The sequence below is a fragment of the Gordonia hydrophobica NBRC 16057 genome, from assembly GCF_001592365.1.
Classification (GTDB): domain Bacteria; phylum Actinomycetota; class Actinomycetes; order Mycobacteriales; family Mycobacteriaceae; genus Gordonia; species Gordonia hydrophobica.
This window is the reverse complement of the sequence record NZ_BCWU01000006.1, coordinates 228,379-283,973: the sequence shown is the minus strand read 5'-3', so window position 1 is coordinate 283,973 and position 55,595 is coordinate 228,379. Positions and strand designations below refer to the sequence as shown.

The following is a 55,595-nucleotide window of genomic DNA, read 5'->3' as shown; positions in this document are numbered from 1 at the left end:
TGGAACTCGACGATCCCGACCAGTTGGCCGCTGAGGTCGCGACGCAGGCCCGAGCCGGCGACGGCTGGGTGAAGCTCGTCGGCGACTGGATCGACCGCGAGGTCGGCGACCTCGCCCCGCTGTGGACTCGTGAGCAACTCGAGGCTGCCGCCGCAGCGGCTCACGAGAACGGCGCGCGGATCACCGCGCACGTGTTCGGCGCCGACGCCCTACCGGACATCATCGGTGCGGGCTTCGACTCCATCGAGCACGGCACCGGCCTCGACGAGGACCTCATCGACGAGATGGTGCGACGCGACATCGCGCTGGTGCCGACGCTCATCCAGCTGGAGACGTTCCCGGACATCGCCGCGGGCGCCGACCGCTTCCCGAAGTACAAGCAGAACATGCTCGCGTTGCACGCCGGACGCAGCGACGTCTTCGCGCAGGCCCGGGAGGCCGGGGTGCGCATCTACGCGGGCACCGACGCGGGCGGCACCATCGAACACGGTCGGATCGTCGACGAGATCGATGCATTGGCCGGGATCGGGCTGTCACCGCTGGAGGCGTTGGCTGCGGCGTCGACCGCACCGCGCGCGTGGCTCGGCGTCCCCGGTATCGAACACGGCGCCCGCGCCGACTTCTTGGTGCTGGACTCCGATCCGGCGGAAGACCTGTCGACCCTGCGCCGTCCGCTGCACGTGGTGTGCGGCGGCGAGCGGATCTGATTCTGCGAGACTCGCGCGCCGGGTGACCGGCCGCGTCGCCCTACCGCAGGATCTGCAGGACGCCGATCACGATCAGCAGCGCGGTCACGAGCCAGCCCGCTCCACGGGTGACCTGCGCCCGGTTCTGGCGCGCCTGACCGAACAGCCGACTGATCCAGGAATGTGGGCGAGCGCGCACGCCTGCGAGGACGAGTCCGGCGAGCAGCGGAAGGCTGAGTGCGACGGTCGCGTAGAGCAGCAGCCCCAGATAGCGTTCGGCGGCGGGGATCTCGCTGGCCGAGAGAACAGCGAGTCCGGCATAGAACGGCACGGACGTCGCCGACTGCACCAGCCCGAGTGCGAAGCCGACCCCTGCGGTGAGGGCGGACGGGGTGCGCAGGGGAGCGAGGACCCTGTCGATCAACTCCGTCGAATCGCCGCCGCGCCATGTCATGACGGCGGTGAACAGACCGGTCAGAATCAGCAGGATGCCGAACAACGGCGACGTGATCACCGTGTCGACCAGCGACTTCAGACCGTCGAAGACGAGCATCACCAGGACGGCGAGAACCAGAACGCCCAGCCAGTCGCCGATCAGCAGCAGCGGGGTGATGCGGCGGTACTGACCGGGCGGCAGCATGATCGCGAGAGCGACCAGAACGCCGATCAAGAGGACGTTGACCGAGTCCACGAATGCGAGCGACAGGGCGTGCAGCATGGGCTCCGGGGTCTCCGCTCGTCGGGCGGCGTCCTCCGCTGCGACGCCGACATCCTTCGACACGGTACCGTCTGTGCGACGATCGGCTGGAATCGTCCGCGTCGCGTGCGGTGGACTGAGTGCCGGCCGCTTTGGTGGACGGGCGTCCGCTCTGGCAGAATGAAACGCTGGTTCGCCGGAGCCGGCCAAGGCCGACCGGCGGTCACCCCGAAAGAGATCGCAAAACCGGGCTCGTCGCCTATCGACGGGTCGCTGAATTGCGCAGTGACACAAGGAGACGCCACATGGCTGTCAAGATCAAGCTCACCCGCCTGGGCAAGATTCGCAACCCGCAGTACCGCATCATCGTCGCGGACGCCCGCACCCGTCGCAACGGTCGCGCCATCGAGACCATCGGCAAGTACCACCCGAAGGAAGAACCGTCGCTGATCGAGATCGACTCGGAGCGCGCGCAGTACTGGCTGAGCGTCGGCGCGCAGCCGACCGAGCCGGTCGCCGCTCTGCTGAAGATCACCGGTGACTGGCAGAAGGCCAAGGGCCTGCCGGGCGCCGAGGGCACCCTGAAGGTCGCCGAGCCCAAGACCTCCAAGCAGGACCTGTTCAACGCTGCGCTCGCCGCCGCTGAGAACGAGCCGTCGGTCGCCGCGACCACCGCGAAGAAGAAGGCCAAGAAGGCTGAAGAGAAGACCGAAGAGAAGGCCGACGACGCCGCTGCTGAGGCTCCGGCTGAGGATGCTGGCGAGGCCAAGGCGGACGCGTGAGCGCGATCGTCGCTGACGCCGTCGAACACCTCGTTCGCGGCATCGTCGCCAATCCGGACGACGTCCGGGTCGACCTGATCACCGGCCGTCGCGGCCGGATGGTCGAGGTCCACGTGAACCCGGAGGATCTCGGCAAGGTGATCGGTCGCAACGGTCGCACCGCCACCGCGCTGCGCACCCTGGTCACCGGCATCGGTGGCCGTGGGATGCGCGTCGACATCGTCGATACCGATCGCTGATCGAGTCGGGTTTCACATCTGATGGATCTGGTGATCGGACGTGTGGTGAAGACGCACGGCATCCGTGGTGAAGTCGTCGTCGACATCCGCACTGACGACCCCGCCGATCGTTTCGCCGTGGGCACGGTCCTCCGGGGCCGTGCCCCGCGAAACGCAGGCGGCGGGGAAACTGAATACCGAGTAGCAGCCGCCCGCATGCATGCCGGGCGGCTGTTGCTGTCCCTCGACGACGTCCGTGGGCGCGATCAGGCCGACGCCCTGCGCGGCACGCTGTTCGTGATCGACGCCGCCGACGTCGACTCGGGTGACGACCCCGACGAGTTCTACGACCACGAGTTGGAAGGACTGCCGGTCACGACGGTCGACGGCGACGCCGTCGGCGCCGTGAAGGAAGTTCTGCACCTGCCCGGCGGCGAGCTCCTGTCGGTCGTGACCGGCGACGGCCGCGAGGTGTTGATTCCGTTCGTCCGCGAGATCGTCCCCGTGGTGACGCTCGACGGCATCGAGATCGACCCGCCGGACGGACTGATCGATCCGATCGAGGATGACGCACCGACGCCATGAGAATCGATGTCGTCACGATCTTTCCCGAGTATCTCGAGCCCCTGCGGGCCGCACTGCTCGGTAAGGCCATCGATGCCGGCCTGGTCGAGGTCGGCGTCCACGACCTGCGGCACTGGACCTATGACGTCCACCACAGCGTGGACGACGCGCCGTACGGCGGCGGACCCGGCATGGTCATGAAGCCGCAGGTGTGGGGGGAGGCGCTCGACGCCGTCTGCCCGGACGACGCGCTGCTCGTGGTGCCCACGCCCGCCGGCATTCCGTTCACCCAGTCCACCGCGCACCGGTGGAGCACCGAGGAGCACCTGGTCTTCGCCTGCGGTCGATACGAGGGCATCGATCAGCGCGTGTTCGACGACGCCGCCCGCCGCGTCCGGGTGGAGGAGGTCTCGCTCGGGGACTTCGTTCTCATCGGCGGTGAGGTCGCCGTCCTGGCGATGGTCGAGGCCACCACCCGACTGATGCCGGGCGTCCTCGGGAATCCGCAGTCGCACCAAGAGGATTCCTTCTCCGACGGACTGCTCGAAGGTCCCAGCTATACCCGTCCGAAGGTGTGGCGTGACCTCGAAGTGCCCCCTGTCCTGCTGTCCGGCGATCACGCCAAGGTCGACGCGTGGCGTCACGAGCAGTCGCTCGAACGCACGCGGGAGCGTCGTCCCGACCTGCTCGCCGACTGAATTCGTCGCCTCCTCGGCGTGTCGTGGAACCGATCGGACGCGTGGTGCGTCCAATCGGTATGGGAACGTCGTGGATGGTCGAGACCGCCGAGATGCTCAGCCGACTCGACTCGATGGAGCCCGCGGCCGCTGCCGCCGACGCCGCGGAGATCCGCCGGATCGCGCTGGCCGCCCAGCGGGTCGCTGAGCGACTCGCTTCGGCGTTCGGCCCCAGCGTGCTGACCGGTGTCTCCGCGTCTGCGGCCAACGCGTCGGGAGCCGACATCGCGCGCCAGGTGGAATCGGTCGCCGGCGGACTGGAACAGGGACACCTCTCACTCTCCGATGCGGCGGCCACGTTGGGGGCCACGGTCGCGTTTCGCCCGCAGATCGCCGCGCTGGACGCGCTCACGACAGCGCCGCCGGCGGTCCTGACGGCCGTGCGCACCGCCCTCGGCGGCGAACTCACCGGCACCTACAACGCACCGATGGCGGCAACGGCCGTCGCCGCGACCCCGGTCTCCGCCGACTACACCGACCGCGGCGCCACGACGGCGACCACCGCGGCGACTCCGCCGCCCGCAACTCAGAACGCCGCAGGCGTAACCGACGCCGCCACCGGGCAGCCCGGTTCCATCACCGCCGACGGTCCGTTGCCGGTGGACTCGGGGGCGCCGACCGCGGGGGAGCAGCCGGCGGCACCCACCGGTCCCACCGGTACGGCCCCGACGTCGGCCGTCGGACCGGATGCCGCGGGACCCGCTGCGGCGACCGGCCCCCGGGCGCCCCTCTCCGCACCGTCGCCCAGCGGTCCCGGTTCGTCGCCGAGCGGTCCGCCGGGACCGGCCGCGACGACTGTTCCCGCAGGCGTGCCGTTGGCCGTGACGCCGGGCATGCGCATGGTCGGCACCGCGATTCCGGAGGCTCTCCGACCAGGTGCAGCGCGTTCCGGAGCAGCGAACCTCGGCCGACCGACGGGACTGCGGCCATCGATGCCGACCGGAGGTCTGGCGGGGTCGAGTACGGCGTCGAATGCCACGTCGGGGGCAGCGGCGAACAGCCCGACGACCACGGCTGGGACGCAGCAGGGGCCCGGTGCACGCACCGGTCAGGCGCCGTACGGGGCGGCACCGACCGCTCGGCGCAGCAGTGATGAGCCCGGTCACCGACCTGCGGACTACCTGCGGTCCACCAGCGAGGGACAGCTGGTCCTCGGTCCTGCGCCTATCGTCGGCCCGCCCGTGATCGGAGTGCTGGCGACCGCGGAACCGACGGCCGACGCGACGGACGCCGACGTCGTGGAGAACAATGAGGACGACGATGACCAGATCCTGGATCTGACGCTTTGAGCGGCCGCGGCTGAGTTCGCTCGGCACAGTTCGGGAGTGGATTTCCTTCCGGGCGAGTCACGTGGCAGAATGTTTTAGGTTGCCTGCCGGAGACTTCTCGTCGCCGTAGCAGCGCACAGAACTTTGCATCGGACACGAACCGGTCGAACTCCGCGTGACAACGTCGGCGCCGCCAGGTTCCTCTGCCCAGCCCTAGATTGGACGAAGAATATGAACACCCTGGACTTCCTCGACAAGCAGTCCCTGCGCGACGACATCCCCGAGTTCGGCCCCGGCGACACCCTTGACGTTCACGTCAAGGTCATCGAGGGCAGCAAGGAGCGCGTGCAGGTCTTCAAGGGCGTCGTGATCCGTCGTCAGGGCGGTGGCATCGGCGAGACCTTCACCGTGCGCAAGGTCTCGTTCGGCGTCGGCGTGGAGCGTACCTTCCCGGTCCACAGCCCCAACCTCGCCAAGATCGACGTCCTCACCCGCGGTGACGTCCGTCGAGCCAAGCTGTACTACCTGCGTGATCTGCGTGGCAAGGCTGCCAAGATCAAGGAGAAGCGCTGAGCTATCGGGCTCACGCCCGCATCGCACTCACATCCCGGCCGCGCTCCGAACTTTCGGAGCGCGGCCGGGATGTTCTGTGCACGCGCCACACGCCTGACCGTCCCGGAATCGGTCCGTGAACCCGTGGCTCGCTACGCTGTCAGACGTGGCAGACAACAACGACGGCGATCTGGGCCGCACACCTGAGGGAGATCCGCTCGGCAGCGGCGATGATCGCGGCCGGGACGAGGAGCGCGCCGAACCGTCGTTCACCTTCAAGAACCGCGACGCGGACGATGAGGGTGAAGAGAAGGACGGCAAGAGCCATTGGATCCGGGAGACCGCGATCATCGTCGCCATCGTGCTGGTGCTGATGTTCGTCTTCACCCAGTTCTTCTTCCGCCAGTACGTGGTGCCGTCGGAGTCGATGGAACCGACGCTGATCGGATGCGCAGGCTGCAGCAACGATCGCATCGTGATCGACAAGATGGTGTACCGATTCGGCGACCCGGAACCCGGCGACGTCGTGGTGTTCAAGGCGCCGACGTCGTCGTGGGACGAGGGATGGTCGTCGCCCCGCTCGTCGAATGCGGTGATGCACACACTGCAGGACGTGCTGTCGTGGTTCGCGCTGGCACCGCCCGACGAGAACAATCTCGTCAAGCGGGTGATCGCCGTCGGCGGTCAGACCGTCGAGTGCCGCGAGGCCAGCGGCAAGGGCGTCACGGTCAATGGCAAGGCCCTGAACGAGCCGTACATCAACAAGGATCTGCAGGCACAGAACTTCCAGGTCTCCGACGGAACACTGGGCGCGGGCAGTTGCTACGGCTCCGACTTCGGGCCCATCACGGTCCCCGAGGGCAACGTGTGGGTGATGGGCGACAACCGGAGCAATTCGGCGGACTCACGGGCTCACATCGACGATGAGTTGCACGGCACCGTGCCCGTCTCCGACATCCGCGGCAAGGTCCGGACCGTCATCTACCCGTTCTCGCGGATCGGTGGCGTCGGCGCGGTGAACCCGCAGGGCTGATCGCGATGACCGGATCGACCCGGTGGCCGCCACGGTCGCCGGTCCGCAAGGCCGCAGCGCTGCGCACCCTGGAGTTCACCCTGTCCCGGCAGGGACTCGGGCCCGTCGCCGGCGTCGATGAGGCCGGCCGCGGTGCTTGCGCCGGGCCGCTGGTCGTCGCGTCGTGTGTCCTCGGCACCACACAGCTCAAGTCGCTCGCGACGCTGGACGACTCGAAGAAGCTCACCGAAGCCGCGCGCGAGAAGCTCTACACCGCGGTCGTGAAACACGCCGTGAGCTACTGCGTCGTGGCGATACCGGCCGCCGAGGTGGACCGTCTCGGCGTGCATGTGGCCAACATCGAGGGCATGCGCCGCGCCGTCGCCGGCCTGTCGGTGCGGCCCGGCTACGTGCTGTCCGACGGGTTCGCCGTGCCCGGTCTGGCGGCTCCGTCGCTGCCGGTCATCGGAGGCGACGCCAACGCCGCGTGCATCGCCGCCGCGTCGATCCTCGCGAAGGTGACCCGGGATCGGATGATGGTCGCGATGGACCAGACGCTTCCCGGGTATCAATTCGCAGTTCACAAGGGGTACAGCACGGCGTTGCACATGTCGTGCCTCGACGCGATCGGCCCGTCGCCGGAGCACCGTCGCTCGTACCGCAACGTCCGCGATAGGCTGACGTAATGAGCGCTGAAGATCTCGAGAAGTACGAAGCCGAGATGGAGTTGTCTCTGTACAAGGAGTACAAGGACATCGTCGGTCAGTTCACCTACGTGGTGGAGACCGAGCGCCGGTTCTACCTCGCCAACGGAGTGAACCTGGTTCCGCGGAACGCCGACGGCGAGGTCTACTTCGAAATTCATATGACCGACGCGTGGGTGTGGGACATGTACCGGCCTGCTCGGTTCGTCAAACAGGTTCGCGTGGTGACGTTCAAGGACGTCAACATCGAGGAATTGGAGAAGTCGGAGCTGCGGCTCCCCGACGAGCCGTGATCACCGGCCGGTGGGCGACCGCGTCCGAACGCGACTGCCTGACCGTCATGGACGTGGCACCTCATCCAAGAATCTGAGCAACCGACGGCAGATCACGGAAGGTCCGATGTAATCGCTGGTCAAATGCCTTTCTGCGTAAGATCGCGAGAGCAGAAAGCGAGTTGCCGACGGCACGCGGCGTCATCACGCTGAATGCATGGACATAGAGAGATATGAGAGTCGGATGCCGCTGGAACTGCGCGGGCACGAGATGTTGCCGCCCAGCTCGGAGTGGTACCCGTGGCGCGGCCACAGCGTGCACGTCGCTCGAGCACGGAACTCCAGGTCCGCCGCGCGCTTGCTCGCATTTCACGGTGCCGGAGGCAACGTGGGCATGCTCTGGCCGATGCTCGGGCGGCTGGCAGCGCGGGGAGTAGATGTGACCGCGCTCGATCTTCCGCTGTACGGGGATACCGTGAGCCCACGCCCGAATGCGGTTCGGTATGGCGACTGGGTGTCGTTGGCCACGGATTTCGTGGCCGACGAGCGATTCGGAGACGGTCGGCCGATTGTCATCATCGGTGCGAGCATGGGCGGGATGCTCGCCTACGAGACCGCACAACGAACCGGCGAGGTCGCGCACGTCGTGGCAACGTGCCTGCTCGACCCGAGCGATCCTGAGGCCATCGCGGCGGCCTCGCGCCTTCCGTGGGTAGAACACCTGCCTGCCCGTGTTCTCAGTGCGGCCGGACGAGCTCTCGGCGGCGTCCGCATTCCTGTTCGGTGGTTCGCCGAGGCACGCCGGATGAGTCGGGACCCGGAGCTGACACGGGCATGCCTGGGAGATCCGCGCGGAGCCGGCGCAGCCCTTCCACTCGGCTATTTGACGGACTTCATGACCTTTGACCACTGGCGTCCTGAATCAGCGACAGGCACGCCGGTCACTCTCGCTCACCCGGCCGCAGATGAATGGACACCCGCCCGGCTGAGTGTTCGTTTTCTCCAGCGCATCGCCGCCGAGACCCACTACGTGTCGCTCGAGAAGTGCGGCCACTTTCCTGTCGAGCAACCAGGTCTGGCTCAGCTGCTTTCGGTGGTCTCGGATGTCCTCGAAGACGCCGGAGCGTGAAGATCGACCAACCCGCCGACGACGCGGTGGAACTCGGCTCGGTCGCCGGTCACGAGAAATACCCGATGCAGGTACCCGTCGATCCCGGTCACTATCGCCGACGCTGCCAACGCGGGGTCGGGCGCTCCCCGGCCCGCTCTGACGAGATGGAACGCGATCTCGGGCACGGTCTCTGCTTCGAAACGCTCGACCCGCCGTGCTGCGGCACCGGTTCGGGACGCCGTGCGGTGCATGATCGCATGGAGCCCACGGCGATCATCGTGCGACGCGATGATCGCGTCCACGAGCGATGCCATCAATTGGTCCAGGGACGGCGGATCCGTCCGAGCTTCGACGAGAATCGCCCGGACGGCACCTGCTGCTTCATCGACGTGTCGGGTGGCGAGGGCTTCGAGGAGCGCTGTCTTGTCGGCGAAGTACTGGTAGAGGCTGCCGACCGAATACCCGGCGCGCGCTGCGATCCGATTCGTCGTTGCGGACAGACCCTCGCGATCGAACATCTGCGCAGCTGCTTCGAGAAGCACATCCACGGTCTCCCACGCCCGCTGCTGTCTCGGTGAACGCCGCATACGTGGAGCCTACTGGCGGGAAGCGCGCGTCGGCGACGTCGATGCCTCATCGACGAGCAGGCATTTGAAATCGATGAAGAGTGCATCCACCTAGGTGAATCTGTGGATGGATCGGCAGTTGTGCACACTCGCCGGGTGACGCGGCCTTTGCGCTGGAGGTCTGTCGCTGGTGACGTCCATGCTGTGGCTCATGGGGGAACAGATTGCACGACCTGAGCCAGTACAGCACGAGCCGGCATGGCCGACCGGCGGACGGCCCAAGCCGGACCGTCGACGGCTCGTCGGCCAGATCGGTGAGGATCTCGCGGCGCAGTACGTGGAGAAGCTGGGGTGGCAGATCCTGGCACGGAACTGGCGGACCCGTAACGGCGAGCTCGATCTGATCGGTGCCGACGGCAGCACGTTGGTGATCGTTGAGGTGAAGACGCGGGCGAGTCGGACGTATTCGGATCCGTTGGCGGCGGTGACGCCGGAGAAGCTGCGGCGGATGCGGCTGCTGGCGCGGCAGTGGTTGGCGCAGCAGGAGCGGTTCTGGGAGGTCATTCGGTTCGACGTCGTCTCGATCCAGCTCGACGTCTCCGATCCGGAGGATCTGGCGCGGGCGACGTGGTGGCATCACGTCGGCGTCGAGGAGTGAGTGCATCGTGTCCGGTTTGGGGCGGGTGCATTCGGTGGGGCTGAACGCCTTCTCCGCCGACATGATCGAGATTCAAGCGAACATCTCGTCGGGGCTGCCCGGGGTGACGATCAGCGGGAACGTCGATGCGTCGTTGCGGGAGGCCAAAGAACGCGTGCGGGCCGCGGTCGCCAACAGCGAGCTCAAGTTTCCGGGGACCAAGGTGACGATCGCGCTGGCTCCCGCGGTGTTGCCGAAGGTCGGCCCGGGATTCGATCTCGCCATGGCGATCGCCGTGTTGTTGGCGGCCAAACAGGTGTCGCCGACGAAGCTCGAGGGGACGGTGATGCTGGGGGAGTTGGCACTCGACGGGCGACTTCGTTCGGTACGTGGCGTGCTGCCGCTGCTGCTGGCCGCGCGGGACGCGGGGTTTGCGCGTGCGGTGGTGCCGATCGCGAATGTGGCTGAGGCGACGTTGGTGACCGGGCTCGAGGTGGGTGGGGCGCAGTCGCTCTCGGATGTGGTCCGGTGGCTGGCGGGCGACGTGGTGCTCGACACCGTGGACGGGCAACCGGTCGAGACGGCCCCGGCGGCGGTCCCGGACATGGCCGACGTCTCCGGGCAGGCGGCGGCACGGCGGGCGCTGGAGGTCGCCGCCGCCGGGGCGCACCACCTGTTGATGACCGGGCCTCCGGGGATCGGGAAGACGATGCTGGCCAGCCGGTTGCCCGGCATCCTTCCGCGGCTCGGTGAGGACGAGGCGTTGCAGGTCACCGCCATTCACTCGATTGCAGGCACCCTGCCTGCGCACAGTCCGCTGATCACGTCGGCCCCATTCGTCGCGCCGCACCACAGCGCGGGAATGACGGCGCTCCTCGGCGGAGGAACGGGGATGGCCAAGCCGGGAGCGGTGTCGCGCGCCCATCGCGGCGTGCTGTTTCTCGACGAGTGTGCAGAGATGGGTCCGAAGGTGCTCGACTCCCTGCGCCAGCCACTGGAGGAGGGGGAGGTGCGGATCTCCCGGCGAGACGGCACCGCCGTCTACCCGGCACGATTTCAGCTCATCCTCGCCGCGAATCCGTGCCCCTGCGCCCCCGCGCACGACGTCGACTGCATCTGCACGTCCATTCAACGACGCCGCTACCTCGGCAGGCTGTCGGGCCCGCTGATGGACCGCATCGATCTGCGAGTCCAGATGGAGCCGCCCGCGAACAGCGCGCTGATGACGGAAGCCGGAGAGTCGAGCGCCGTCGTCGCCGCCCGCGTCGCCGAGGCACGTGAGGCAGCGCGGACGCGGTGGGCGGACGACGGTTGGCTGACCAACTCGGAGGTGCCGGGGAGCGCGCTCCGGCGGCGCTATCGCCCGGCCGGCGCGGCGCTGAAACCACTGGAACAGGCGCTGCGACAGGGGCGGGTCACCGCGCGCGGAGCCGACCGTGCGTTGCGCCTGGCGTGGACGCTGTGCGATCTGCGTGGCGGGACCACGCCGGAGGAGGACGACATCGTGTCGGCATTGATGTACCGAGACCGAGGAGGTCGGGCATGACAGCACCACGCCGCGACGAGCAGGAACTCCGTGCGTGGGCCTACCTCGCCGCCGTTGCGGAGCCGCCCTGCGCGCCGCTGATCGAACTCGTCGAGGTCCTCGGCGCGATCGATGCGGCAGCCGCGATCAAGAAGCGGTCGGTGCCGCGGGCCCATCGCAAGGCTCTGGTCCCCACTGAGGCGCGCTTCGCCCATGACACGTCGGCGGCCGACGTGGAGACCTGCGCGCGGATCGGAGCGCGCTTGATCACCCGGGAGGATCCGGACTGGCCGGGATGGCAGTTGTTCGCACTCGATGCAGCGGACACCGCCCTCCGCGGCGGCGCTCCGCTCGCGCTGTGGGCCCGCGGCCCCGTGACCTGTGCGGAAGCGACCGAGCCCGCCCTCGCGCTGGTGGGGTCGCGCGCGGCGTCGTCGTACGGCGACTACGTGGCCGGTCAGATGGCGGGTGGACTCGCGGACAACGGGTGGACGGTGATCTCCGGTGGCGCGTACGGGATCGACGGCGCCGCGCACCGCGGGGCACTCGCCGCGGGCGGGACGACGGTGGCGGTTCTCGCGTGTGGAATCGACCGGGACTACCCGACCGGACACGCGCAGTTGTTGGGCGAGATCGGGCGACGCGGGTTGATCCTGACCGAGTACCCGCCCGGTACGACGGCGGCCAAGCATCGATTCCTCACGCGGAACCGCCTGGTGTCTGCGCTGGCGTCCGGCGTGATCGTGGTCGAGGCCGGGCGTCGATCCGGCGCGGCGAACACGGCGGCGTGGGCCACCCGGATCGGCCGTCCGCTCGGCGCAGTTCCCGGGGCGGTGACGAGTGCGACGTCGGTCGGGACCAACTCGATGATCGCCGACGGCGCCGCGACGCTCGTCGCCGATGCCGAATCGGCGATGGCGCTCGTCGCGCCCGACGGGCACGACACGAAGCCTGCGGCTCGGCGTCGTCGCACCGACGACCTGTCCGACGAGCAACGGCGGGTGATGGAGGCCCTGCCTGCCCGCGGGGGCTTGACCGTCGACGAGATCGCGTTCGTGTCGGGCATCCGCGTCGACGGGGTGCTGACGGCACTGGGTTCGTTGGAACTGGCGGGTCTGGTCGACGGGTCTGCCGGTACGTGGCACCTGGTGAAGGAGTAGGAATAGGCAGCGTCACTGACCGGTGACGATCAACTCCGGCACGTCGCGAGCAGCATGGAGATCCCAGTAGAGGTTGGCGATCTGCGCCGGCGTCTTGAACGGGTAGCCCGGCGCGGGAGCGGAGTCGCCGATGCCGACGCCGATCGCGATGTGTGCGACGTAGACGTCGGTGTCGGCGAGCCGGTGGTGGAGGTTCAAGGCCAGGTTGCGGGTCGCTGCTTGAGCCGTGTTGAGAGTCCCGAAGTACGGGACCGGGTCGATGGAGCCGGTTCCCGCGGTCAGCAGCACGGTGCCGACACCCTTGTGTCGCATGGCGGGCAGCACCGCCTGCACGGCGGCCACCGCCCCGAAGAGCAGGGTGTCGATGGCGGGCCGCAGGGTCTCCACAGTCACGTCGAGCGGGTCGACCATGGACTCCGCGTTACCCGCGTGCGGCGAGAACTCGAGGACGTCGATGAAGCCGAAGCGTTCCCGGGCACTCTCGAGCGCGGAGGCGACGGCGTCCGGATCCCCGGCATCGGCGACGAAACCCGCAGCTTCGATCCCCGCGTCGGCGAGTTCCGCGACCAGGGCGTCGAGCTTCTCGCGATTGCGTGCGATGAGCGCGGCCCGGTATCCGTTCTGACCGAACTTACGCGCGAGGGCGAGGCCGAGGCCCCGGCCTGCTCCGACGATGGCGATGGTGGGCATGGGTGATTCTCCTTAGGACTGGCGTGGGGGTTCAGTGATTCAAGAGACCGGACGGTCAGAGGGTCGCGAAGCCGAGGACGGCTGACGCCACGGTGACGACGAGCAGCCCGGCAGGTGCCAGGAAGCTCTCGTTGCGCCGAACATGCAGGGCGATCGCGCCGACCATGGTCAGGCTCAGACCGACCGCGGCCAGCGGTGACAGCACCGGCGCGATGTCGGTCGCCCGGGGCAGGATCAGGCCGAGAGCGCCGACGACCTCGAGCGCGCCGATGGTCTTGACCTGTCCGACGGAGGCGTCCGTCGTCCAGGCCATCCCGGAGTCCGCGAGAGCGCTCTTCGTGCGGACGACCTTCATGGCGCCGGCAGTCAGGAAGAGGACGGCGAGGATCGCGTTGACGATCCAGAGGGCGATGATCATGCTGTTTCCTTCGTACGGACCGTGTGCTCAGTGACGGCTATCCATGAGTTACTGTTTGTAACAAGCATCATCATGAGTCACTTTCTCGAGGCTTACAAAAGGCACATCGATGTGCCTGCGGCACAGTGGAGGAACGATGATCGAGTCGAGTGAGTTGAGCGCCGCCGTATTCGAGCCGCTCGAGGGCAATGAGGCCGCCTGCCTGGAGACCGGCGTCGGCCGGGCCGTCCGCGAACTCCTGGATCGGGTGGGCGACAAGTGGTCACTGCTCATCATCGGCATGCTCCGCACCGGGGAGTTGCGGTTCAGTGAGTTGCAGCGACGCATTCCCGGGATCTCCCAACGGATGCTCACCCTCAAGCTGCGGAGTCTGGAGCGCGACGGTCTGGTCAGTAGGACGGTCTACGCCGAGGTGCCCCCGCGGGTCGAATACGAGCTCACCGAGATGGGGCAGACACTGATCGAGCCGGCTCTGGGGCTGGCGCTCTGGGCCGTGAAACACCAGCCCGCGATCACTGCGGCGCGCGAGGTCTTCGACCAGAAATGTTAGGCTGACCTAAGACAATCATGTCACCAGTGGCAACAAGGAGATCGCGTGGCGAAGCGGCTGAACACGATGACGGTACTGCGGACCGAGGCGCTGACGCCTCACATGGTGCGCGTCTGGCTGGGTGGAGACGGCTTCGACGACTTCGCGCCCGTCGGCGGTGACGGGACCCCGGAGGGCTCGGACACCGACATGTACGTGAAGTTCGTCTTCACGTCCGACGGCACGGCCTACCCGCAGCCGGTGGACCTCGAGGTCATGCGCGACACGCTCCCGCCGGAGCAGCAGCCGGTGCTGCGGACCTACACCGTCCGTCGCTACGACCCGGTGGCGCGCGAGATCGCCGTCGACTTCGTCGTCCACGGCGACGAGGGGATCGCCGGGCCGTGGGCCCGCAGCGTGCAGGCGGGGGAGGTCATCAGCTTCCGCGGACCGGGCAGCGGATATCGCCCCGATCCCGAGGCGCCGTGGCATCTGCTGGTGTCCGACGAGGCGGGCCTCCCGGCGCTGGCCGCGGCCCTCGAAGTGCTTCCCGACGACGCCGTCGCGAAGGTGTTCATCGAGGTCGCCGGGCCCGCCGACGAGTTGGACCTGGTCGCGCCGGCCGGAGCGGAGATCACCTGGGTGCACCGGGGAGCGGGCTCGAACGAGGCGTCGGAGGACGCGGCGGGCGACAACGCGCCGATCATCGCGGCGGTGAAGGCCGCTCCGTGGCTCGACGGCGAACCGCAGGTGTTCATCCACGGCGAGGCGCAGGCGGTCATGAAGAACCTGCGCAGTTACGTCCGCAAGGAGCGCGGAGTCAGCGCCAAGCGGGCGTCGTCGATCTCCGGCTACTGGCGCCGCGGCCGTACCGAGGAGGGCTTCCGGCAGTGGAAGGCCGACCTGCGGAAGGCCGAGGCGCCGGCCTGATCAGCAGTCGACCGGATCGGGCTTGAGCCTGCTCTTCGGGACGGCGAACGCGGCCAGCGCTGCGAGCACGCAGGTGACGAGCGAGATGATGGTCGCCCACACGTAGGCGTCGACGGTCGGGAACACCTGGCCGTCGACGCCGGTGATCGACGACGCGAGAATCATCGACACGACCGCCGTCGCGAACGACGTGCCGATCGACCGCATGGTGGCATTGATCCCGTTGGCCTCACCGGTCTGGGTGATGGGCACCCACTCCATGATGAGCGACGGCATCGCCGAGTACGCGATGCCGAGCCCCGCGCCGACGACGGCGTTGACGATCAGGAGCCAGATCCAGGTACTCGCCCACGGCCCGACGAGCATCACCAGGAACGCCACGTAGCCGACGCCGATCAGCAGGGCGCCGACACCCAGTGAGATCCGTGCACCGAATCGACGCGACATCCACGCGCTGACGTACGAGAACGCGAACATCACGAGTCCACCCGGCATCAGCACCAGCGCCGCCTGGACCATCGGCAGACCGATCCCGCTGGGGGCGGACTCCGGGGCCATCAGGAGTTGGATCGGCATCATCTGCATCGCATAGAAGACGAAACCCGCAGCGACCGTCGCGATGTTGGTCAGCAGGATCGGTCGCTTCAGGTTGGTCGCGATGTCGATCAAGGCGTTGCTGCGCCGCCGCTCGTACCACACCCAGAGTGCGGCCGACACGATGAAGCCCGCGAACAGGGCGAGCGTCCACAGACTCGTCCAACCCCACTCATGGCCCTTCGACAGGGCGAGCAGCACGCAGGTGAGGAAGACGCTGAGGCCCACGGCGCCGAGCGCGTCGAATCGACCGCCCGTCGCGATGGAACTGGCGGGCACGACCAGCGTGACGACGAGCATCACCGCGACCGCGATCGCGGCGCTCACCCAGAACAGTGCGTGCCAGCTGATGTGCTGGGCGATCACGGCGGCGAACGGCAGACCCAAGGCTCCGCCGACGCCCAGCGATGCGCTCATCGCGCCGATCGACGAGCCGAGCTGGTTGGCGGGCACGATGTCACGGATCAGGCTGATGCCCAGGGCGATGGTGCCGATGCCCATGCCCTGGAGACCGCGTCCGATCAGAAACGGAATCAGCGTCGAGGACACCGCACAGACCACCGATCCGGCGGCGACGGCGCCGAGGCTGGCCAGTAATACGCGACGCTTGCCGATCATGTCGCCGAGGCGACCGGAGATCGGGGTGACGACGGCGCCGGTGAGGAGAGTGATCGTCAACGCCCACGAAGCATTGGTCGGCGAGCTCTGCAGCAGGCGCGGAAGATCGGGGATGAGCGGGACGATGATCGTCTGCATCAAGGCGACGACGATCCCCGCGGCACAGAGGACCGCGACCGCCAGGCGCGGGTTGGCGGAGGACCCGTCCGACGGTGTGGCGGCACCGCTTGTCCGGAACGAGGTTGAGTTGTGTGTCAGGGGAACTCTTTCGAGGGTTACGCATTTTTCAGTCAAGCAAAAGGCAAAGAATCTAGATCAGCATCAAGTATTCCGCGTGGATCGCCTACTCGCGAGTCTGCCGAGCCGTCCGCGGGACGACGAGTACGGTGCGGGCATGACCGACGTGCTCGCGGACTTCGCTGATCACCTGAGCTTCGAGAAGGGGCACAGCAGGCACACGGTGCGCGCCTATACCGGCGACGTCCGGGGTCTCATCTCCTTCGCAGGCGCGCGCGGAGTGCCCGTCAGCGCACTCGATCTTCCGCTGTTGCGCGCCTGGCTCGCCGAACACGCGCGCCGCGGGGCCGCCCGCACCACGATCGCCCGACAGGTCTCGTCGGCCAAGACGTTCTGTGCCTGGGCCGTTCGGCAGGGCGTGCTCGACGCGGACCCCGCCCAACGGCTGCGAGCGCCGAAGGCGCACCGGACATTGCCCGCCGTCCTCGCGCCCGAGCAAGCGGCGGCCGCGGTCGAGGCGGTGGTCGCCGGACCCACGGACGACAGATCCACGGACGCCGGACCCACCGACGACGGCGATCTGGACCCCGTCGCACTGCGCGACCGCGTGGTGCTGGAACTGCTCTACTCCTGCGGGATCCGAGTGGGCGAGCTGTGCGGACTCGACATCGGCGACGTCGACGTCGACCGTCGGGTGGTGCGCGTGATCGGCAAGGGCGACAAACAACGGACCGTGCCGTACGGCGGCCCCGCCGCAGCCGCGCTCGACGCGTGGCTCTCCCGCGGCCGACCGGCACTCGCCACCGCGGCATCGGCCGAGGCGCTGCTGCTCGGGGTGAAGGGCGGTCGACTGGACCAGCGGATGGCGCGGACCGTGGTGCACCGGGCGACCGAAGCCGCAGGGCAGTCGGTGGGACCGCACGCACTGCGACACAGCGCCGCCACCCATCTGCTGGAGGGCGGCGCCGACCTGCGGGTGGTTCAGGAACTGCTCGGGCACTCGTCGCTCGCCACCACCCAGCTGTACACGCATGTGAGCGTCGAACGACTACGCGCGGTTCACCAGCAGGCACATCCGCGCGCCTGAGGACCGGCTCACGGGTTTCAATCGGACACCGGTTTCAATCGGACACGCAGCAGGCCCAGCAGTCCCAGGGGATTGAGGTAGGTGGCGGTGCGGCCGCTCCCGAGCTTCGCGCCCCAGTGCAGACACGCGGAGGCGGTACACCCGTCGTGGCCCGTGTCGAGATAGCCGATCACCTGCCCGGTGACGACGTGCTCGCCGCGTCGGACGCGCGGCGTCACCGGCTCGTACGTGGTCGTCACCCCGTCCGAGTGCAGCACGGAGACCACCGGACGCCCGGCGACCGGTCCGGCGAAGGTGACCGTCCCCGCGCGCGCCGCCAGGACGGCGGCCTCCGTGTGGGCGCCGAGATCGACGCCGCGGTGTCCCGGCAGCCAGCGTTTCGCCGGCGGATCGAACGGGCGGGTGACCGCCGGCCGGGGCTGCAGCGGCCAGTCGTACGACGGGCGCGCGGCGACCGGCGACGCGTGCGGGGCCAGGACGGTCACCGCCATGACGGTGATCAGAATTCGGCGCAGGGTCATACTGATTAGACGCGCAGCGAGACCGATCGGCTCCCTCGGCGTGTCGTTTCCACGGTTCCAGCAGGCCAATTGGCTAACGGTTGGGTATCGGAGTAGTCTGACCGACGCACTCGGGTATGTCCCGGGTGACTTCGCGCACCCGCGAAAGCACATCAGAACACGCAGTCCCGGAATCGCCCGGGTGTGTCGCGATGGCGGGTGCCAGGGCTGGTACTCAACCCCGAGGACCGGCGACAACTGCGAGAGAAGGACATATTCATGGCTGTCGTGACCATGAAGCAGCTGCTGGACAGCGGCGCACACTTCGGGCATCAGACCCGCCGTTGGAACCCGAAGATGAAGCGGTTCATCTTCACCGACCGCAACGGCATCTACATCATCGACCTGCAGCAGACGCTGTCGTACATCGACCGCGCCTACGAGTTCGTCAAGGAGACTGTCGCCCACGGTGGCACCGTCCTCTTCGTCGGAACCAAGAAGCAGGCGCAGGAATCGATCGCCGCTGAGGCGACTCGCGTCGGCATGCCGTACGTCAACCAGCGTTGGCTCGGTGGCATGCTCACCAACTTCAACACCGTGCACAAGCGTCTCCAGCGCATGAAGGAGCTGGAGACGATGGAGCAGACCGGTGGCTTCGAGGGGCGCACCAAGAAGGAAATCCTCATGCTCACGCGTGAGAAGAACAAGCTGGAGCGCACCCTGGGCGGCATCCGCGACATGGCCAAGGTTCCCTCGGCCGTGTGGATCGTCGACACCAACAAGGAGCACATCGCCGTCGGCGAGGCACGCAAGCTGAACATCCCGGTCATCGCAATCCTGGACACCAACTGCGATCCCGACGTCGTCGACTACCCGATCCCGGCGAACGACGACGCCATCCGCAGCGCCGCTCTGCTGACCCGCGTCATCGCCTCGGCCGTCGCCGAGGGTGTTCAGGCACGCGCAGGCCAGACCGCGGGCGACGCCAAGCCGGAAGCCGGCGAGGGCGAGCCGCTCGCCGAGTGGGAGCAGGAGTTGCTCGCCGAGGCGACCGCACCGGCAGCCGCGCCCGCCACCGATGGCGCGACCGAGGCTCCGGCCGCAGAATAAGAACTGCCAAGTCACAAGAATCGGTCCAGTAGCAGGACATCGCTGGACCCTTCTCCGGCGGGGTGATCACCCCGCCGGAGAATCTTGTCTCTCGACCACACATCGAAGAAGGAGGGTCGCCACCTATGGCGAACTACACCGCTGCCGACGTCAAGCGTCTGCGGGAACTGACCGGCTCGGGAATGCTCGACTGCAAGAACGCTCTTGCGAACAACGACGGTGACTTCGACAAGGCTGTCGAGGAACTGCGCATCAAGGGCGCCAAGGACGTGGGCAAGCGCGCCGAGCGCTCCACCGCCGAGGGCCTCGTGGCCGCGCGCGACGGCGTCATGATCGAGCTCAACAGCGAGACCGACTTCGTCGCCAAGAACGACGAGTTCCAGAAGCTGGCCGACGACGTTCTGAGCGCCGCCATCGAGCTGCGCTCGAACGATCTCGAGGCGCTGCAGGCCGCGAAGCTGGGCGACGGAACCGTCGCCGACGCCGTCGAGGCGCTGTCCGCCAAGATCGGTGAGAAGCTCGTCCTGCGCCGCGTCGCCGCGTACGACGGCCCCGTCGCCGTGTACCTGCACAAGCGCGCGTCGGACCTGCCGCCCGCCGTCGGCGTGCTGGTCTCGTACACCGGTGAGGGCGATGTGGCCGCAGAGGCCGCTCGCGGCGCCGCCATGCAGGTCGCAGCCCTCAAGGCGAAGTACGCCAGCCGCGACGAGGTCCCCGCGGACGTCGTCGAGTCGGAGCGGCGCGTCGCCGAGGAGACCGCCAAGGCCGAAGGCAAGCCGGAGAAGGCGCTGCCGAAGATCGTCGAGGGTCGCGTGAACGGCTTCTACAAGGACGTCGTCCTGGTGGACCAGGCGTCGGTCACCGACTCGAAGAAGACCGTCAAGGCGGTTCTGGACGAGGCGGGCGCCACCGTCGTCGCGTTCACCCGCTTCGAGGTCGGCCAGTCCTAGTGGCTGACACACGCCTTGATCGCTGATCGACGACGGCGATCAGCGACTTCCGGCCCCGGAATCGACCCGCGAGGGACGATTCCGGGGCCGGAGTGCATCGTGGGGCAGTGGTGCACCCTAAGATGGAGTGAGTTTGTGCCGATACTCGAGCGAAGGAAGAGATGAGCGAATCGCAGTCGACCGCTGAAGAGGGTAGAGCAGGCTTCTCCCGCGTGCTTCTGAAGCTCGGTGGCGAGATGTTCGGCGGCGGATCTGTGGGACTGGACCCGGACGTGGTCGGCGCCGTGGCGGACCAGATCGCGGAGGTCGTCTCCTCCGGGGTGCAAGTGGGCATCGTGATCGGCGGAGGCAACTTCTTCCGCGGGGCCGAATTGCAGCAGCGCGGCCTCGACCGCTCTCGCTCCGACTACATGGGCATGCTCGGCACTGTGATGAACTGCCTTGCCCTGCAAGACTTTCTGGAGAAGAGGGGGATCACCACCCGCGTCCAGACCGCCATCACGATGGGACAGGTGGCTGAGCCGTACCTACCGCTGCGCGCGGTCCGGCACCTGGAGAAGGGGCGCGTGGTGATCTTCGGTGCAGGCATGGGCATGCCGTACTTCTCCACCGACACCACCGCGGCCCAGCGCGCCCTGGAGATCAAGGCCGAGGCCGTCCTGATGGCGAAGGCCGTCGACGGCGTCTACTCCGACGATCCGCGGACCAACCCGAACGCCGAACTCTTCCGCGAGATCAGCCACCGCGAGGTGATCGAGAAGGAGTTGAAGGTCGCCGACGCGACAGCGTTCAGCCTGTGTATGGACAACAACATGCCGATGCTGGTGTTCAACCTGCTCGAGCGTGGAAACATCGCACGTGCGGTCGCCGGAGAGCCGATCGGCACGCTGGTCCGTACCGTCAGCGACGACTGACACGGGCGACTGACCGCTGTACGGACCGGCGCCCGCCGGGCGTCACCACCCACTGCGACACGTAAAGGAACGTGAACCTCCCATGATCGACGAAGCGCTGCTCGAGGCCGAAGAGAAGATGGAGAAGGCGGTCGACCATCTGCGGAACGACATGTCGTCCATCCGCACCGGCCGCGCCAACCCCGCCATGTTCAACAAGATCGCCATCGAGTACTACGGCGCGATGACCCCGATCACGCAGGTCTCGAGCATCAATGCTCCCGAGCCGCGGCTGATCGTCATCAAGCCGTACGAGCCGTCGACGATGAACGACATCGAGACGTCGATCCGCAACTCCGACCTGGGCGTCAACCCGACCAACGACGGCACCGTCATTCGCGTCGCGATCCCGCAGCTCACCGAAGAGCGCCGCAAGCAGCTCGGCAAGCAGGCCCGCGGCAAGGGCGAGGACGCCAAGGTCACCATCCGGAACGTGCGCCGCAAGGCCGTCGACGAGCTCAAGCGGATCCAGAAGGACGGCGACGCGGGCGAGGACGACGTGGTCCGCGCCGAGAAGGACCTCGACAAGACCACGCACACCTACACCGAACTGGTCGACGAGCTGGTCAAGAACAAAGAAGCCGAGCTGCTCGAAGTATGACGAGCACACCGGACGCGGCGCCGACGCCGCCCGAGGCGGGTTCGCGGGCGGGACGCAACCTGCCCGCAGCCATCGGTGTCGGCTGCAGCCTCGGCGCTGTCCTCATCGCCGTGCTGCTGCTGGTCCCGTGGGCGTGGTACATCGTCGTCTCGGTCGCACTGGCGATCGCCACCTGGGAAGTCATCAAACGACTGCGCGACGGCGGGTTCGCCGTCCCGGTGATTCCGTTGCTGGCGGGTGGTCAGGCGATGATCTGGCTGTCGTGGCCGTACGGTCTCGAGGGCACCTTCATCGCCATGGCGGCCACCATCCTGTTGATGATGGTCTGGAAACTGGTGGGGCAGGGCCTGGCGAACGCGCCGGAGAACTACCTTCGGGATCTGTCGGTCGCGATCCTGGTGCTGGCCTGGCTGCCGATGTTGGCCACGTTCGGTGCGGAGATGGTCCGTCACGACTACGGCAACATGCGGGTGTTCACGCTGGTGCTGGTGGTGGTCTGCTCGGACGTCGGCGGCTACGCCGCGGGCGTCCTGTTCGGCAGGCACCCGATGGCGCCTGCCATCAGCCCGAAGAAGTCGTGGGAGGGCCTGGCGGGCTCGGCGCTCGTCGGCACGATCGGCGCCACCGCGTGCGCCTACTGGCTGTTGGACACGCCGAACTGGTGGATCGGCCTGATCCTGGGACCGCTGCTCGTGGTCGTCGCCACCACCGGCGACCTCGTCGAATCGCAGATCAAACGCGACCTCGGCATCAAGGACATGGGAACCCTGCTGCCCGGGCACGGCGGGATCATGGATCGACTCGACTCACTCCTGCCGTCGGCGTTCATCACCTGGATCGTGCTGTCCTGGCTGCTGTGATCGGCTGAGACCGGCACCGTCGCGCTCATGCGAGAATGGAGGGCGTGACCTCTCTGCCTCTCGTGTTCGACGCCCCCAAACGCGGTATGCCGCCCAAGCACTTCGCCGACTTGGACGCGCAGGGCCGCATCGACGCCGTCGCGGAGCTCGGGCTGCCCAAGTTTCGGGCGAATCAGCTGGCCAAGCAGTACTTCGGGCGGCTCACCGCCGACGTCGCGGAGATGACCGACCTTCCCGCGGGCAAGCGCGACGAAGTCGGGGAGAAGCTGTTCCCGACGTTGATGACGCCGGTCCGGCACATCTCGTGCGATGACGACAGCACCCGCAAGACCCTCTGGCGGCTGCACGACGGAACCCTGCTCGAATCGGTTCTGATGCGGTATCCGGAGCGCAATACGCTGTGTATTTCCTCACAGGCGGGCTGCGGTATGGCGTGCCCGTTCTGCGCCACCGGTCAGGGCGGCCTCGACCGCAATCTCTCGACCGGCGAGATCGTGGACCAGGTGCGCGCGGCCGCGCGGGCGCTGCGCGACGGCGAGGTCGGCGAACCCGGACGGCTCTCGAACATCGTCTTCATGGGTATGGGGGAGCCGCTGGCCAACTACAAGCGGGTGGTCGACGCCGTCCGCAAGATCACCTCGCCGGCGCCCGACGGATTCGGCATCTCGGCGCGGTCGGTGACCGTCTCGACGGTCGGACTGGCGCCGGCGATCCGGCGGCTCGCCGATGAAGGATTGTCGGTGACGCTGGCGGTGTCGCTGCACACGCCCGACGACGAACTCCGCGACACGCTGGTGCCGGTCAACAACCGCTGGTCGGTCAGCGAGGTCCTGGACGCCGCGCGCTACTACGCGGATGCGACGGGCCGTCGCGTCTCGATCGAGTACGCCCTCATCCGCGATGTGAACGATCAGCCGTGGCGTGCCGATCTGCTCGGCAAGAAGTTGCGTGCCGCGCTGGGTTCGCTGGTGCACGTCAATCTGATTCCGCTGAACCCGACGCCGGGCTCGGAATGGGACGCCAGCCCCAAGCCGGTCGAGGCCGAGTTCGTTCGACGGGTCCGCGAGCACGGCGTGTCGTGCACCGTCCGGGACACCCGCGGGCAGGAGATCGCGGCGGCCTGCGGTCAGCTCGCCGCCGAGGAGAAATAACGCTGCCGAGCAGGGCTGGACAGCGACGAAGACCCGGAACGACGAAGACCCGGACGCACAGCGTCCGGGTCTTCGTCGTCAGTCGGTGACTGCGCGGTCGGTCTGCAGCGCGCTGATCAGCGCTTCCAGGCGCCCTTGCGCGGAATCATCGAGTACACCGTGTAGCCGATCATGGCGACGGCGATGATGACGAGGTAGATGTCCTCGACGTGGCCGACGTGGTTGCCCTTGAGCATGCCGAGGAGGATGAGTCCGACGATCAACGCCGCGGCGGCGATGGACTTGCGTCCCACACCGTGCCAGCCGAAACGTGCCGACGGTGCGTCGGCGGGCTCGCGCACCCATCCGGTATCGATGGTTGCGACCTCAGTGCTTGCCACGTTCACTCCTTATGACGACCGGTAGTAGTCCGGCCTACAGCATAACCCGAGCGACGTGCGCGACAATGTGGGGTGTGACGACGCGTGTGTTGATTCTGGGATCCACGGGATCCATCGGTACCCAGGCGCTGGAAGTGGTGGCCGAACACCCGGATCTGTTCCAGGTGGTGGGGCTGGGCGCCGGTGGCGGCAACCTCGATCTGCTGGAGAAACAGGTGGCCGCGACGGGCCTCTCGCCGAGCGGCGTGGCGGTCGCCGACGCCGCTGCCGCGGCGACGCTGGGCGATCGGCTCGGTGGCCGCGTGCTCGGTGGCGCCGACGCGATGGTCGATCTCATCGATGCGGTCGAGGCCGACGTCGTCCTGAACGGCGTGGTCGGCTCCATCGGGCTGGGTCCCAGTCTGGCGGCGCTGACGTCCGGTGCGCGGCTCGCGCTGGCGAACAAGGAGTCCCTGGTGGCCGGTGGTGCACTGGTGCTCGACGCGGCCGCTCCCGGTCAGATCGTGCCCGTCGACTCCGAGCACTCCGCCATCGCGCAGTGCCTGCGCGGCGGCACCGCCGACGAGGTGGACCGGTTGGTGCTGACCGCGTCGGGCGGACCGTTCCGCGGCTGGACCGCCGAGCAGGTGCGCGATGTGACGCCGGAGCAGGCCGGCAAGCACCCCACCTGGTCGATGGGGCCGATGATCACGTTGAACTCGGCGACGCTCGTGAACAAGGCCCTCGAGGTGATCGAAGCGCACCTGCTCTTCGACGTGCCCTACGACCGCATCGACGTGACCGTGCACCCGCAGTCGATCGTCCACTCCATGGTGACGTTCGTCGACGGCGCGACCATCGCGAAGGCGTCACCGCCGTCGATGAAGCTGCCCATCGCGCTCGCGATGGGGTGGCCGCACCGCGTTCCGGGATCGTCGGCGGCGTGCGACTGGACGACGGCGTCGAGTTGGACGTTCGAGCCGGTCGACAACGAGGTCTTCCCGGCGATCGACCTCGCGCGAGCGGCGGGAACCCGCGGCGGCAGCCTGACCGCCGTGTTCAACGCGGCCAACGAGGTGGCCGCCGACGGCTTCTTCGCCGGGGCCATCACCTTCCCGCGCATCGTCGGCGTGATCGCCGATGTGCTCAGCGACGCAGATCAGTGGTCGCACCGGCCGGGTACGCTCGATGAGGTGTTGGAGGCGGATCGGTGGGCGCGACGGCGCGCCGCCGAATTGGTCTCCTCCGTGTCGTAGACCGCACAGCCCCGAACCGGGTGCGCCGTGGGATGGAGAGTCGTTTCGTGAGTCTGGTGCTCGGCGTCGTGCTGTTCGCGCTCGCCCTGCTGGTGTCCATCGCATGGCACGAGCTCGGTCACATGTGGGCCGCGCAGGCCACCGGCATGAAGGTGCGCCGGTACTTCGTCGGCTTCGGCCCCACTGTGTGGTCCACCCGACGCGGTGAGACCGAGTACGGAGTCAAAGCGCTCCCGCTCGGCGGGTTCTGCGACATCGCGGGCATGACCCCGCACGAGGAGCTCACCGATGACGAGCGCCGTCGTGCCATGTACGCCCAGCCGACGTGGAAACGCCTGGTGGTGCTGTTCGCGGGACCGATGCAGAACTTCGTCCTCGGTTTCGTGCTGATCGTGGTCTTGGCGCTGGGCTGGGGTCTGCCGATCCTGGGCGACAAGCCCGTGTACGCCAGTTCCACCGAGTGCATCGCGCCGTCGACCGACGCGCAGGGCAGGCTCACCGAGTGCTCGGGCCCAGCGCCCGCCGCGGCCGCGGGAGTCGAGACCGGCGATCAGATCGTGGCGGTGGACGGGCACGACGTCACTGATTCGGCCGACCTCGTCCAGCACGTTCAGGCCTCCACCGGCAGTGTGGTGCTCACTGTGGACCGCGACGGCGACCGTCTGGACTTGACGGTTCCGGTGACCCAGGTCCAGCGGATGGTTCAACGCGACGGCGAGGCCCCGACGTCGGCCGAGGTCGGCGCCATCGGCGTCGGTCTGCAGACCGAGTACACCCGTCAGTACGACGCGCTGTCGGTGTGGGGCGGCGCGGTCGGCTTCAGCGGCGACCTCGTGAAGGAGACGTTCAAGGCGCTCGTGTCCCTGCCGTCGAAGGTCGCCGGACTCTGGCATGCGGTGACCGGTGGTGAGCGAGCGGTCGACAGTCCGGTCAGCGTCGTGGGCGCCTCGGTGCTCGGCGGCGAAGCGGTGGAGCGCGGCTACTGGGACATGTTCTTCGGACTGCTGTTGAGCGTGAACTTCTTCCTCGGCGCGTTCAACCTGGTGCCGCTGCTGCCGCTCGACGGCGGTCACATGGCGATCGCCCTGTTCGAGAAGGTGCGCAACACCATCCGGCGGTGGCGCGGGAAGATCGCCGCCGGCCCGGTCGACTACTACAAACTGCTGCCGATCACATACGCGGTGGTGATCGTCATGGGCGGCTTCATGCTGCTGACGTTGACGGCCGACATCGTGAATCCGATCAAGGTGTTCTGACGTGGCAGGCGCCACCCCCGCGCAGGCCGCGCGTGTCCGATGACCGGCCGCTCAAGTCGGTAGACTCAAGGCTGCGACGTTGCGCGACGACGCCGGTCACGAGGTCTCAGCCTGCCTCCTGCGGCTCGCGCAGCACGGTCCACTGATCTGCTAGGAGAGTTGCACATGACTGAAATCGGCCTCGGTATCCCGTCGGCCCCGCCGCCGGTGTTGGCGCCGCGCCGCAAGACGAGGCAGATCATGGTCGGCAATGTGGGAGTCGGCAGCGACCACCCGATCTCGGTCCAGTCCATGTGCACCACCAAGACCCACGACATCAACGCGACGCTGCAGCAGATCGCTCAGCTCACCGCATCCGGCTGCGACATCGTACGAGTGGCCTGCCCGCGGCAGGAAGATGCCGACGCGCTCTCGGCGATCGCGAAGAAGTCGCAGATCCCGGTGATCGCCGACATCCACTTCCAGCCGAAGTACATCTTCGCCGCGATCGACGCGGGCTGCGCCGCCGTGCGCGTGAACCCGGGCAACATCAAGGAGTTCGACGGCCGCGTGAAAGAGGTGGCCAAGGCCGCAGGCGCGGCGGGGATCCCGATTCGCATCGGTGTCAACGCCGGCTCGCTCGACAAGCGTCTGATGGACAAGTACGGCAAGGCCACCCCGGAGGCGCTCGTCGAATCGGCGCTGTGGGAGGCGAGCCTGTTCGAGGAGCACGGGTTCGGCGACATCAAGATCTCGGTGAAGCACAACGATCCCGTGGTCATGGTGGAGGCGTATCGACAGCTCGCCGCGCAGTGCGACTACCCGCTGCACCTCGGCGTCACCGAGGCGGGTCCGGCGTTCCAGGGCACCATCAAGTCCGCCGTGGCGTTCGGATCGCTGCTGGCCGACGGCATCGGCGACACCATTCGTGTCTCGCTGTCCGCGCCGCCCGCCGAAGAGATCAAGGTCGGCGACGCGATCCTGCAGTCGCTGAATCTGCGGCCACGCAAACTCGAGATCGTGTCGTGCCCGTCGTGCGGGCGCGCCCAGGTGGACGTCTACAAACTCGCCGACGAGGTCTCGGCGGGCCTCGAGGGGATGGAGATCCCGCTGCGCGTGGCTGTCATGGGCTGCGTCGTCAACGGCCCGGGCGAGGCGCGCGATGCCGACCTGGGCGTCGCATCGGGCAACGGCAAGGGCCAGATCTTCGTCAAGGGCGAGGTCATCAAGACCGTTCCCGAAGCACAGATCGTCGAGACTCTGATCACCGAAGCGCTGCGTATCGCAGAGGAGTCGGGAGACACTGGAGGTGGAGCCCCGGTCGTTTCCGTGGGCTGATGTAGGCAGGAGGTGGGTCTGTGCTCGGGATCCTCGGTGACCGTCCGCTCGGTGCGAAAGACGCTGACGCGGTGAGTCAAGCCCTGGACCTGGACCCGGTCGCGTCGTGCATGGTGGCGGCGCGGGTCGAGGCCTATGGTCTGTCGCCTCGCTTCCTCGGAGGCGAACTGTGGACGGCGTCGCAACCGTCGTCGTCGCTGGCGTTCTCGGGTGCCAACCTGATGCCGCTCATCGGGGGTGCGACCGATCTCGAGGTCTTCGCCGAGCGCGCGCTCAGCATGCCTCGGATCTGCTCGTCCGTCGTCGGTGCCGCAGATCTGGTCCTGCCGCTGTGGGAGCGGCTGGGGACGTCGTGGGGCACGGCGCGCGAGGTCCGCGACGATCAGCCGCTGCTGTCGTTGACCGGCTATCCGGAGATCGCGCCCGACCCGAAGGTCGGTCTGGTGACGATGTCCGACCTGGACGCCTACTTCCCGGCCGCGGTCGAGATGTTCATCGGCGAGGTGGGCGTCGATCCGTGTGTGGGGGACGAAGGGCGGTCGTATCGGCGCAGGCTCGCCGCACTGATCTCCGCTCGCCGCGTCTTCGCCCGGTTCGAGGACGGCCGGGTGGTCTTCAAAGCCGAGATCGGCTCCATGTCGCGCAAGGTGGGACAGATCCAAGGCGTCTGGGTGGACCCGGAGTGGCGTGGCCGTGGCCTCGGCGCCACCGGCACCGCGGCCGTCGCCGCGGCGATCGCCCGGCAGGGGCGTATCGCGACTCTGTATGTGAACGCGTTCAACGGACCTGCACGGGAGACGTACCGCCGCGTCGGGTTCGGTCAGGTCGGCACGTTCGCGACGGTGCTGGTGGACTGACGGACGGTCGACTGACACAGGTCTGCTGAGCGCCGCGCGCCGTCGTCGTGGCGGGGTGTCCCACCGCTTATGATGGCTCCGATGCCGTCCCGTGACCGAACCCGCCGTATCAGGCTGCTGCTGCCGTGTCTGCTCGTCGTGATGGCGCTTGTCGGTTCGGTGACGGCGTGCGGCAGTGAGAACGACGGGCCGCGGTCGACGGCCGAGGATTTCTTCGCCGCCTTCGCGGCGACAGACTTCGCCGGTGCGGCGCGACTGACGACCGATCCGGCGCGCGCGGAGGCGCAACTGCGGCAGACCTGGGACTCGCTGACCCCGACGTCGATGACGGCGTCGCCCGGGCGCGTCGACATCAACGGCGACGTGGCCCAGGTGCCGGTCTCCTACACCTGGGACTTCGGGCACGACCGCCGGTGGAAATACACGTCCACGGTCGCGCTCGGGCGCAGCGACACCGGGTGGTCGGTCCGCTGGAAGTCTGCCGACATTCATCCGAAACTTGGTGCCGATCAACGTCTTTCGCGATCGCAGACCGACCCGCCGCGAGCCGCGGTCAACGAGTCGGACGGTTCGGAGGTAATGGTCGACGGGACCGTCGTCGCCGTCTCGTTCGACGCTGCCGCGGCCGCCGAGAAGAACGCGGTCAGCGATTCCGTGCATCGGATGGTCGCGGTCCTGTCGCCGCTGATCCCGGGCTTGAACGCTCAGGCGATCGCGGAGAAGGCGACGGCGCAGAGCGACCCGTTGCCGATTGGCCGGATCCCGCAGGAGCAGTTCGACCGCCTGCGCGACCAACTCGCACTGCCCGGCGTGGTGGCGGCCGAACAGGCGGTGCTGACCCCACGCGATCCGAACTTCGCTCCGGCCGTGCTCACCAGTGTCCGCAACACCGTCGAGGGCGAGCTCACCGGATCCAGCGGGTGGCGCATCACGGTGCAGAACCCGAACGGGATGGTCGCCGACGTCCTGCACGACGAGTCAGGAAAGCCCGCGCCCGCCGTGCAACTGACGCTCTCGCGCATGGTGCAGAACGCCGCACAGCGTGCGGTCGACGCGGTGGCGGGTAAGCAGGCGATGCTGGTCGCGATCCAGGCGTCTACCGGAAAGATTCTGGCGATTGCCCAGAATCGCGATGCGGACCGGTCAGGACTCATCGCCACGTCGGGCCTCTATCCTCCCGGCTCGACGTTCAAGATGGTCACCTCAGCGGCGGCGTTCCATGACAAGTTGTCCGCGCCGCAGGACATCGTGCCGTGTCCGGGGGAGATCCAGATCGGCGATCGACTCATTCCCAACTACGACGGCTTCTCGCTCGGCTCGGTCCCGCTGCGGACCGCGTTCGCCCAGTCGTGCAACACCACGTTCGCGCACTTGGCCAGCAGGATGGGCTCCACCGCGCTGACACACGCGGCTGCGGCGATGGGGCTCGGGCAGGAGTACCGGGTGGCCGGACTGTCGGTGAAGTCGGGCTCGGTGCCGGTGGAGCCGGAACTCGTGATGCGCAGTGTGGACGGATTCGGGCAGGGTGAGGTGCTCGCGAGCCCGCTGGGAATGGCGCTCGTCGCCGCTGCTGCGGCCAGCGGAAGAGCGCAGGTGCCGTCGTTGATCGGCGGACGGGAGACCGGGGTCGTCGGACCGACGGCGGCGTTGGACGACGAGGTATACCGACAGTTGCGACCGATGATGCGGGCCGTCGTGACGGAGGGCACCGCGACGCCGCTCGCCGGGGTGGGCGAGGTGTATGGAAAAACGGGTGAAGCCGAGGTGGCCGGTGGGTCGCACGCCTGGTTCGCAGGCTATCGCGGCGACATCGCCTTCGCGACACTGATCGTGCTCGGCGGCGATTCGACGAACTCGGTCCTGGTCACCCGCGACTTCCTCACCATGATCCCGGGCGACTATCGACCCTGACGTCCACCGAAGACAGGACGAATGGTGTTCGATATGTCATTCTTTGGGGACTTACGTCAGGAAAGGCGGCCTCGTCATGAGCGGACCGAATCCCACTCCTCCGCAGGATCCCAGCCAGTACCCGCAGTACGGCGCACCCCAGCCGGGTCAACCCCAGCCGGGTCAATCTCAGCCGGGGCAACCTCAGCCCGGTCAGCCGTACCCGGACCAGGCCCAGCAGGGTCAGTACCAGCAGAGCCAGCCTCAGCCTGATCCGTCCCAGTACGGCCAACCCCAGCAGGGCCAACCCCAGTTCGGTCAATCCCAGTACGGTCAATCCCAGTACGGCCAACCCCAGCAAGGTCAGCCCCAGTACGGTCAGCCCCAGCCCGGGCAGCATCAGCCCGGTCAGCCACCCGTCGGTCAGACGCCGACACCGCAGTACGGCGCGCCCGCCGCGTCGGGGCAGCCCGGCGGGTTCGCACCGTTCGGTCAGCAGCTCTCGGGACTGTCCGCACCGGGCGGCACCGTGTCCCCGAAGCTGGTTCCGTTCCTCTGGGGCACCGTCGGCGCCGCGGTGGTGGTGTTCATCGCCGCCTTCCTGCCCTGGGTCTCGTTCACCGGCGGCTCGGTGTCGGGTACCGGTGACGGCAAGGACGGGTGGTTCACGCTCATCCTCGCGTTGGTCGCCGGAGGGCTGGCGGGCGCGACGGTCTTCTTGGCCGCCCAGCAGCCGATCCTCCCGCGCGTGGCGAGTATCGGAACCCTGGTCGCCGGCGTCCTCATCACCCTCATCGCGATCATCGACATCGCCGACGTGATGAGTTCGAAGAACGATCTGGGCCCCTACGGCGACATCTTCAACATCAAGTTCAGCGTCGGTTTCGGTCTGTGGCTGACACTCCTCGGCGGCATCGCCCTCGTGGTGTTGGGCGTGCTGAACATCATCGCGCAGCGCAAGGGGTCCTAGCGGCCGTCAGCGGGCGGGCGTGATGATGCGCTCGCCCGTGTCGGGGTGGTCCCAGATCAGCACCGGATGGTCGTAGGTCCGGCTCAACAGATCCACCGTCATCACCTCGTCGACGGTGCCGGTCGCGAGGAGCCGCCCGTCCGCCATCACCGCGACACGATCGGCGTACGCCGCGGTCAGCGAGAGGTCGTGCACCACCAGAATCACCGTCGCACCCATAGCAGCGCGTCGTTTCAGAATCGACAGCACCTGCTCGGTGTGCCCGATGTCGAGGGCCGCGGTCGGTTCGTCGAGCAGGAGCACGGGCGAGTCCTGCGCCAGCGCGCGTGCCAGCGACACCCGCGCCTGCTGCCCGCCGGACAATTGCGCGAACGGCCGGTCGACGAGGTCTTCCAACTGGCATTCGACGATAGCGGCGTCGATGATCTCCTCGGACTGTCGTGCCTGCGGGGTGCGCGTCCAGGGGAAGCGCCCCATCTCCACCACCTCCCGGACCGGGAACGGAGTGTCGGTGCGGTTCTGCTGCGTGACCAGGGCCCGGGCGCGGGCGAGCGTCCGCGAGTCGACGTGATGGACGTCGAGCTCGCCGATCCGCACTGAACCCGCATCCGGTGCCCGGACGCCGGCGAGCACCGACAGCAGGGTCGACTTGCCGCAGCCGTTGGGACCGACGAGGGCGAGGATTTCGCCCGGGTGCGCCGTCAGATCGATGTCGTGCAGGATGCGGCGTCGCCCGATACTGGCGTCGACGTGACTGGCCGTCAGTTCGTAACGGTCCATCGCTCACCACCGTCCCGCGGCGTTGCGCTGTCGCAGCAGCAGGAAGAAGACGGGTCCGCCGATCAGCGAGGTGAGCATGCCCAGAGGGAGTTCGCCGCCGGTCAGCGTGCGGGCGCCGAGATCGGCCGCCGCTATCACCAGGGCGCCACCGAGCGCGCTGGCCGGAAGCAGCCAGGCGTGCTTCGGTCCGACGAGCAACCGCATCACGTGGGGGACGATCAGACCGACGAACATCACGATGCCGGTGAAGGCCACACCCGCTGCGGTCAGCATGGCGACCAGGACGATCACCTGGCGGCGGACGGCTTCGACGTTGACTCCCAACGCGGCGGCCTGCACCTCGCCGAGGGCGAGCAGATCCAGTTTGCGCACCAAGACCATGCCGCCGGCGAGGCCCGCGATCGCGAGCGGCGCGACGATCTTGACCTGCGTCCAGGAGACGTTGCCCGCCAACGAGCCCAACTGCCAGAACACGATCTGTTCGCGCGCGGCGGTCGACGCGATGTAGGTCAGGTACGCGATGATCCCGAGGCAGAAGGCGTTCACGGCGATGCCGGTCAGCACCAGCATGATGGTCGACGACGCGCCGTCGCGGATCGAGAGGACGTAGACGCCCGCAGTGGTGATGAGGCCGAACAGCGCGGCCGCGCCTGCGATCGCCCAGCCGTTGGTTCCGGTGCCGCCGATCACGATCATCAGGCAGGCGCCGACCGCGGCGCCCGACGAGACGCCGATGATGCCGGGTTCGGCGAGCGGATTGGCGAGGACGCCCTGGAGCAGACACCCCGCCGTTCCGAGTGCGATGCCGACCAGCAGTCCCAACAGGATTCGGGGGAACCGCGACACCCAGAGCGCGTTCTCGCCCTGGGGGTGCGACGGGAGGGGGCCGATGTCGAGATGCCAGTGGTGCACGATGGAACCGAGGACCTCCAGCGGCGGGATCTGTACCTGGCCCGTCCCCGCGGAGAACACGACCACCACCCCGAGCAGGATCGCCGTCGCGAGCATCACCCACAGCGCGCGGGTGCGGCCTCGCGAAGGCGCCGCGGCGGTCGTTGTCGGTCGATCCGGTGCTGCGGTCTCAGGCATAGATGGCCTTCGCGAGGGCGCCGAGAACCAGTCCGGTGTCGGGGCCGAACATCAGGATCTGGGTCTCGTCCATCTCGACGATCCGACCGTGCCGACCGGCATCGGTGTCGGCGACGGCGGGGAGTCGGAGCACCGCGTCCATCCCGCCCACCGATTCGGCGCCCTGCGTCATCACGAGGATCACCTCCGGATCGGCGCGAATCATCGACTCGGCGCTGACCTGGGTGAACGCCGACGTCAGACCCGCTTTGGTCCCGGCGTCGATGCCGCCGAGGGCCGCGATCAGATCATCGGCGCCCGACCGGGGACCGGCGAGCAGTATCAGGTGCGGTCCACGGATGTAGAGGAAGCCGATCGTCGGATCCTCGGACGGATCGGGCACCAGTGCGCGCGCGTCCGCGATCTGCTTCTCGGTGCGCGCGACCAGCGCCGCGCCGGCATCGGGCACGCCGAGCGCTCGCGCCACATCGGTGATGAGCGCGGAGTTGCCTGCGATCGAGCGTTTGCCGGTGAACACCTCCACCGCGATGCCCGCCGCACGCAACTGCTCGACGGAACCGGGCGGCGTGGCGTCGTCGGTGACCAGAACGATCGACGGATTCTGCGCCAGGACCCGCTCGGGGTTGATCGCGTGTCCGGTCTCGGTCACGTACGGCAGGTCGCCAGCTGAGGGGAACGTCGTCGACCGGTCCCGGCCAACGACGTGCGGGCCCAGCCCGAGGGCGAAGACGATGGAGCCGAGGGTTCCGTTCCGATCCAACGCGATGATGCGATCGGCCCGCGGCCCCGGAGTCGGATCGGTGACGACCGGAACGATGTCCGGGTGCGGCAGCGTCGCGGTGGTCGGGCCCGACCGCAGGGTGGGCTTGGTCGCGGCGGCAGTGCCCGCTCCGGTGTCGATGGGCTCGGTGGTGCAGCCGGTCACGAGGACGACAACCGACGCTAGGGCGGCCCAGACCGCGACGAATCGCCGTGACACGAGCCGCGGGCGGGTGGACGACGCCGCGGATCGGGGGTGAGCCATTACGTTGATTCCACCTTCGTCGCCAGTCGTTCTGTTAGGCACACCTTACTGCTGCGCGGAAGGCGAACGCACATCGGTGCGGCACGAATCACGGTGCGCCGTAGAATCGCCCACATGACAGTTCGTGCCCCACTGGTTCCCGGCGTCGTGTCACCGACGCGTTCCGTCCCCGACTCCATCGAGCGCCCCGAATACGCGTGGAAGGACACCGTCAACGAGGGCAGCGAACCGTGGGTGCAGACACCGGAGACGATCGAGAAGATGCGCGTCGCGAGCAAGATCGCGGCCAATGCGCTCGCCGAGGCCGGCCGCGCCGTCGCACCGGGCGTCACGACCGACGAACTCGACCGGATCGCCCACGAGTACATGATCGACCACGGAGCCTACCCGTCGACGCTCGGCTACAAGGACTTCCCGAAGTCGTGCTGCACGTCGTTGAACGAGGTGATCTGCCACGGGATCCCGGACTCGACGGTGATCCAGGACGGTGACATCGTCAACATCGACGTCACCGCGTACATCGACGGAGTGCACGGCGACACCAACGCCACCTTCCTCGCGGGCGACGTCTCCCAGGAGGCGCGCGATCTGGTGGACCGCACCCGGATCGCGACCGAACGCGCCATCAAGGCGGTGAAGCCCGGTCGGGAGCTCAACGTGATCGGCCGCGTCATCGAGGCGTACGCGAAACGGTTCGGGTACACCGTGGTCCGCGACTTCACCGGCCACGGCATCGGTGAGACATTTCACAACGGGCTGATCGTGCTGCACTACGACCAGCCCAGCGTCGAGACGGTGCTCGAACCCGGCATGGTCTTCACCATCGAGCCGATGATCAACCTCGGTGATCTGCCGTGGGAGATGTGGGACGACGACTGGACCGTCGTCACCGCCGACCGGAAGTGGACGGCGCAGTTCGAGCACACGCTCGTCGTGACCGACACCGGAGCCGAAATCCTCACTCTGCCCGATGCCGTGTGACATATCCTGTCTCGGTGACCACCTCGCGCCTGACGGTAGAACATGACGGACTGATCTTCGACGTCGAGGAGCAGGGCCCTGCCCGCGGCCCGTGGGTGGTGCTGCTGCACGGGTTCCCGGTGAATGCGCAGTGCTTCGACGCCGTGATTCCGCGTGTCCACGAGGCGGGCCTGCGCACGCTCACCATCAACCAGCGGGGCTACAGTCCCGGCGCACGCCCGGACGACGTCGCGGACTACCGGCTCGAGAAACTGGTGTCCGACGTCATCGGCATCCTCGATCACCTGAACATCTCGTATTCCATGATCGTCGGCCACGACTGGGGCGGCATCGTCGCCTGGCAGCTCGCGGCCAAGCATCCGGACCGGTTCACCGGACTCGTCGCAGTGAGCACCGGGCATCCGTCGGCGATGCGGGACGCGCTGGAGGACGGATCGGACCAGCGCGAACGGTCGGCGTACATCAAGAGCTTCATCGCGCCCGACGCCGAGGAGAAGCTCTCCGGCCGCGACGGGATCCTGCTCCGCCGGGCCGGCGTCACGGCCGACGAACTGCGGCCGATCCTGGAGCCGGGGGCTATGACCGGGCCGCTGAACTGGTATCGCGCCAACTTCACCGGCAACATCGCCGAGACCCTCGCATGCCCGCCGGTCGAGATCCCGACGACCATGCTGTGGAGCGACGCCGACTCCGCGCTCGGCCGTGAACAGGCCGAGTTCAGCGGTCGGTACGTGTACTCGGACTTCCGGTTCTCGGTCCTCGAAGGCGTCGACCACTGGATTCCGGAGAACGCCCCCGCAGCGCTCGCGACCGAGATCTCGCTGCGGTCGTCGCGGTTTTAGGCGAGTGCCGGCGTCTGTTGCGGCGATCTCGATACACCACTTGCTCGCTGCGCTCGCAGGTGGCACTCGATCAGCGTGGGAGGCGGGCTCGCGGGTGGCACTCGATCAGCGTGGGAGGCGTGCTGGTGCGCTCGCGGGTGGCACTCGATCAGCGTGGGAGGCGCGCCGCGCTAGTCGTCCAACTCCAGGCCTAGGAGGGCGTTCTCCAGGACCTCCGGCATCGCCGGGTGAATCCAGTACTGGCCGCGGGCCATCTCGCGGGCACCGAGGCCGAAGCTCATGGCCTGGATCACCGGCTGGATCACCGTCGACGCCTGCGGACCGATCAGATGCGCGCCGAGCAGCTCACCGGTGCCGCGGTCGGCGATCACCTTGCAGAAGCCGGTGGTGTCCTCCATCGCCCAGCCGTACGCGACGTCGCCGTAGTTCTGCACCTTCACCGTGATGTCCCGGCCGGTCGCCCGCGCCTGCGCCTCGGTGAGGCCGACGGCGGCGATCTGCGGATGGGTGAAAACCGCGAACGGAACGTAGCGATGGTCGAAGGAGACCAGGTCGGGGGAGTCCCACCCGTGCAGCAGGTTCGCCTGCACCACGCGCTGTTCGTGGTTGGCGACGTGCTTGAGCTGGTACGGCGAGCTGACGTCGCCGAGCGCCCACACGCCGGTCGCCGGAGTGCGTCCGTGCTCGTCGCACGGAACGCGGCCGTCATCGGTGAGCGTGACGTCGATCGACTCGAGATTCAACCGGTCGCCGTTCGGGGTGCGACCGACCGCCACCAGCACCACGTCGGCGTCGACCGAATCGCCGTCGGCGAAATCGAGGCGAACGGAACCGTCGGGCTGGTCTGCGGCCCCGGTCATCGTGGCGTTCAACCGCACGGTCCAGGCCTCGCTCGCCACCTGCGTGAAGCGCTCGCTGACGTCGTCGTCGAGGGCGCGGAGCAACCGGCCGCTGCGCGCGATGACCGTGACGTCGACGCCGAGCGAGGCGAAGACGTGCGCGAACTCGGCGGCGATGTAACCGCTGCCGACGATCGCCATCCGCTTCGGGAGCTCGGGAAGCCGCATCACGTCGGAGTTGGTGTAATACCGGATCCCCGAGTCGGCGATGATCGACGGCACGTCGGACCGGGAGCCCGCGGCGATCACGACCTGCTGGGCCAGCACCTCGTCCCCGGCAGCGGTCACCAGCCGGTAGCGGCCGGTATCGGCGTCGCGGCCGTCGAACTGCACATGGCTGGTGTACACGGTGATGTTCTCGCAGCGGTCGGTGCGATACTCCTTGCCGCTCTGCGCGATCGGGTCGATGCGGCCGAAGACGCGGCCGACGATCGCACGCCAATCGACGGTGTTCACCGAGGCGTCGACGCCGTATCGAGCCGAAGACCGCGCGCTGTCCGCGACGTCCGCGGCGTAGACGAACATCTTGGTGGGAATGCAGCCCACGTTGAGGCAGGTGCCGCCGTAGACGCCTTCCTCGAAGATCGCGATGCTCGACGCGTCGAATCGTTCGTCGGGGATCGAGTTGCCGCTGCCGGAACCGATGATCGCGAGATCGACTTCTTGGGTGGTCACTGCTGTACTCCTTCGCCGAACACCGTGTTCAGCCATGTCTGGACCTCGCCGTAAGCGATCCGGCGAGGGGTCTCGAGGGATAGGAAGACGTCGTGGCGGGCGTCGGGTACCGCGACGGCCCACACGGTGCGGCCGATCATCGCAGACCACTGTGCGATCTGTTTGACGTTCAGCACGCAGTCGGCGGTGTCGACGGCGGTGCGGTAGCCGTCGGTGAACCGGGTCTTGTCGGAGCGCAGCACCAGTGCGGGCACGCCGACGTCGATCCCGCGGTGCAGGCGATGCTGGCCTGCACGTACCGCGGCCAGCCAGCCGAAGGTGACCGGGAATCCGCTCAGCGGTTTGCACCGGAGGTCGTACGACCACTCGCCGTGACGGCTCACGTGCAGGCTGTCGCCGTAGGCGCCGGACAGTTCGCGGGGGACCACCGTGCGGGCGCGAATCGCGCCGAGGCCCTTGATCAGGCCGCCGACGACGCCGGTTCGCAGCAGTGCACTGCCCTGCAGGTCGAGCCACGGGCTGTTGAGGACGAGTCCGGCGATGTGGCGATGGCGCTCGGGATCGGATTCGCGGAGCCGGTTCAGCCAGAGCGGGGTGATGAGCCCGCCCGTCGAGTGACCGGCGACGATGACCTGCGCCGAGGCGTCGTCGGCGCCGGTCCCCTCGAGGCCGGTCTCCTCGACGATGACGTCGAGGGCCGCCGTGAGTTCGCGGTCGTAGAACGCCAAGTCGGTGACGAAGTGCGGTTGATCGCCATCGCGCAGCGACCGGCCGCATCGCCGCAGATCCACCGCGTAGAACGCGTACCCGCGGTCGGTGAAGAACTCGGCGAGGTCGGCCTGAAAGAAGTAGTCGGTGAAGCCGTGCACGTACAGGACGGCGCCGTTCGTCGTCGCGGCGTTGCCGGGCGCTCGAACCAGCGTGGCCTCGATGAGGCCGTCCCCGTCGGGATCGTCTCCGAGAGGCAAAGGGAGGGACTGGAAACCATCGAGGAACTCATCGGATCGCCACCGGCGGCTTTTAACGATGCTCACGCGGTCCACCTTAAGGTGCGAACCCGACACCGCGCTTCTCGTCCCCGGCAGAACGATCGATAGGTCGGCGTGGCACGCGATGTCGCACACCCCACACTTGAGGTAACCGATGCCTGCTCTGACAACGCCATGGTGAACAATGAGGCGGAAACAGGTCTTGAATGCCCTATGGGTGGAGGAGTTCAACAGCGTGGCCACAGTGATCAAGACGGATGTAGCGCTCGTCGGCGCGGGAATCATGAGCGCCACGCTCGGTGCACTGCTCCGCCAATTGGAACCGAGCTGGTCGATCAGCGTGTTCGAGCGACTCGAAGCGGCCGCGGCGGAGAGCAGCGACCCGTGGAACAACGCGGGCACCGGTCACTCGGCGCTGTGCGAGCTGAACTACACCCCGGCCGACGCAAACGGTGACATCGACATCACCAAGGCGCTGGGCATCAACGAGCAGTTCCAGATGTCGCGTCAGTTCTGGTCGTTCGGCGTCGACAAGGGGCTCCTCGGGGCGCCGGACGAGTTCATCAACCCCATCCCGCACGTGAGCTTCTGCCACGGCCAGGACGGTGTCGACTTCCTCCGTAAGCGGCACGCGGCCCTGGCGAGTCAGACCCTGTTCGAGGGCATGGAGTTCATCGACGACGACGCCGTCTTCGCCGAACGTCTGCCGCTCATGTCCGCCGGACGCGACTTCTCCAACCCGGTCGGCCTCAACTGGTTCGAGGACGGCACCGACGTCGACTTCGGCGCACTCACCCAGCAGCTCCTGAACTACGTCGGTCGCGACGCTGACCTCTACTTCGGTCACGAGGTCCGCAACCTCACCAAACAGTCCGACGGCAGCTGGCTCATCAAGGTCCGCAACAGCCGGAACGGTGAGACGCTGCGCGTGGAGGCGAAGTTCGTCTTCGTCGGCGCGGGCGGCGGCGCGCTGCACCTGCTGCAGAAGTCCGGCATCAAGGAGGCCAAGGGCTTCGGCGGCTTCCCGGTCAGCGGCGAGTTCTTCCGCTGCACCAACCCGGAGGTCATCGCTCAGCACTCGGCGAAGGTGTACGGTCAGGCCGCCGTCGGCGCTCCGCCGATGTCGGTGCCGCACCTCGACACGCGCGTCATCAACCACGACAAGGGACTGCTGTTCGGGCCGTACGCGGGCTGGTCGCCGAAGTTCCTCAAGTCCGGCGGGATCATGGACCTCCCGAAGTCGGTGAAGCCGGGCAACCTGTTGCCGATGCTGTCGATCGCGCCGCAGGAGTTCGGTCTGCTCAAGTACCTGATCTCCGAGCTCGCCGCGAGCCCCGTCGATCGCGTCCACACGCTGCAGGACTTCGCGCCGCGGGCGGTCGGTGAGGACTGGGAGCTCATCACCGCAGGCCAGCGCGTCCAGGTGATCCGCAAGCACGGCGCAGGCGGCAAACTCGAGTTCGGCACCGCTGTCGTCGCCGAGGGCGAAGGCACGCTCGCCGGCCTGCTCGGCGCCTCGCCGGGCGCGTCGACCGCCGTTCCCGCCATGATCTCGGTGCTGGAGCAGTGCTTCGGCGGCACCCGCTTCGACGGCTGGAAGAGCAAGCTCACCGAGATGATCCCGTCGTTCGGCCAGAAGCTCAACGACAACCCGTCGCTGTACCGGGAACTGTGGGACTGGACCGGCCGGAGCCTGCAGCTCACCGGAAAGGACAGCGCCGGACAGAGCGATGCCGGACAGACCGGCGCCGCACAGGTCAACGGATAACTCCTCGGCCTCACCGCACGCGATCACGGGCGTACCATCACCGCAAACGCCCCACACGCCGCGAGACCAGTCAGCGTGCTGGTCTCGCGGCGTTGTTCGTTCATCGAAAGGAGCCGATGCATTGTGACCCGCCGACGCGACCTGGCCGGAGTGCATGCGGCGCTCGACGCCCTCGCCGACGCCACCGTGGGTGACCCGACGACGATGCGCGACCTGCTGGAGGCCGTCCTCCTGGTGGGGCGCGGGCTGGAACTCGATCAAGCGTTGCAGCGCATCGCCGAGGTGGCCGCCGACGCGTTGGCCGCGCGGTACTGTGCGGTCGGCGTCCGCGGGCCGGAACTGAGTCTGCAGGCGTTCGTCCACACCGGCATCTCCCCGGAGATCCGGGCGACGATGGGGCCGCTGCCCGTCGGGCGCGGTGTGCTCGGCGAACTGCTCCACCATCCCGAGGTGCTCCGCATCGGGAAACTCTCCGACCATCCGTCGTCGGTCGGATTCCCGCCCAACCATCCGCCGATGGACACGTTCCTCGGCGCGCCGATCATCGTGCGCGACGAGCTGTTCGGCAGTATCTACCTCACCGAGAAGCAGGGGGCTCCGGAGTTCACCCCGCTCGACGAGAAGATCGTCGCCGTGCTCGCCGTCGCCGTCGGGATCGCGGTCGACAACTCGCGCGCCTTCGAACGGGCGCAGGCGCGCCTGCGGTGGATGCAGGTGATCGCCGACCGCGGCTCGGAGCCGTTGGCCGGCACCGAACTGACGGACACGCTCGACGGCCTCTGCCGGGACGTCTCGGCACTCACCGGGGCCGTCGACGTCTTCATCGTCACCGGCGCGCAGGTGGCGGGGCACACGGGCGCACTGCCGGACGTCGAGAATCTGTTCGCCGTCGTCGACCCGGACGACGAGGTCGCGGCCGGGCGACTGGTGGTACGACAACTGCTTGCCGGTTCACAGCCGTGGCTGCGGCGCGGCGCGGGATGGGTCACCGTTCAGCCGCTGCAGGGCGGTCAGGGTGAGTCGGCGATCGTGGTGACGCGGGGAGAACGCCGCTACTGGACCGGCGAGGAGGTGGCCGGTCTGCAGGGCGCCGCGCGCGTGGCCTCGCTCGCCCTCGCGTACGCCGACCAACAGCAGCTCAGCCGTGATCTGCAGTTGCTGGAGGATCGCCACCGAATCGCCCGCGACCTGCATGATCTGGTGATTCAGCGACTGTTCGCGATCGGGATGTCGGTGCAGACCATGCAGGCCGCACGGCACGAATTGGACTGCACCGTCATCGACGAGGAGCGACTGGAACAGGTCATCACCGATCTCGACGGCACCATCGCGCAGATCCGGACCTCGATCTTCGACCTCCAGGGGATGCCCGGTCACGGCGGAGCCGTCACGCTCCGGCGGCGGGTACTCGACGTGGTCGCCGAGGTCGCGGCGCATGCACCGATCGTGCCCAGCGTCGCGTTCCTCGGACCCGTCGACACCCTGGTGCCCGACGGGCTGGCGCCGCACATCGAAGCGGTGCTGCGCGAGGGGATCTCGAACGCCCTCCGGCACTCGGGCGCCGATCGGATCGGTGTGCGGATCGTCGCCGACGATGTGGTGACCGTGGAGGTGACCGACAACGGACGGGGGATCCCGCCGACCGCCGAGTACTCGGGGCTGGCGAATCTGACCCGTCGCGCCGACAACTGCGACGGCAACTTCACAATCACCAGCAGCGCTGCGAGCGGCACCACGCTGACCTGGACCGCGCCGCTGCACTGACGTGCTCGCGGTGGGCGAGCTCTCGAGTCAGCGCTCCCGTGCGCGCAGTTCGGTCGCGAGTACCGCGACCTGGGTACGACGCTGCATGTCGAGCTTCGCGAGGATGCGCGAGACGTAGTTCTTGATCGTCTTCTCGGCGAGGAACATCGTGTCGGCGATTTGCCGATTCGTCATCCCCTGACCGATCAGGGTGAACACCTCCCGCTCCTGACCGGTGAGGCGAGCGAGGGGATCGGTGGGCTCGCCGTCGCGCAGTCGTGCCAGGAGGGCGGCGGTGCTCCGATCGTCGAGCAGCGACCCGCCGGCGCCCACGGTCCGCACGGCGGCCACCAGGTTGTGTCCGAGGATCTGCTTCAGGACGAATCCGGAGGCTCCGGCCAGGACCGCGGCCAGCAGCGCGTCGTCGTCGGCGTAGCTGGTGAGCATCAGACAGTGCACCCGCGGCAGCGCGCTCCGCACGGATCGGCACAGTTCCACGCCGTTGCCGTCGGGGAGCCGGACGTCGAGCACGGCGACGTCGGGTTTGGTGGCATTGATGCCCACCCACGCCTCGTCGACAGTGGCAGCCTCGCCGACCACTTCGAGGTCCTCCGCGGTGCTCAACAGATCGCGGAGACCGCGCCTGACGAGCTCGTGATCGTCGACGAGAAAGACGCGATGCCTGGGTGCTGTTTCGGCCATGGCCTCAACGCTACAACAGGGCAGGAGGCGACTCGGGGCCCAATGTCGACGGGACCTTCGCCCCGAGAAATCGCAGGTGGTGACCACCAGAGTGGGAACCATGACCAGTTTGATCGGCACCCCGATGACCGGCGGCGACCTGCTGCGTGAACTCCTGCCCGTGTGTGAGACCGAGGTGGAGCGTCACCTCAAGATGACGATCGATTGGAACCCGCACGACTACGTTCCCTGGGACGACGGACGGAACTTCGCCGCCCTCGGGGGCGTGGACTGGGATCCCGAGCAGTCGCAGCTGTCGGAGACCGCGAAAGCGGCGATGATCACGAACCTGCTCACCGAGGACAACCTGCCGTCGTATCACCGGGTGATCGCCGACAACTTCAGCCTCGACGACGCCTGGGGCTACTGGGTCGGGAGGTGGACTGCCGAGGAGATGCGGCACTCCATCGTGATGCGCGACTACCTCGTGGTGACCCGCGGCGTCGACCCGGTGGAGTTGGAACGCACCCGGATGCTGCACATGATCGGCGGATTCGACCCGCTGCCCGACGACGACGGTCAGCGCGACCACAGCTACGACATGCTGCTCGCGGTCGCCTACGTCTCGTTCCAGGAGCTCGCGACCCGGGTGAGCCACCGCAACACCGGGAAGGCCTGCGGAGATCCGATCGCCGACCGCATGCTGGCGCGTGTCGCCGCCGACGAGAATCTGCACATGCTGTTCTACCGGAACGTGGTCGCCGGGGCGCTGGATCTGGTGCCCGACGAGGCCATGGCGGCCATCTACCTGATCGTCTCGAACTTCCAGATGCCGGGCGCCACGATGCCGAACTTCCGACGGAACGCCGTGCTCATCGCCAAGGGCGGCATCTACGACCTTCCGCAGCACCTGCACGACGTGGTGCTGCCGGTGCTGCGGAAGTGGCGGATCTTCGATCGCGACGACTTCGGCCCGCTCGGCGAGATGTACCGCGACAAACTGTCCGAGTACTTGGCGCAGATGAACATCAAGGTCGCCAAGTTCGAGGAGTCGCGGGCTCGCGCGCTGGAGCGTGCCGCAGCCCGGTGAGCGTCGGGCGCGGGCCGGGTCACACGCACCCACCGACTAGGCTGGTCTGTCATGGTGCAACCCCATTATCTCGCCGGACTCGACCTGCGCGGGCGTCGCGTGGTGGTCGTCGGAGGCGGCGGCGTCGCGCAACGGCGTCTGCCGAATCTGATCGCCGCGGGCGCCGACGTCCACGTCATCGCCGTCGACCCGACCCCGGCCGTCGAATCCGAGGTCGCGGTGACCGTGCATCGTCGTGCCTACGCGGACGGCGACCTCGCGGGCGCCTGGTACGCGATGGCGTGCACCGACGATCCGGACGTCAACGCGGCGGTCGTCGCCGAGGCCGAACGCACGCGGGTGTTCTGTGTCCGCGCCGACGACGGCAAGCTGGGGACCGCGGTCACGCCGGCGTCCGGGACATACCGCGACCTGCAGTTCGGCGTTCTGGCGGGCGGCGACTACCGCCGGTCGGGCGCGGTCCGCACGGCGATCAGCGACGCCCTCGCCGACGGGACGTCGCTCCAGGTGGGCGACGGTCCCCGACATGCGGCGGGCGTCGCACTGGTCGGCGGCGGTCCCGGCGACTCGGATCTGATCACCGTGCGCGGCCGCAAACTGCTCGCCGAGGCCGATGTCGTGGTGGCCGATCGGTTGGCGCCGATCGGACTGTTGGACGAACTGGGCCCGCAGGTCGAGGTCATCGACGCCGCCAAGGTGCCGTACGGCCGGGCGATGCGGCAGGAGCAGATCAACGAGATCCTCATCGACCGCGCCAAGGCCGGCAAGTTCGTCGTCCGGCTCAAGGGCGGCGACCCGTACGTGTACGGCCGCGGTTTCGAGGAACTGCAGGCGTGCGCCGACGCCGGCGTGCCGGTGACCGTGGTGCCCGGAATCAGCAGCCCGATCGCGGGACCGGAACTGGCGGGCATCCCCGTCACCCATCGCGGGGTGACGCACGAGGTCACCATCGTGTCCGGTCACGTGGGTCCGGATCATCCCGACTCGCTGACCAACTGGCCGGCGCTGGCGCAGATGCGAGGCACCATCGTGATCATGATGGCGGTGAAGCGGATCGACGAGTTCGCGACGGCGCTGCTCGACGGCGGGCGGGCGGGCGACACGCCGGTCGCGTTCATCGAGAACGCCTCGCGTGCCGACCAGCGGTTGCTGCGCACCGACCTCGCGCACGCCGGGCAGACCGCGCGCGAGGAGAAGTTGATCGCTCCGGCGATCGCCGTCGTCGGACCGGTGGCCGGTTTCACCGACGCGGATCGAGTACTGGAGTTCTGACATGACTGCACGCTTGGCCGCAGGTCTGGCCGGCCTTCTGCTCCTCGCCGCGGCGATCGGCGCCTGGTGGCTGCACCCCGTGGTCACCGCCGTCCTCGTCGGCGTCGCCGTCGTCGTGATGTCGGCGTGGCAACTCTATCGCCGGAGTCGGGGGATCGTACCGCTGCCGGACTCTGTCACCACTACGTTCGTGGTGCCGCTGACGTTCGGAGCGCTCGCGGTGATCGCTCTCAACGGCTGGATCTACCGGATCTCCGCCGATGCAGGCAGCGACAACGGCGAGTTTCAGATGCTGATCGGCCTGGTCACCGGCGTCGTCGGCATGGCGGGCGCCTACGGGTACGGTCGCCTGCGTGCTCAGAAGGCTCAGATCGACGAAGTCGTGGAGGCCTCCATCGTCGACGACCGTCGCACCCGCAAGGACGTCGACGACGAGCAGTGGTTCTTCCCCCAGGCCAAGTGATCGTCGGATTCAGTCGGTGACGACCGTGATCGCGGTTGACGAGTCGATCTCGACGCGCTGTCCCGCGTCGGCGAGGACGGCGGCCAGCGCGGTGACGTCGCGCACGGTTCGACGCGTCCGGACCAGTTCGCGGGCCATCAGCCCCTTGTAATGCTTGTTGAAATGGCTGACCACGCTGCGTGAACCGTCGGGGGCCTCGGTGACGACTGTCGCGGTCACCGCGCCGCGGACCGGTCCGAGTTTCTGGTAGACGCCGGAGCGGAGGTCGACGACGAAATCGTCCAGCGCGTCGAGCGCGGGGGAGAGCGTCGGCTTCCATAGTGAGCCGAGCGTCCCGAAGCCGGGGAGCCGAGAACCGCCGGACAGGCGGTATGCGGGAATCAGATCGCGTGCGCCGACCACGCCGAACAGCGCCGAGCCGATCATCAGCCGGTCACCCGCCTTGGTCTTGCTCGCTCGCGTCATTCCGGGATAGTCGAGTGCGTCGTAGAGGACGCCGGTGTACCGCGTGATCGCGGTGCGGGTCGGCGAGTCCCAGAGGTCGGCGTTGCGCTCGATCTCCGCGACCGACGACGCGCCCAGGCCCAGAGCGGTTCGGGAGGCGTCGAGATCGGCCGCCAGCTCGACGATCGCGTCGGCGAGCTTGCGGCGGATCGGATTCAGGTCGGGCAGCGTCAACCCGTCCAGCTGGAGCGGAGCGGACGTGCCGCCGTCAGACTTGGTCTCCGAAGGAGGCAGGATCACGAGCACGCGACCACCCTAACCAACGGCGGGTCGGTCCCATTAAGCTGGTACATCGTGATCACACGGATGTCGAACCTGTTTCTGCGTACCCTTCGCGACGACCCGGCCGATGCCGAAGTCCCGAGCCACAAGCTGCTGGTGCGCGCGGGTTACATCCGCCGTGCCGCCCCCGGCGTCTACGAGTGGCTGCCGTTGGGCCTCAAGGTCTTCCGTGCCGTCGAGAACCTGGTCCGCGAGGAGATGGACGCGATCGGGGCGCAAGAGATCCTGCTGCCCGCGCTGCTGCCGCGCGAACCGTACGAGGCCACCGGTCGGTGGACCGAGTACGGCGACGCGCTGTTCCGCGTCAAGGACCGCAAGGGCGCCGACATGCTGCTCGGTCCCACGCACGAGGAGATCTTCACCCAGCTGGTGAAGGGCGAGTACAGCTCGTACAAGGATCTCCCGGTGACGCTGTACCAGGTGCAGACCAAGTACCGCGACGAGGAGCGTCCCCGCGCGGGACTGCTGCGCGGTCGTGAGTTCGTCATGAAGGACTCCTACTCCTTCGACCTCACCGACGAGGGGCTGGCGTCGTCGTACGACGCGCACCGCGCCGCCTACCAGCGCATCTTCGAGCGACTCGGCGTCCAGTACGTCATTGTCGCGGCGACCTCGGGCGCCATGGGCGGTAGCGCCTCGGAGGAGTTCTTGGCCGAGTGCGAGGTCGGTGAAGACACCTTCGTGCGCAGCACCGAGTCGGGATACGCCGCGAATGTGGAAGCGGTGATCACGCCGGTTCCGGACGCAATCGGTTTCGACGACGCGCCCGCCGCGTCGGTGCACGACACCGGCGACACCCCGACCATCGACACGCTCGTCGAGTGGGCCAACGGGGCGCTCGACGGCGAGTACACCGCAGCCGACACCCTCAAGAACATCATGGTGAAGATTCGCAAGCCGGGTGGCGAGTGGGAGATCACCGCCGTCGCGGTCCCGGGCGATCGGGAGGTGGACTTCAAGCGACTCGAAGCATCCGTCGAACCCTCCGAGGTGGAGTTGCTCGTCGACGCCGACTTCGAGGCCAACCCGCAGCTCGTCCGCGGCTACATCGGCCCGAAGGGCGTGCAGGCCGCGGGCTTCCGCTTCCTCGCCGACCCGCGTGTGGTCAGCGGCACCCGCTGGATCACCGGCGCCGACGAGCCCGGCAAGCACTACGTCGATCTGGTCTGTGGCCGCGACTTCACCCCCGACGGCGTCATCGAGGCCGCCGAGGTACGGGCGGGCGACCCGTCACCGGACGGCAAGGGCGTGCTCGAGACCGCGAAGGGCATCGAGATCGGGCACATCTTCCAGCTCGGTCGCAAGTACACCGACACCTTCGAGCTCGACGTGCTCGGAGAGGACGGCAAACCGGTCCGGGTCACCATGGGGTCCTACGGACTCGGCGTCTCGCGCATGGTCGCCGTGCTCGCCGAGCAGATGCACGACGAGAAGGGGCTGCGCTGGCCGCGCGAGGTGGCGCCGTTCGCGGTGCACCTGGTGATCGCGAACAAAGACGAGGCCGCCGTCGCCGGCGCGCAGCAACTCGCCGCCGATCTGGACGCCGCCGGTCTGTCGATCCTGTTCGACGATCGCAAGGCGTCGCCGGGCGTCAAGTTCAAGGACGCCGAGCTGCTGGGCATGCCGGTGGTCGTGGTGGTGGGCCGGGGCTGGGCCGACGGCACCATCGAGATCCGCGACCGCTTCACCGGCGAGACGGTGCAGGCGCCGGTCGACGGCGCCGTCGACGCCGTGATCGCGGCAGCGCGGGGATAGCCGACGACGAGCGGCTACTGGCCGGGGAACGCCACGGTCCGGGGGGTGGCTCCGGCCACCCCGCGCCAGTACGACGACCGCAACGCGCAGTCGGTGAGGCCGTCGACGCCGATCCGTCGGACCGAGGCGTCGGACGCCTGCTCGATCAGCGCGCGGTAGGCGGTCTCGCAGTCGCGCTCGGCGGTGATCGCGGCCTTGGCGGCGGACTCCTGGTCGGTCACCTCTACCGGCAGGGTGTAGCCGGGAGCGGGCGTGCGCTCGTCGCGCCCGGCGTCGAGCAGTTTCTCGTTGAGCTGATCGCGGCGCACCCGATGGGCGGCGATGTCTTCGGCGACCGTGGTGCGGACCTCGCGCGTGGTGAATGCAGTGAGGACGCCGTAGGTGAAGACGGCGGCGTTCTCCGCGTCGGCGGCTGCGTCGAGGGCGTCGTTCTGGCTCATCCGAGTTGCACTTTCGCGAGGGTCTGGCAGGAGGCGCTGATGGATCCGAGGAGACCCGCGGAGAAGCCGGACATGGCGACGGCGGCTCTACCCGCGGCGGTCGCGGACTGCTCGATCTGACTGCCGAGCGCCTGCACCGACGCGGTCGGGCTCGTCGCCGTCGACTCGATCTGATCGGCGATCGAGGAATGCAGCCGATTGATCTCGTCGCGCAGTGCGGTCAGGTGGGCTCCACGTTGATCGGCGACCGTCGTCAACGCCTCGGTGTAGGCGGTGTTGCGCGGAGCCAGCTGCCGCGCAGCAGCCTGGTCCCGAAAGGCCGCCCGAGCGTGCGGAATCAGTGCTTCGGCGTCGCGCTGACGCTGCGTCGGACCGGTGTCGCACGCCGACAACGACCCCCCGAGCGCCACCGCGGCACCGGCGGCGGCACCGCCGCGGAGCAGGCCTCTGCGCGTGATCGGAGAATCCGGGATCGGGGCCTCGCGGCGGATCGGGTGTGGAGTCACAGTCGACGATTCTGCCAGTCGTCTCCGTCGACTACACTCGAAGCCCGGTCGGGCGGGCGCGCCGAGCCCAGGCGCGACTCGACCGAGAGAAGAGAATCAGGAGGATGAGCGGTATGACAGGCGAGGCCCTGACCGCGCGGATCAGCGAACGAGTGGTCCCGGTGCTCGAGCGGCTCGGATTCGACCTCGAGGACGTCGCCGTCCTGACCCCTCCCGGTCGGCGCGACGTCCGCATCATGATCGATCGCGACGGGGGCGCGACCCTCGACCAACTCGCCGACGTCAGCCGCGAACTGGAGCCGGTGCTCGACGACGCGCACCTCCTGGGCGAGTCGCCGTACGACCTCGAAGTCACCACACCGGGCATCGGCCGACCGCTGACGCTGCCGCGGCACTGGCGCCGCAATCAGGGGCGCAAAGTGAACCTGGAGTACCGCGCGGGCGACGTCGAAAGCACTCTCGAAGCGCGTATCGGAGTGAGCGACGACGAGCGCGTGACGGTGGTGACGGCCGACAAAGGGCGGCTCCGGACCGTCGACATCGCCCTGGCGGACATCACGCAGGCGGTTGTCGAAGTGGACTTCACCCGGCCGGGCGAGGCGGTTCTGCGGGCCTGCGGGCTCTCCGACGACGAGATCGTCCGACGTCGCGAACCGGCTGCGCAGGCGACAACTGAATAATCGACAACTCAATCCGACAAGCGAATAGGAGCAACCACCATGCACATCGACATCAGCGCACTGAGACTCATCGAGGCGGACAAGGGCGTCCCCGCGGACACCGTCCTCGAAGCCATCGAGACGGCCCTGCTGACCGCCTACCGCCACACCGACGGCTTCGCCCCCCACGCGCGCATCGACATCGACCGCAAGTCCGGCGAGGTCCGCGTGATGGCGCAGGAGCTCGATGAGGACCGCAACGTGGTGCACGAGTGGAACGACACGCCCGAGGGCTTCGGCCGCATCGCCGCGACGACGGCCCGCCAGGTGATCCTGCAGCGTCTGCGCGACGCCGAGAACGAGAAGAGCTACGGCGAGCTGGCCGCGCACGAGGGCGAGGTGGTCGGCGGCGTGGTCCAGGCCGACGCGAAGGCCAACGCCCGCGGGCTGGTGGTGGTGCAGATCGGCTCCGACGCCAACTCCACCGAAGGTGTGATCCCGTCCGCCGAGCAGGTGCCGGGGGAGAACTACAAGCACGGGGACCGCATCAAGTGCTATGTCGTCGGCGTCGCGCGCGGCGCCCGCGGTCCGCAGATCACCCTGTCGCGGACCCACCCGAATCTGGTGCGGAAGCTGTTCTCGCTCGAGGTCCCCGAGATCGAGGACGGCTCCGTCGAGATCGTCGCCGTTGCGCGCGAGGCCGGGCACCGGTCGAAGATCGCCGTCCACACGGGCGTCTCCGGACTCAACGCGAAGGGTGCGTGCATCGGCCCGATGGGACAGCGCGTTCGCAATGTGATGAGCGAACTGTCGGGCGAGAAGATCGACATCATCGACTACGCCAGCGATCCCGCGGTGTTCGTCGGCAATGCGCTCTCGCCGGCCAAGGTGCTCTCGGTGACCGTCATCGATCCCGAGGCCAAGGCGGCACGGGTGATCGTGCCGGATTACCAGCTGTCCCTGGCCATCGGCAAGGAGGGGCAGAACGCGCGTCTGGCCGCTCGGCTGACCAACTGGCGGATCGATATCCGGTCGGATGCGGGCGACGGTGGCCCGCGTGACACCGACGGTGGCACCGACGAGCCCGTGGATACGCTAAACTGACCCGTGGCCCTTCGAACGTCGGCACCTCCGGTGCGTACCTGCATCGGTTGTCGTCAGCGCGAACTCGCCGCCCAGATGGTCAAGTTCGTGGCGGTGCGCGGAATAGACGACACCGCACATGTGGTTGTCGATGAACGAGGGAGACTGCCGGGACGAGGCGCCTGGCTGCATCGAGACGACGCGTGTCTGTCGCTCGCGGTGCGGCGCAGAACATTCGGAGCGGCACTACGGGATCGCGGCGTCGTCGTGAACCCAGAGGATCTCGCCGAGGCCATCGGTGGGGTCGCCCATGAGGACCCCCTACGGGGTCAGGACAGGTAGCAGAAGACATGAGCACACCGTGAAGTCTCCACGATGAGCACGTTTACTGATTGAACCGAGGTCGTAGCGGGTAGCCCGCTCGACCTCCAAGTGAGGAGAGCAGTGGCAGGCAAAGCCCGCGTTCACGAACTAGCCAAGGAATTGGGCGTCGCCAGCAAGGTAGTGCTGGAACGTCTCAAGGAGCAGGGCGAGTTCGTCAAATCCGCATCGTCGACGGTGGAGGCCCCCGTGGCCCGTCGACTGCGTGAGTCTTTCACCTCCGGCGGTTCCGCCGGAGGCAACGCCGCACCGGCCAAGCCGGCGGCGAAACCGGGTGCCAAGCCCGGTCCCAAGCCCGGTCCGGCACCCAAGCCCTCGGCGGCCAAGCCCGTTGCCGCGAAGCCCGCGGCTCCGGCTCCGAGCGCTCCGTCGGCTAAGCCCACTCCGGCCGCGGCGGCAGCACCGAAGCCTGGCGCCAAGCCGGGTCCGAAGCCTGCGCCGAAGGCCCCGGAGACTCCGGCGGCTCCCAAGCCCGCAGCTGCGTCGGGCGGCCGGTCGGCAGACGGTCCCCGTCCGGGCCCGCGTCCCGGACCTCGCCAGCCGCGGGTCGGCAACAACCCGTTCTCGTCGGCTCCCGCACCGCGCCCCATGGGCCCGCGTCCGGGTGCAGGCGGTCCGCGTCCACAGGGACGTCCAGGTCAGGGCGGTCCGCGCCCCGGCGGCGGCCAGGGTGGCCCCCGCCCGCAGGGTGCTCGTCCAGGTCAGGGCGGCCCGCGCCCCGGCGCCGGTCAGGGCGGTCCCCGTCCGAACCCCGGCAACATGCCGTCCCGTCCGAGCCCGGGTGCGATGCCGCAGCGTGCAGCGCGCCCCGACGCACGTCCCGGCGGTCGTGGCGGCCCCGGCGGTCGTAGCGGCGGTCCCGGTGGCGGCGGCGGCTTCCGCAACGGCGGTGGCGGCGGCGGTGCTCCCGGCGGCGGCTTCCGCGGTCGTCCCGGTGGCGGCGGCGGTCGCGGTCGTGGCGGCACGGCCGGTGCCTTCGGTCGTCCGGGCGGCGCTCCGCGTCGTGGACGCAAGTCGAAGAGGCAGAAGCGGCAAGAGTACGACTCGATGCGCGCTCCCGAGGTCGGCGGCGTCCGGTTGCCGCACGGCAACGGTGAGGTCATCCGCCTCGCTCGCGGCGCATCGCTGTCGGACTTCGCCGACAAGATCGACGCCAACCCGGCATCGCTGGTCCAGGCCCTGTTCAACCTCGGCGAGATGGTCACCGCGACCGAGTCGGTCAACGACGAGACGCTGGAGCTGCTCGGCGGCGAGATGAACTACGTCGTTCAGGTCGTCAGCCCCGAAGACGAGGACCGCGAGCTCCTGGAGAGCTTCGACCTCACCTTCGGCGAGGACGAGGGTGGCGAGGAAGATCTCGCGCAGCGTCCCCCGGTGGTCACCGTCATGGGTCACGTCGACCACGGTAAGACCCGACTGCTCGACACCATCCGTAAGGAGAACGTCGGCGGCGGCGAGGCCGGCGGCATCACGCAGCACATCGGCGCGTACCAGGTCAACACGCACCTGAACGACGAGGACCGGTTGATCACCTTCATCGACACCCCGGGTCACGAGGCGTTCACCGCCATGCGTGCCCGCGGTGCGAAGTCGACCGACATCGCGATCCTCGTGGTCGCGGCCGACGACGGCGTCATGCCGCAGACGGTCGAGGCGCTCAACCACGCGCAGGCGGCCGAGGTGCCGATCGTCGTGGCGGTCAACAAGATCGACAAGGAAGGCGCCGACCCGACGAAGATCCGCGGTCAGCTGACCGAGTACGGCTTGATTCCGGAGGAGTACGGCGGCGACACCATGTTCGTCGACATCTCCGCGAAGCAGGGGCTGAACATCGATCAGCTGCTCGAGGCGGTGCTGCTGACGGCAGACGCGTCGCTCGATCTGCGGGCGAACCCCGACATGGACGCACAGGGTGTGGCCATCGAAGCTCACCTGGACCGCGGTCGCGGCCCGGTGGCGACGGTCCTCATCCAGCGCGGCACCCTGCGGGTCGGCGACTCGATTGTCGCGGGCGACGCCTACGGCCGAGTCCGGCGCATGGTGGATGAGCACGGCGACGACGTCGACGAGGCCTACCCGTCGCGTCCGGTCGAGGTCATCGGCTTCACGTCCGTACCGGGAGCAGGCGACACCCTGCTCGTGGTCGAGGAGGACCGCATCGCGCGGCAGATCGCCGACCGTCGCAACGCGCGCAAGCGCAATGCGCTGGCCGCGCGCAGTCGCAAGCGGATCAGCCTCGAGGATCTGGATTCGGTGCTCAAGGAGACCAGCCAGCTCAACCTGATCCTGAAGGGCGACAACTCGGGCACCGTGGAGGCGCTCGAAGAGTCGCTGCTGCAGATCGAGATCGACGATGAGGTCTCGCTCCGCGTGATCGACCGCGGTGTCGGTGGCATCACCGAGACCAACGTCAACCTCGCGGCGGCGTCGGACGCGATCATCATCGGCTTCAACGTTCGCGCCGAGGGCAAGGCCACGGAGCTCGCGAACCGCGAGGGCGTCGAGATCCGCTACTACTCGGTCATCTACCGGGCGATCGAGGAGATCGAGGCGGCGCTCAAGGGCATGCTCAAGCCGATCTACGAGGAGTCGGCGCTCGGCCGTGCGGAGATCCGTGCGATCTTCAAGTCGTCCAAGGTCGGCAACATCGCCGGTTGTCTGGTGCAGTCGGGCATCATGCGTCGCAATGCGAAGGCACGCCTGCTGCGCGATAACACGGTCGTCGCCGAGAACCTGACGATCAGCTCGCTCAAGCGTGAGAAGGACGACGCGACCGAGGTCCGCGAGGGCTACGAGTGCGGTCTGACGCTCACCTACAGCGACATCAAGGTCGACGACGTCATCGAGGCGTACGAGATGGTCGAGAAGGCACGGGACTAAGGCATGGCAGATCCTGCACGGGCCGCACGGCTCGCCAAGCGGATCACCACCATCGTCGCTTCGGCGATCGGTGGGGAGATCAAGGATCCTCGGCTCGCTCACGTGACCATCACGGACTGCCGGGTGACCGGCGATCTGCACGACGCGACCGTCTTCTACACGGTGATGGGAGCGTCGGTGGACGCCGAGCCCGACGTGGCGGAAGCGGCGGCCGGTCTGGCCGCCGCGACCGGCGCGTTGCGCTCGAAGGTCGGCGCGGGCACCGGAGTGCGGTTCACACCGACACTGCGGTTCGAGCTCGACACCGTCCCGGACGCCACCCGCGCCATGGACGAGCTCCTGGCGCGTGCGCGTGCGCAGGACGAGATGGTCGCGCGGACGGCTCGGGATGCGAAGCCTGCCGGTGACACGGATCCGTATCGGCATGATGAGGCCGACGACGCGGAGGGCTCCGCCGGGTGAATCCGGCATCGAGTGAATCGGTCGCCGAGCTGCTCGGCCGTGCCGACTCGGTTTCGATCATCAGCCACGTGCGACCCGATCCCGACACGATCGGCAGCGCGCTCGGCTTGGGTCTGGCGCTCTCCGGGCTGGGGAAACGAGTGCACTGCTCGTTCTCCGGTCCGGAGGCACTGCCCGGTCCGCTCCGGGAGCTGCCCGGCGCCCACCTGCTGGTGGACGCCGCGGACCTGCCCGACGCCGACGTCGTGGTCTCCGTCGATGCGGCGACCTCGGGCCGACTGGGTGATCTCGAATCCCTGTTCCAGTCGACGCGCACCTCGGTGTGCATCGACCACCACGTCTCCAATACCGGCTTCGCCGATCTCGATCTCATCGATTCGGAGGCCGACTGCACCGCGTCGATCATTCTGCGGGTGGTCGACCTGCTGGGCGTCGAGTTGACTGCGGACATCGCCACCTGCCTGTACGCCGGGCTGGTGACCGACACCGGGTCGTTCAAATGGGCGCGCCCGGCGTCGTTCGGGGTGGCGGCGCGCCTGCTCGAAGCCGGCGTGGACGGCAGCCACTGGAGTCGAGTGCTGCTCGACGCGCATCCGTACTCCTGGCTGCGGATGGTGTCGAAGGTCCTTGCCGATTCGGTGCTCGACACCGCCGCCGCGCGCGGTCGCGGGCTGGTCTACGGAATCGTCGACGCCGAGATGATGTCGACCATCAACTGGGACG

General features: G+C 68.1%; 59 protein-coding genes (2 of these 59 only partly in view). 43 read left to right on the top strand and 16 right to left on the bottom strand.

Going from position 1 to position 55,595, the window contains the following annotated elements:
* Positions 1-707: the 3' portion of an amidohydrolase family protein gene (locus GH2_RS12440; RefSeq protein ID WP_066168117.1), read on the top strand. 367 nt of this gene lie to the left of the window's left edge; 707 of the gene's 1,074 nt are visible here — the last part of the coding sequence; the start codon falls outside the window, past its left edge; it ends in the stop codon at positions 705-707.
* A gap of 40 nt (positions 708-747) precedes the next feature.
* Here GH2_RS12440 and GH2_RS12435 read toward each other — a convergent pair whose 3' ends face one another.
* The gene (locus GH2_RS12435; protein WP_066168470.1) at positions 748-1,404 is read right to left on the bottom strand and encodes a hypothetical protein; all 657 of its coding nucleotides are present in this window, start codon (positions 1,402-1,404) and stop codon (positions 748-750) included.
* 284 nt (positions 1,405-1,688) lie between these two features.
* Between GH2_RS12435 and rpsP the strand changes: the two genes are divergently transcribed.
* The 10 genes from rpsP (at position 1,689) to GH2_RS12385 (ending at position 8,621) form a co-directional block, all read left to right on the top strand.
* Entirely contained in the window at positions 1,689-2,165 is a 477-nt protein-coding gene (gene rpsP, locus GH2_RS12430) for a 30S ribosomal protein S16 (protein ID WP_066168115.1), read from the top strand.
* The gene (locus tag GH2_RS12425; RefSeq protein WP_066168111.1) at positions 2,162-2,404 is read left to right on the top strand and encodes an RNA-binding protein; all 243 of its coding nucleotides are present in this window, start codon (positions 2,162-2,164) and stop codon (positions 2,402-2,404) included. Before rpsP ends, GH2_RS12425 begins: the two co-directional genes overlap by 4 nt.
* A gap of 21 nt (positions 2,405-2,425) precedes the next feature.
* Entirely contained in the window at positions 2,426-2,968 is a 543-nt protein-coding gene (gene rimM, locus GH2_RS12420) for a ribosome maturation factor RimM (RefSeq protein WP_066168108.1), read from the top strand.
* On the top strand, positions 2,965-3,645 hold the full coding sequence (gene trmD, locus GH2_RS12415; RefSeq protein WP_066168107.1) for a tRNA (guanosine(37)-N1)-methyltransferase TrmD: 681 nt from the start codon (positions 2,965-2,967) through the stop codon (positions 3,643-3,645). Before rimM ends, trmD begins: the two co-directional genes overlap by 4 nt.
* A gap of 59 nt (positions 3,646-3,704) precedes the next feature.
* Positions 3,705-4,973, top strand: a complete 1,269-nt coding sequence (locus GH2_RS12410) for a hypothetical protein (RefSeq protein ID WP_066168104.1) — start codon at positions 3,705-3,707, stop codon at positions 4,971-4,973.
* A 210-nt stretch (positions 4,974-5,183) separates the two neighbouring features.
* Complete coding sequence (gene rplS / locus GH2_RS12405; RefSeq protein ID WP_066168101.1) at positions 5,184-5,525, top strand: 50S ribosomal protein L19; 342 nt, start codon at positions 5,184-5,186, stop codon at positions 5,523-5,525.
* Positions 5,526-5,670: 145 nt separating this feature from the next.
* Entirely contained in the window at positions 5,671-6,537 is an 867-nt protein-coding gene (gene lepB, locus GH2_RS12400; protein WP_066168098.1) for a signal peptidase I, read from the top strand.
* Between the two features lie 5 nt (positions 6,538-6,542).
* Entirely contained in the window at positions 6,543-7,202 is a 660-nt protein-coding gene (locus GH2_RS12395) for a ribonuclease HII (protein WP_066168096.1), read from the top strand.
* Positions 7,202-7,513 carry a DUF2469 domain-containing protein gene (locus tag GH2_RS12390; protein ID WP_066168094.1) on the top strand — a complete coding sequence of 104 codons (312 nt, stop codon included), beginning with the start codon at positions 7,202-7,204 and terminating at the stop codon, positions 7,511-7,513. The genes GH2_RS12395 and GH2_RS12390 overlap by 1 nt, the downstream gene beginning before the upstream one ends.
* A 196-nt stretch (positions 7,514-7,709) precedes the next feature.
* The gene (locus GH2_RS12385; protein WP_066168090.1) at positions 7,710-8,621 is read left to right on the top strand and encodes an alpha/beta hydrolase; all 912 of its coding nucleotides are present in this window, start codon (positions 7,710-7,712) and stop codon (positions 8,619-8,621) included.
* On the opposite strand, the gene GH2_RS12380 is transcribed toward GH2_RS12385, so the two are convergent.
* Positions 8,573-9,121 (bottom strand): TetR/AcrR family transcriptional regulator, encoded by a 549-nt coding sequence (locus GH2_RS12380; protein WP_066168087.1) that lies wholly within the window; start codon positions 9,119-9,121, stop codon positions 8,573-8,575. The genes GH2_RS12385 and GH2_RS12380 overlap by 49 nt on opposite strands.
* A 259-nt stretch (positions 9,122-9,380) precedes the next feature.
* Here GH2_RS12380 and GH2_RS12375 point away from each other — a divergent pair, with 259 nt between their 5' ends.
* Genes GH2_RS12375 through dprA form a run of 3 tightly spaced genes read left to right on the top strand, consistent with a single transcriptional unit; the run spans position 9,381 to position 12,491 of the window.
* Entirely contained in the window at positions 9,381-9,827 is a 447-nt protein-coding gene (locus GH2_RS12375) for a YraN family protein (RefSeq protein ID WP_066168468.1), read from the top strand.
* A 7-nt stretch (positions 9,828-9,834) separates the two neighbouring features.
* Positions 9,835-11,352 carry a YifB family Mg chelatase-like AAA ATPase gene (locus tag GH2_RS12370; protein WP_280513287.1) on the top strand — a complete coding sequence of 506 codons (1,518 nt, stop codon included), beginning with the start codon at positions 9,835-9,837 and terminating at the stop codon, positions 11,350-11,352.
* On the top strand, positions 11,349-12,491 hold the full coding sequence (dprA, locus tag GH2_RS12365; protein WP_066168086.1) for a DNA-processing protein DprA: 1,143 nt from the start codon (positions 11,349-11,351) through the stop codon (positions 12,489-12,491). Before GH2_RS12370 ends, dprA begins: the two co-directional genes overlap by 4 nt.
* 12 nt (positions 12,492-12,503) lie before the next feature.
* Here the strand turns inward: dprA and GH2_RS12360 are convergent, their stop codons facing one another.
* Both GH2_RS12360 and GH2_RS12355 read right to left on the bottom strand, forming a co-directional pair.
* Positions 12,504-13,181 (bottom strand): SDR family NAD(P)-dependent oxidoreductase, encoded by a 678-nt coding sequence (locus GH2_RS12360; RefSeq protein WP_066168085.1) that lies wholly within the window; start codon positions 13,179-13,181, stop codon positions 12,504-12,506.
* Between the two features lie 55 nt (positions 13,182-13,236).
* Positions 13,237-13,599, bottom strand: a complete 363-nt coding sequence (locus tag GH2_RS12355) for a DoxX family protein (protein WP_066168082.1) — start codon at positions 13,597-13,599, stop codon at positions 13,237-13,239.
* A gap of 136 nt (positions 13,600-13,735) precedes the next feature.
* On the opposite strand from GH2_RS12355, the gene GH2_RS12350 reads away from it, so the two are divergent.
* Together GH2_RS12350 and GH2_RS12345 are read left to right on the top strand one after the other, a co-directional pair.
* Entirely contained in the window at positions 13,736-14,149 is a 414-nt protein-coding gene (locus GH2_RS12350) for a winged helix-turn-helix transcriptional regulator (protein WP_066168079.1), read from the top strand.
* A 45-nt stretch (positions 14,150-14,194) separates the two neighbouring features.
* The gene (locus GH2_RS12345) at positions 14,195-15,058 is read left to right on the top strand and encodes a siderophore-interacting protein (RefSeq protein ID WP_066168076.1); all 864 of its coding nucleotides are present in this window, start codon (positions 14,195-14,197) and stop codon (positions 15,056-15,058) included.
* On the opposite strand, the gene GH2_RS12340 is transcribed toward GH2_RS12345, so the two are convergent.
* Positions 15,059-16,453, bottom strand: a complete 1,395-nt coding sequence (locus GH2_RS12340; RefSeq protein ID WP_066168462.1) for an MFS transporter — start codon at positions 16,451-16,453, stop codon at positions 15,059-15,061.
* Positions 16,454-16,664: 211 nt separating this feature from the next.
* On the opposite strand from GH2_RS12340, the gene GH2_RS12335 reads away from it, so the two are divergent.
* Entirely contained in the window at positions 16,665-17,594 is a 930-nt protein-coding gene (locus GH2_RS12335; RefSeq protein WP_066168074.1) for a tyrosine recombinase XerC, read from the top strand.
* Positions 17,595-17,611: 17 nt separating this feature from the next.
* Here the strand turns inward: GH2_RS12335 and GH2_RS12330 are convergent, their stop codons facing one another.
* Entirely contained in the window at positions 17,612-18,115 is a 504-nt protein-coding gene (locus tag GH2_RS12330) for a M23 family metallopeptidase (RefSeq protein WP_066168073.1), read from the bottom strand.
* Positions 18,116-18,373: 258 nt separating this feature from the next.
* Between GH2_RS12330 and rpsB the strand changes: the two genes are divergently transcribed.
* The 6 genes from rpsB (at position 18,374) to rlmN (ending at position 23,719) form a co-directional block, all read left to right on the top strand.
* A complete protein-coding gene (gene rpsB / locus GH2_RS12325) occupies positions 18,374-19,204 on the top strand; it encodes a 30S ribosomal protein S2 (protein WP_066168068.1) in 831 nt (276 codons plus the stop codon).
* A 125-nt stretch (positions 19,205-19,329) separates the two neighbouring features.
* Positions 19,330-20,154, top strand: a complete 825-nt coding sequence (gene tsf, locus GH2_RS12320; RefSeq protein WP_066168067.1) for a translation elongation factor Ts — start codon at positions 19,330-19,332, stop codon at positions 20,152-20,154.
* A gap of 161 nt (positions 20,155-20,315) precedes the next feature.
* Positions 20,316-21,068, top strand: a complete 753-nt coding sequence (gene pyrH / locus GH2_RS12315; RefSeq protein ID WP_066168065.1) for a UMP kinase — start codon at positions 20,316-20,318, stop codon at positions 21,066-21,068.
* 82 nt (positions 21,069-21,150) lie between these two features.
* Positions 21,151-21,708 (top strand): ribosome recycling factor, encoded by a 558-nt coding sequence (frr, locus tag GH2_RS12310; protein WP_066168061.1) that lies wholly within the window; start codon positions 21,151-21,153, stop codon positions 21,706-21,708.
* Positions 21,705-22,568, top strand: coding sequence for a phosphatidate cytidylyltransferase (locus GH2_RS12305; protein ID WP_066168058.1), 864 nt, complete (start codon positions 21,705-21,707; stop codon positions 22,566-22,568). Before frr ends, GH2_RS12305 begins: the two co-directional genes overlap by 4 nt.
* A 44-nt stretch (positions 22,569-22,612) precedes the next feature.
* Complete coding sequence (gene rlmN / locus GH2_RS12300) at positions 22,613-23,719, top strand: dual-specificity RNA methyltransferase RlmN (RefSeq protein WP_066168459.1); 1,107 nt, start codon at positions 22,613-22,615, stop codon at positions 23,717-23,719.
* A 116-nt stretch (positions 23,720-23,835) separates the two neighbouring features.
* On the opposite strand, the gene GH2_RS12295 is transcribed toward rlmN, so the two are convergent.
* Entirely contained in the window at positions 23,836-24,099 is a 264-nt protein-coding gene (locus tag GH2_RS12295; RefSeq protein ID WP_066168456.1) for a DUF2631 domain-containing protein, read from the bottom strand.
* A gap of 65 nt (positions 24,100-24,164) precedes the next feature.
* Between GH2_RS12295 and dxr the strand changes: the two genes are divergently transcribed.
* The 6 genes from dxr (at position 24,165) to GH2_RS21630 (ending at position 31,624) form a co-directional block, all read left to right on the top strand.
* On the top strand, positions 24,165-25,334 hold the full coding sequence (dxr, locus tag GH2_RS12290) for a 1-deoxy-D-xylulose-5-phosphate reductoisomerase (protein ID WP_066168055.1): 1,170 nt from the start codon (positions 24,165-24,167) through the stop codon (positions 25,332-25,334).
* A 47-nt stretch (positions 25,335-25,381) separates the two neighbouring features.
* The gene (locus GH2_RS12285; protein WP_066168453.1) at positions 25,382-26,590 is read left to right on the top strand and encodes a M50 family metallopeptidase; all 1,209 of its coding nucleotides are present in this window, start codon (positions 25,382-25,384) and stop codon (positions 26,588-26,590) included.
* A gap of 165 nt (positions 26,591-26,755) precedes the next feature.
* Positions 26,756-27,907 (top strand): flavodoxin-dependent (E)-4-hydroxy-3-methylbut-2-enyl-diphosphate synthase, encoded by a 1,152-nt coding sequence (gene ispG, locus GH2_RS12280; protein ID WP_066168053.1) that lies wholly within the window; start codon positions 26,756-26,758, stop codon positions 27,905-27,907.
* Positions 27,908-27,927: 20 nt separating this feature from the next.
* Positions 27,928-28,764, top strand: coding sequence for a GNAT family N-acetyltransferase (locus GH2_RS12275; protein WP_066168049.1), 837 nt, complete (start codon positions 27,928-27,930; stop codon positions 28,762-28,764).
* Between the two features lie 81 nt (positions 28,765-28,845).
* Complete coding sequence (locus GH2_RS12270; protein WP_084247460.1) at positions 28,846-30,675, top strand: penicillin-binding transpeptidase domain-containing protein; 1,830 nt, start codon at positions 28,846-28,848, stop codon at positions 30,673-30,675.
* A 76-nt stretch (positions 30,676-30,751) separates the two neighbouring features.
* A complete protein-coding gene (locus tag GH2_RS21630) occupies positions 30,752-31,624 on the top strand; it encodes a hypothetical protein (RefSeq protein WP_157086077.1) in 873 nt (290 codons plus the stop codon).
* 6 nt (positions 31,625-31,630) lie between these two features.
* Here GH2_RS21630 and GH2_RS12255 read toward each other — a convergent pair whose 3' ends face one another.
* From GH2_RS12255 to GH2_RS12245, 3 genes are read right to left on the bottom strand one after another with little or no spacing between them, the layout of a single operon-like run.
* Positions 31,631-32,404: a heme ABC transporter ATP-binding protein gene (locus tag GH2_RS12255; protein WP_066168040.1), complete on the bottom strand. Its 774-nt coding sequence runs from the start codon at positions 32,402-32,404 to the stop codon at positions 31,631-31,633.
* 3 nt (positions 32,405-32,407) lie between these two features.
* On the bottom strand, positions 32,408-33,493 hold the full coding sequence (locus tag GH2_RS12250; RefSeq protein WP_066168038.1) for a FecCD family ABC transporter permease: 1,086 nt from the start codon (positions 33,491-33,493) through the stop codon (positions 32,408-32,410).
* Positions 33,486-34,517, bottom strand: a complete 1,032-nt coding sequence (locus GH2_RS12245) for a heme/hemin ABC transporter substrate-binding protein (RefSeq protein ID WP_066168035.1) — start codon at positions 34,515-34,517, stop codon at positions 33,486-33,488. The genes GH2_RS12250 and GH2_RS12245 overlap by 8 nt, the downstream gene beginning before the upstream one ends.
* Before the next feature lie 114 nt (positions 34,518-34,631).
* Here GH2_RS12245 and map point away from each other — a divergent pair, with 114 nt between their 5' ends.
* Together map and GH2_RS12235 are read left to right on the top strand one after the other, a co-directional pair.
* A complete protein-coding gene (gene map / locus GH2_RS12240; RefSeq protein ID WP_066168031.1) occupies positions 34,632-35,498 on the top strand; it encodes a type I methionyl aminopeptidase in 867 nt (288 codons plus the stop codon).
* A gap of 14 nt (positions 35,499-35,512) precedes the next feature.
* Positions 35,513-36,340, top strand: coding sequence for an alpha/beta fold hydrolase (locus tag GH2_RS12235; protein WP_372434530.1), 828 nt, complete (start codon positions 35,513-35,515; stop codon positions 36,338-36,340).
* Positions 36,341-36,510: 170 nt separating this feature from the next.
* Here GH2_RS12235 and GH2_RS12230 read toward each other — a convergent pair whose 3' ends face one another.
* Complete coding sequence (locus GH2_RS12230; protein ID WP_372434532.1) at positions 36,511-37,914, bottom strand: mycothione reductase; 1,404 nt, start codon at positions 37,912-37,914, stop codon at positions 36,511-36,513.
* Entirely contained in the window at positions 37,911-38,948 is a 1,038-nt protein-coding gene (locus GH2_RS12225) for an alpha/beta hydrolase (RefSeq protein WP_244885375.1), read from the bottom strand. The genes GH2_RS12230 and GH2_RS12225 overlap by 4 nt, the downstream gene beginning before the upstream one ends.
* A gap of 139 nt (positions 38,949-39,087) precedes the next feature.
* Here GH2_RS12225 and mqo point away from each other — a divergent pair, with 139 nt between their 5' ends.
* Positions 39,088-40,671 carry a malate dehydrogenase (quinone) gene (mqo, locus tag GH2_RS12220; RefSeq protein ID WP_066168020.1) on the top strand — a complete coding sequence of 528 codons (1,584 nt, stop codon included), beginning with the start codon at positions 39,088-39,090 and terminating at the stop codon, positions 40,669-40,671.
* Positions 40,672-40,794: 123 nt separating this feature from the next.
* The gene (locus tag GH2_RS12215) at positions 40,795-42,435 is read left to right on the top strand and encodes a GAF domain-containing sensor histidine kinase (RefSeq protein ID WP_174545346.1); all 1,641 of its coding nucleotides are present in this window, start codon (positions 40,795-40,797) and stop codon (positions 42,433-42,435) included.
* Positions 42,436-42,462: 27 nt separating this feature from the next.
* Here GH2_RS12215 and GH2_RS12210 read toward each other — a convergent pair whose 3' ends face one another.
* Positions 42,463-43,116: a response regulator transcription factor gene (locus tag GH2_RS12210; RefSeq protein WP_066168017.1), complete on the bottom strand. Its 654-nt coding sequence runs from the start codon at positions 43,114-43,116 to the stop codon at positions 42,463-42,465.
* A 100-nt stretch (positions 43,117-43,216) separates the two neighbouring features.
* On the opposite strand from GH2_RS12210, the gene GH2_RS12205 reads away from it, so the two are divergent.
* From GH2_RS12205 to GH2_RS12195, 3 genes are read left to right on the top strand one after another with little or no spacing between them, the layout of a single operon-like run.
* The gene (locus GH2_RS12205) at positions 43,217-44,185 is read left to right on the top strand and encodes an acyl-ACP desaturase (RefSeq protein WP_066168440.1); all 969 of its coding nucleotides are present in this window, start codon (positions 43,217-43,219) and stop codon (positions 44,183-44,185) included.
* A 51-nt stretch (positions 44,186-44,236) separates the two neighbouring features.
* A complete protein-coding gene (gene cobA / locus GH2_RS12200) occupies positions 44,237-45,457 on the top strand; it encodes a uroporphyrinogen-III C-methyltransferase (protein WP_066168014.1) in 1,221 nt (406 codons plus the stop codon).
* A 1-nt stretch (position 45,458) separates the two neighbouring features.
* A complete protein-coding gene (locus tag GH2_RS12195; protein ID WP_066168011.1) occupies positions 45,459-45,920 on the top strand; it encodes a hypothetical protein in 462 nt (153 codons plus the stop codon).
* A gap of 9 nt (positions 45,921-45,929) precedes the next feature.
* Here GH2_RS12195 and yaaA read toward each other — a convergent pair whose 3' ends face one another.
* The gene (gene yaaA, locus GH2_RS12190) at positions 45,930-46,670 is read right to left on the bottom strand and encodes a peroxide stress protein YaaA (protein ID WP_066168008.1); all 741 of its coding nucleotides are present in this window, start codon (positions 46,668-46,670) and stop codon (positions 45,930-45,932) included.
* A 60-nt stretch (positions 46,671-46,730) separates the two neighbouring features.
* Here yaaA and GH2_RS12185 point away from each other — a divergent pair, with 60 nt between their 5' ends.
* A complete protein-coding gene (locus tag GH2_RS12185; RefSeq protein ID WP_066168005.1) occupies positions 46,731-48,461 on the top strand; it encodes a proline--tRNA ligase in 1,731 nt (576 codons plus the stop codon).
* Positions 48,462-48,475: 14 nt separating this feature from the next.
* Here the strand turns inward: GH2_RS12185 and GH2_RS12180 are convergent, their stop codons facing one another.
* Positions 48,476-48,901 (bottom strand): ferritin-like domain-containing protein, encoded by a 426-nt coding sequence (locus GH2_RS12180; protein ID WP_066168002.1) that lies wholly within the window; start codon positions 48,899-48,901, stop codon positions 48,476-48,478.
* Positions 48,898-49,407 (bottom strand): twin-arginine translocation signal domain-containing protein, encoded by a 510-nt coding sequence (locus tag GH2_RS12175; protein WP_084247459.1) that lies wholly within the window; start codon positions 49,405-49,407, stop codon positions 48,898-48,900. Before GH2_RS12175 ends, GH2_RS12180 begins: the two co-directional genes overlap by 4 nt.
* A 104-nt stretch (positions 49,408-49,511) precedes the next feature.
* Here GH2_RS12175 and rimP point away from each other — a divergent pair, with 104 nt between their 5' ends.
* The 6 genes from rimP to GH2_RS12150 all read left to right on the top strand — a co-directional run.
* Entirely contained in the window at positions 49,512-50,087 is a 576-nt protein-coding gene (rimP, locus tag GH2_RS12170) for a ribosome maturation factor RimP (RefSeq protein WP_307825386.1), read from the top strand.
* A gap of 39 nt (positions 50,088-50,126) precedes the next feature.
* A complete protein-coding gene (nusA, locus tag GH2_RS12165; protein WP_066167996.1) occupies positions 50,127-51,170 on the top strand; it encodes a transcription termination factor NusA in 1,044 nt (347 codons plus the stop codon).
* A gap of 3 nt (positions 51,171-51,173) precedes the next feature.
* Entirely contained in the window at positions 51,174-51,491 is a 318-nt protein-coding gene (locus tag GH2_RS21300) for a YlxR family protein (RefSeq protein WP_084247458.1), read from the top strand.
* A 102-nt stretch (positions 51,492-51,593) separates the two neighbouring features.
* Positions 51,594-54,410: a translation initiation factor IF-2 gene (infB, locus tag GH2_RS12160; RefSeq protein WP_066167993.1), complete on the top strand. Its 2,817-nt coding sequence runs from the start codon at positions 51,594-51,596 to the stop codon at positions 54,408-54,410.
* A 3-nt stretch (positions 54,411-54,413) separates the two neighbouring features.
* Complete coding sequence (rbfA, locus tag GH2_RS12155; protein WP_066167990.1) at positions 54,414-54,872, top strand: 30S ribosome-binding factor RbfA; 459 nt, start codon at positions 54,414-54,416, stop codon at positions 54,870-54,872.
* Positions 54,869-55,595 carry the 5' portion of a DHH family phosphoesterase gene (locus GH2_RS12150; RefSeq protein WP_066167987.1) on the top strand. 239 nt of this gene lie beyond the right edge of the window, so 727 of the gene's 966 nt are visible here — the first part of the coding sequence; it begins with the start codon at positions 54,869-54,871; its stop codon lies beyond the right edge, outside the window. Before rbfA ends, GH2_RS12150 begins: the two co-directional genes overlap by 4 nt.

Excerpts from the sequence above, each read along its gene's own strand:
- GH2_RS12380 (WP_066168087.1), bottom strand. The coding sequence starts at position 9,121 with ATGTTCGATCGCGAGGGTCTGTCCGCAACGACGAATCGGATCGCAGCG.
- rimM (WP_066168108.1), top strand. The coding sequence starts at position 2,426 with ATGGATCTGGTGATCGGACGTGTGGTGAAGACGCACGGCATCCGTGGT.
- GH2_RS12255 (WP_066168040.1), bottom strand. The coding sequence starts at position 32,404 with ATGGACCGTTACGAACTGACGGCCAGTCACGTCGACGCCAGTATCGGG.
- tsf (WP_066168067.1), top strand. The coding sequence starts at position 19,330 with ATGGCGAACTACACCGCTGCCGACGTCAAGCGTCTGCGGGAACTGACC.
- GH2_RS12245 (WP_066168035.1), bottom strand. The coding sequence starts at position 34,517 with ATGGCTCACCCCCGATCCGCGGCGTCGTCCACCCGCCCGCGGCTCGTG.
- GH2_RS12350 (WP_066168079.1), top strand. The coding sequence starts at position 13,736 with ATGATCGAGTCGAGTGAGTTGAGCGCCGCCGTATTCGAGCCGCTCGAG.
- frr (WP_066168061.1), top strand. The coding sequence starts at position 21,151 with ATGATCGACGAAGCGCTGCTCGAGGCCGAAGAGAAGATGGAGAAGGCG.
- GH2_RS12360 (WP_066168085.1), bottom strand. The coding sequence starts at position 13,181 with ATGCCCACCATCGCCATCGTCGGAGCAGGCCGGGGCCTCGGCCTCGCC.
- nusA (WP_066167996.1), top strand. The coding sequence starts at position 50,127 with ATGCACATCGACATCAGCGCACTGAGACTCATCGAGGCGGACAAGGGC.
- rimP (WP_307825386.1), top strand. The coding sequence starts at position 49,512 with ATGAGCGGTATGACAGGCGAGGCCCTGACCGCGCGGATCAGCGAACGA.
- GH2_RS12375 (WP_066168468.1), top strand. The coding sequence starts at position 9,381 with ATGGGGGAACAGATTGCACGACCTGAGCCAGTACAGCACGAGCCGGCA.
- GH2_RS12195 (WP_066168011.1), top strand. The coding sequence starts at position 45,459 with ATGACTGCACGCTTGGCCGCAGGTCTGGCCGGCCTTCTGCTCCTCGCC.
- pyrH (WP_066168065.1), top strand. The coding sequence starts at position 20,316 with ATGAGCGAATCGCAGTCGACCGCTGAAGAGGGTAGAGCAGGCTTCTCC.
- GH2_RS12205 (WP_066168440.1), top strand. The coding sequence starts at position 43,217 with ATGACCAGTTTGATCGGCACCCCGATGACCGGCGGCGACCTGCTGCGT.
- GH2_RS12185 (WP_066168005.1), top strand. The coding sequence starts at position 46,731 with ATGTCGAACCTGTTTCTGCGTACCCTTCGCGACGACCCGGCCGATGCC.
- dprA (WP_066168086.1), top strand. The coding sequence starts at position 11,349 with ATGACAGCACCACGCCGCGACGAGCAGGAACTCCGTGCGTGGGCCTAC.
- GH2_RS12335 (WP_066168074.1), top strand. The coding sequence starts at position 16,665 with ATGACCGACGTGCTCGCGGACTTCGCTGATCACCTGAGCTTCGAGAAG.
- trmD (WP_066168107.1), top strand. The coding sequence starts at position 2,965 with ATGAGAATCGATGTCGTCACGATCTTTCCCGAGTATCTCGAGCCCCTG.
- ispG (WP_066168053.1), top strand. The coding sequence starts at position 26,756 with ATGACTGAAATCGGCCTCGGTATCCCGTCGGCCCCGCCGCCGGTGTTG.
- dxr (WP_066168055.1), top strand. The coding sequence starts at position 24,165 with ATGTGGGGTGTGACGACGCGTGTGTTGATTCTGGGATCCACGGGATCC.
- rplS (WP_066168101.1), top strand. The coding sequence starts at position 5,184 with ATGAACACCCTGGACTTCCTCGACAAGCAGTCCCTGCGCGACGACATC.
- GH2_RS12250 (WP_066168038.1), bottom strand. The coding sequence starts at position 33,493 with ATGCCTGAGACCGCAGCACCGGATCGACCGACAACGACCGCCGCGGCG.
- GH2_RS12385 (WP_066168090.1), top strand. The coding sequence starts at position 7,710 with ATGGACATAGAGAGATATGAGAGTCGGATGCCGCTGGAACTGCGCGGG.
- GH2_RS12435 (WP_066168470.1), bottom strand. The coding sequence starts at position 1,404 with ATGCTGCACGCCCTGTCGCTCGCATTCGTGGACTCGGTCAACGTCCTC.
- cobA (WP_066168014.1), top strand. The coding sequence starts at position 44,237 with ATGGTGCAACCCCATTATCTCGCCGGACTCGACCTGCGCGGGCGTCGC.
- GH2_RS12355 (WP_066168082.1), bottom strand. The coding sequence starts at position 13,599 with ATGATCATCGCCCTCTGGATCGTCAACGCGATCCTCGCCGTCCTCTTC.
- GH2_RS12210 (WP_066168017.1), bottom strand. The coding sequence starts at position 43,116 with ATGGCCGAAACAGCACCCAGGCATCGCGTCTTTCTCGTCGACGATCAC.
- GH2_RS12180 (WP_066168002.1), bottom strand. The coding sequence starts at position 48,901 with ATGAGCCAGAACGACGCCCTCGACGCAGCCGCCGACGCGGAGAACGCC.
- GH2_RS12390 (WP_066168094.1), top strand. The coding sequence starts at position 7,202 with ATGAGCGCTGAAGATCTCGAGAAGTACGAAGCCGAGATGGAGTTGTCT.
- GH2_RS12395 (WP_066168096.1), top strand. The coding sequence starts at position 6,543 with ATGACCGGATCGACCCGGTGGCCGCCACGGTCGCCGGTCCGCAAGGCC.
- GH2_RS12305 (WP_066168058.1), top strand. The coding sequence starts at position 21,705 with ATGACGAGCACACCGGACGCGGCGCCGACGCCGCCCGAGGCGGGTTCG.
- GH2_RS12410 (WP_066168104.1), top strand. The coding sequence starts at position 3,705 with ATGGGAACGTCGTGGATGGTCGAGACCGCCGAGATGCTCAGCCGACTC.
- rpsP (WP_066168115.1), top strand. The coding sequence starts at position 1,689 with ATGGCTGTCAAGATCAAGCTCACCCGCCTGGGCAAGATTCGCAACCCG.
- GH2_RS21630 (WP_157086077.1), top strand. The coding sequence starts at position 30,752 with ATGAGCGGACCGAATCCCACTCCTCCGCAGGATCCCAGCCAGTACCCG.
- GH2_RS12270 (WP_084247460.1), top strand. The coding sequence starts at position 28,846 with ATGCCGTCCCGTGACCGAACCCGCCGTATCAGGCTGCTGCTGCCGTGT.
- map (WP_066168031.1), top strand. The coding sequence starts at position 34,632 with ATGACAGTTCGTGCCCCACTGGTTCCCGGCGTCGTGTCACCGACGCGT.
- mqo (WP_066168020.1), top strand. The coding sequence starts at position 39,088 with ATGAGGCGGAAACAGGTCTTGAATGCCCTATGGGTGGAGGAGTTCAAC.
- rbfA (WP_066167990.1), top strand. The coding sequence starts at position 54,414 with ATGGCAGATCCTGCACGGGCCGCACGGCTCGCCAAGCGGATCACCACC.
- GH2_RS12330 (WP_066168073.1), bottom strand. The coding sequence starts at position 18,115 with ATGACCCTGCGCCGAATTCTGATCACCGTCATGGCGGTGACCGTCCTG.
- rpsB (WP_066168068.1), top strand. The coding sequence starts at position 18,374 with ATGGCTGTCGTGACCATGAAGCAGCTGCTGGACAGCGGCGCACACTTC.